The sequence below is a fragment of the Lysobacter sp. TAF61 genome (genome assembly GCF_052113485.1).
In the GTDB taxonomy this organism is placed as follows: Bacteria; Pseudomonadota; Gammaproteobacteria; order Xanthomonadales; family Xanthomonadaceae; genus Lysobacter_J.
On the sequence record NZ_JBFRDH010000002.1, the window covers coordinates 623,207 to 678,610 of the forward strand.

Genomic DNA, 55,404 nt, shown 5'->3' on the forward strand with positions numbered 1-55,404 from the left:
TCACCCGCACCGGCCACATCGGCATGGACCTGTACATCGAGGGCGAACAGGTCACGGTTCGCGTCTCCGATACCGGCATCGGTATGAGCGATACAGTCAAGAGCCATCTGTTCGAACCCTTCAGCGAAGGCCGCGACGAAGAGGCCATGGCCCAGGCCGGCGCCGGGCTGGGCCTGGCGTTCTCCCGGGAACTGATCGCCCTGCACGGCGGCGGGATCGAGGTGGTGTCGAAGCAATCGCAAGGCACGACGGTCACGTTCTGGATCCCGCTACGCGGGCCGCACGCAGGCGATCCGGGCGCGCAGGTGCAGGCCGCAACCACAGAGGGCGCAAGCCATGCCGCACGTTCTGATAGTCGATGACGACCTGGTCAACCGGAAACTCGCCCGCGCCATCCTCGAGCGCGCTGGCTGGTCGACGGTCGAATGCGAGAGCGGGACATCCGCCCTTGAATGCTTCCAGCAACAACCCTTCGACGCCGTGCTGCTCGACATCGGCATGCCGGGCATGGACGGCCGTGCGGTCTGCCGTGCGTTGCGACAACAACAGCGCGGGTCGCTGCGGATCGTCGCCTACACCGCCTCGGTGCTGCCAGAGGAGATGGAGGGGCTGCTCGAGAGCGGCTTCGATGAAGTCCTGCAGAAGCCGGTCAGCATCGGCGCGGTGGAAGCGGCGTTCAAAGGAATGTGAGCGTATGCCTGCGCGCCTTGCATGCCCCTGCGTTGGACCTACAATCCGCAGCGGGGCCATGCCGGGTCCATCTGGGGAAGCGCATGCAACTGGTCAGGCTCGGGGATGGTCCTGCTGCGGTCAGGGTTACAGGTCAGCGGATTCGCAAGTGCTTTCCAGCGCTGCTGGTGGCCGCCTGCCTGTCCATCGCGGCCTGCGCTGACCAGGCGGACAAGGCGGACCAGGCCTTCAGGGAAAACTTCCGCAAGACCACACTCGACAGTTGCCTGAGCAAGACGCAGCTGAAACGCGGACTGACCGCGGCCCGGCGCGAGGTCTATTGCCGCTGTTCGGCAGCAGGTATCGCAAGTACGAGCACCATCGAAGAACTCAAGGCGCTCAACACCCTCCCCGCGCCACCCGCGGCGGAGAAGAAGGTGTTCGACACCATGTCGAAGTGCGCCAGGTTGGCGGGGGCGCACTAGGCGTCGCCGCCACCGCGCCGGCAACGTCGGCGATACGGAGCTGCAGGCACGAAGGGTGACTTTCGGGCCTTCTTCGCTCCCCGGGGTCGGTAGAACCATGGCGGCCATGAACGACGCCGGCAGACCCTCGTGCTATCCGGTTGTTCCGGCGCGGGCACTGGAAGGTGCCCCGCCGGGATCGCGCCTGCCATGGCTCGATGTGCTCACCTCGCCCGTGCCGTCGGGGCGCTTTGATTCGCCCGTCGACCATCGCCATGTCCTGTGTCTGCATGTCGGCGGTCCGGTGCCGGTCTCTTACCGGGCCGAGCGCGCCGAGCGCCGCGGAACCCGCCTGCATGGCCAGTTCTGCGTGGTGCCCGCCGGTTCCAGCACGCGCTGGACCCTGTCCGCGCCCGCCACATCGCTGCTGCTGCGGCTGGCGCCGGAGATGATGCGGCAGGCAGCCGATGCAATGCGCCTGGGTGTGGACGCGTCCGATCCCGCGCCTGCGATCCATGTCCGCGATCCCCAGATCGAACGGATCGGTTGGATGATGCGCAGCGAGGCCCTCGACGGCTATCCATCCGGTCGCCTCTTCGCCGACAGCCTGGCGTGCGCACTGGCGGCGCGCGTGCTGGCAGCCGGTTCGCGCAGGTCGTCCGCGGATGCGCATCTGCCACGACTGCCTGGTCAGGCCAGTGCGTTGCCGGCGTGGCGGTTGCAGCGCGTGGTCGATTACATCGAAGCGCACCTGGACGAAGACCTGTCGCTGGCCGACCTCGCCGCGGTTGCCAGCTACAGCGTTTCGCACTTCAAGCCGCTGTTCAAGAATGCGGTGGGCATGCCCGCGCATCGCTTCGTCATGCACCGTCGCGTGGAGCGCGCGCGTCTGCTGCTGACCCAGGGCGACCTGGACATCACCGGCATCGCACTGGCAACCGGCTTCGCCCATCCCAGCCACATGGCACGATGCATGCGGCGCATGCTCGGCGTCAGCCCATCGCAGCTCGCGGCAACGCGCGCCACGATCCGCGGTTGATCACTGACGCATCACGCTCCGCTCATGAAACTAAATCGGTTGCCGTCGCGCGAGTGACGGTTCACCACATTTGATTTCATAGATGCCTGAGCAGGAGGCTGTCGTGCGTCCAGTATCTACCGGGTTGTACCTTTCACTCGCAATCACCGTGGCCCTTGCAGGCTGCCAACGCAGCGGGACCGCCGCGGACACTGGTGCCGCTCCCGAGCAACAGGCCCAGACCAAAGACCAGCAGGCGATCTCCGACCAGGACATCAGCGACGCGTACCTGTACCTGCTTGCCCGACTGCTCGTCCTGCGCCAGGAGCAGCTGGACTTCAGCAAGGAAGGCTTCAAATGGAACGAGATCGCCCATCGCGAAGTCGGTGGCGTGGCCTGGGCCAACCCGAACCTGGATGTCGCCTACAGCGAGGCCTGGGTCGCAGTCGACGAGAGCAGCTGCACCGTCTTCAACGTGCCGCAGATAAAAGGCCGTTACTACACGGTGCAGTTCCTCAATGGCTGGGGCGAAACCGTCGCCAACATCAACGAGCGCAACTACGCCGACCACCCCAGCGGCGATTTCTGGATGTGCCTGAAGGGCGCGACGGTACAGGTCCCGGCCGACGCCGTGCGCATCGACTTGCCCGGCAGGACCTCACGCGTCCTGGCACGCGTCGAACTGGGCGCCGATGCCAGGCAGTCGATCGCGCTGCAGCACAAGATCACCGTCAAGCCCAGCGGCACGCCGAAGATCGAGCCGGTACCGGCGACGCCGGTGTTCACCAATGACAGGTTCCCCGGCGCCGAGGCATTCGATTCGGCTGCGCTCGCCCTCGACAGCGAACCCGACATCAACCCGGGCATGGACGCGCTGCAGGCCAAGGTGCGCGCCGTCGCCGAAGCGGTGAAGACCCCGGCCGAACGCGAGCGCGTCGAGAAAGTCATCCGCGAGCAGACGCTGCCGGCCTTCCAGAAGTCCTTCAGCACCGCCGGCTCCAACAAGAACGGATGGAACCGGCCGGCGACGATCGGCAAGTACGGCGATGACTTCAAGACGCGCACGTTGATCGACCTGGCCGGCATCTGGGCCAACAGCACCGATGAAGTGGTCTACTTCAAGACCGACAGCGACGGCACCGGCACCAAGCTCGATGGCGGCAACAGCTACACCATCACCTTCGCCAAGGACGGGCTGCCCGAAAGCCACGTGAAGTACTTCTGGTCGGTGATCGCGGTGGACTCGAAAGAGTTCCATGCCATCCCCAATCCGAAGAACCGCTTCCTGATCAACAAGCAGTCCAGGCTGCAGTACGGCAAGGACGGCTCGCTGACGCTGTACTTCGCGCCGGAGAAACCCAAGGACGCACCCGACGGCAACTGGCTGCCCACGCCGAAGGGGCAGAACTACAACCTGACCTTCCGTACCTACGGCCCGGATCAGGCGATCCTGACCGGTGCCTGGTATCCGGCGCCGCTGGTCAAGGCAACGGGAGCAAACCCATGACCGCCCGCGTCTCCCCTGCTTCCGTGCTGGCTTGCGCCATCGCGACGATCGTGGCCGTGAGCGCATGCCAGCGCACCGAGCCAACCGCCGTGAGCAATCCGGCCCCTGCCGCGACCACGGGCACTGCCGCGCCGCAGGCGCCTGCAGCAGCGACACCGGCGCCGGCGCCGGTGCCGGGCCCGGTGGCAGGCACGCGCATCACCGAGGAATACGCACGGATGGTCGCGCGCCAGGCCTACTTCTGGGCGTGGCCGATGATCAACGTCTACAACCGCCGCCTGGCCTTCAAGGACCTGCCCGAACCGGGCCTGATGGGTGGCGTGGTGCCGGTGGCCCCGCTCAATCGCCTGAGCATGCTCAGCGATTACATCGAGCCGCAGGAACGGATGGTGGCGTGCCCCAACCAGGACGTCGTCTACGGCGCTGCCAGCCTTGGCCTGGACGTGGAGCCGGTGGTGATCCAGGTGCCTGACTTTGGCGACCGCTTCTGGGTCTACCAGGTCGTCGACCTGCGCACCGACAGCTTCGCCGAACTGGGCAAGATGTACGGCACCAAGCCGGGCTTCTACCTGCTTGCCGGCCCGGACTGGAAGGGCGATGTGCCCAAGGGCATCACCGGAGTGTTCCGCTCGAGCACCAACACCGGTTTCGTGATTCCCCGCGTGTTCCAGGATGCGACCGCGGAAGACAAGCAGGCGGTGCAGCCGCTGATCAACCAGATCGACATGTACCCGCTGTCGATGTTCGACGGCAAGACCAAGCAGCGCGACTGGTCGAAGCAGACCCGGTTCCCGGCGCAGGATTCGGCCGGCGGCGCCGAGACGGCATGGGTGGCGCCGGAGAAGTTCGTCGACGAGCTGCCGCTGGTGCTCAAGGACGCCAGGCCGCTGGCCGGTGAGGAAGCGCGCTACGCCGAAGTGCTGGCGGTGATCGCCGCCGCGCAGAAGGATCCCAAGCTCAAGGCGGCCATGATCGACGAGGCCAGGAAGGCCGAGCAGGACCTGGTCAGCCCGCTGCTGCAGTTCCGCAACTACGGCCTGCCACTGGCGCACAACTGGACCACGCAGAGCAACGGTGCGCAGTTCGGCACCGACTACTTCACCCGCACTGCGGTGGCCAAGTCGAACATCTTCGTCAACAAGCCAAACGAGACCAAGTATTTCTACCAGGACCTCGACGAAGCCGGCGCGCGTCTCAACGGTGGCACGCGCTACACGGTGACGTTCGCCAAGGACCAGCTGCCGCCGGTGAAGGGATTCTGGTCGCTGACGCTCTACAACCAGCACCACTTCTTCGCGCCCAACGAGATCAAGCGCTACTCGGTGGGTACCAAGAACAAGGATCTGAAGACCGGTCCGGATGGCTCGCTGACGATCTACGTCCAGGCCGACGAGCCGAGCGATCCGGCACAGCGCGCGAACTGGTTGCCGGCGCCGAAGGGCGAGGACTTCTCGCTCTACATCCGCACCTACTGGCCACAGGACGCCATCACGTCCGGGCAGTGGACGCCTCCGGCGGTGACGGCGGGTCGTTGACCCGGCCGCGACCGGGCACGGGCTCTTGCACTAACATGGTGCAATGTCCGTGCCCGCCCCGACCGATTTCGACCGGCCCGACCTCGACGGCCTGACCACGCCGCTGGCGTGGAGCGACGAGGAAGGCGCGATCGTCGGCTGCAATGCCGCGTTCTCGCGCTGGCTCGGGGTCAGTGCGAGGCGGCTGGTGGCCTGGCCGCTGGCCGGGCTCGACGGCGGCGACGGCCACTTCGCCCATGCCATGCGCCGTCTCGATGCGGCCGCCGATGCGCCGCTGCGACTGCGCCGCAGCCGCCTGCGCTTCGCCGACGGTGACGAGTGCTTCGCCGATGTCTGGCTGAGCCGCCGTGAAGAAGGCGGCTGGCTGCTCGAAGCGCATCCGGTCGACGAATTTCCCGGCGACGACCCGGCGCTGCTGCTGCCGTCGGCCCTGTCGGCCTCGCTCAAGGGCCTGGCGCACGAACTGCGCAATCCCCTGGCCGGCCTAAAGGGCGCCGCGCAGCTGCTGGCGCGGCGCATCGACGCCGACACCGCCGGCAGCGGTGGCGACGCCGGCGAACTGGTGGCCCTGGTCGGCAGTGAAGTCGAACGCCTGACCGCGCTGGTGGACCAGCTGCTCACACCCGCACCGCCGCGCCCGCATGCGCCGCTGAACATCCACGCCGTGCTCGAACGCGTGCTGCGCCTGGCCGAGAGCGACGCCGGCTGGGCCGTGCGCCTGGTCCGCGACTACGACCCCAGCCTGCCCGAATTCGGCGGGGACGCCGATCGCCTGGTGCAGGCGGTATGGAACCTGGTGCGCAACGCCATCGAAGCCGGCGCCGCCAATATCACGCTGCGCACGCGCGCCGAGCACGCAGTTCGCATCGGCGATGCCGTGCACCCCATCGCCATGCGCCTGGAAATCGTCGATGACGGCCGCGGCGTTCCCGACGAGCTGGCGGAACAGCTGTTCCTGCCGCTGGTCTCGGGCCGTGCAGAAGGCAGCGGCCTGGGCCTTGCCCTGGCCCAGCAGGTCGCGCGCGAGCACCGCGGCTCGCTGGCGTACCGTTCGCGACCCGGCCACACCGTGTTCACCCTGCTGTTGCCGCTGCAGATCGAGGAAGAGGAAGGCACGTGAAAAGGATCTGGGTGGTCGACGACGATCGTGGCGTGCGCTTCGTGCTCGCCACGGCACTGCGCGAGGGCGGTTACAGCGTCGACGGATTCGAGAATACGGCCGATGCCCTGGCCGCGCTGGCCGACCGCGGCGCGCCCGACCTTCTCTTCACCGACGTGCGCATGCCGGGCGATGACGGCCTGGTCCTGCTCGAACGCCTGAAGGCGCAGGTGCCGCAACTGCCGGTGATCGTGATGAGCGCCTACACCGACGTCGCCAGCACCGCCGGCGCCTTCCGCGGCGGCGCCCACGAATTCCTCTCCAAACCTTTCGACCTCGACGAAGCCGTCGCACTGGCGGCGCGCACGCTGGCGGCGGTTGGCGAGGGCGCAGCGCCAGCGCCGTCCGAATTGCCCAAGGACGATGCCCTGATCGGCGATACCCCGGCGATGCGGACCTTGTTCCGCGCGATCGGGCGCCTGGCGCAGGCGCCGTTGTCGGTGCTGATCACCGGCGAGACGGGTACCGGCAAGGAACTGGTCGCTCGCGCGCTGCACCGCGAATCGCCGCGCGCCGGGCAGCCGTTTGTTGCGTTGAACACCGCGGCGATACCGTCGGAGCTGCTGGAAAGCGAACTGTTCGGCCACGAGGCCGGCGCCTTCACCGGCGCCCAGCGCCGTCACACCGGCCGTTTCGAACAGGCCCACCGCGGCACGCTGTTCCTCGACGAGATCGGTGACATGCCGCTGCCGTTGCAGACGCGGTTGCTGCGCGTGCTGGCCGAAGGCGAGTTCTTCCGCGTCGGCGGACGCGAACTGATCCGCGTCGACGTGCGCGTGATCGCCGCCACCCACCAGGACCTCGAAGCGCTGGTCGCCGACGGTCGCTTCCGCGCCGACCTGCTGCACCGGCTCGATGTCGTGCGGCTGCACCTGCCACCGCTGCGCGAGCGGCGCGAGGACATCGCGCGCCTGGCCGAACGCTTCCTCGCCTCGGCGGCAGTGCGATTCGATGCGCCACCCAAGCGCCTGGCCAAACCGGCGCTGGAACGCATGCTCGCCTACGACTGGCCCGGCAACGTGCGTCAGCTGGAAAACCTGTGCTGGCGACTGGCCGCACTCGCTCCGGGCGAAACCATCGCGCGCGCCGACCTGGACGAAGCGCTTGCCGCCACGCCGGGCAAGGACAGCGCCGCTGGCGACGACCATGATTGGGACGCGCGGCTGGCGGCATGGGCGCGGGCGCAGTTGGCGCTCGGCAGTGACGACATCCACGCGCAGGCGCGCGAGCGCTTCGAACGGGCGCTGTTCGAGGCGGCCCTGGAGCACACCGGCGGCCGCCGCACCGAGGCGGCGGCGCGGCTGGGCCTGGGTCGCAACACGCTGACACGCAAGCTTGGCCCCGGCCGGCGTCGATCCTGAGCCGTCGCTGCAACGGCTCGCCGCCGCCCGCAGCGGAAGATGTCGTGATGCCCGCGGCGCAGGCGCGCCGAGGTTTGCGAGGCCGGCGTGAACACCGGCCGGTTGCCATTTCACCGCTGGATGACCGCCGCGCAGCTAGGCTGCGATGCGATCCGGCTCGGATCAAACGACGCGGCCCGGTGCGCCGGACCCGTCACCCCACGGAGAAGTCGATGAACAAGACGCTGAACACTTTGCTCGCCGCCACCGCAGTGGTGGTCGTGGCTGCCTGCAGCTCCACGCCAAAGACCAAGGAAGCCACGCCGACCGCGGTGTCGACCGCCAAGGCCGCAACCGTCAATCTCGCCGCGGCATCGGCCAGCCTGGTCAGCGGCAAGTTGAGCGTGGTGCCGATGGGCGATGGCGTGCACATCACCGGCGAAATCGGCGGCTTTGCTCCCAACAGCACCCACGCCATCCACATCCACGAGAAGGGCGACTGCAGCGCAGCCGACGCCAGCAGCGCCGGCGGCCACTTCAATCCGACGGGTTCGCCGCACGGAAAGGTGGACAGCAGCGCGCACCACGGCGGCGACATGAACAACATCGTCGCCGATGCCGACGGCGTGGCGAAGGTCGATGTGCACGCCAGTGGCGTCACCCTCGGCGGCGGTGCCGGCAACGACGTCGCCGGCAAGGCGGTGATCGTCCACGCCAGTCCCGACGACTACAAGACCCAGCCCACGGGCAATGCCGGCGGCCGCGTGGCCTGCGGCGTCATCACCGTCACCCAGTAACCGCACCGTGCCCGATCGCCCGATGCATGCCCCGCTGCGCATACGCGCGGCCAGCGCGCACGACCGCGACCTGCTCGCGCAGTGGGCGGCGGCAATGGCGTTGGAGACCGAGCACAAGCACCTGGACCCGGCCACGGTGCTGGCCGGCGTCGAGGCGGCGATTGCCGATCCGGCCAAGGCCCGCTACTTCGTGGCGGTTCGCGAAGCGACCGTCGCCGGCCGCGAAACCATTGCCAGCGCCGCCGGCACGCTGATGCTCACGCGCGAGTGGAGCGACTGGCGCAACGGCGACTGGTGGTGGATCCAGAGCGTCTACGTCACGCCTGCGCATCGGCGGCAGGGGGTGTTCGCTGCCTTGTACCGGCACGTCGAACAACTGGCGCGGGCAACGCCCGGCGTGATCGGCCTGCGCCTGTATGTCGAACGCGACAACGCCGACGCGCAGCGGACCTACCAGGCCCTGGGAATGGTCGACGCCGGCTACGCGATCTACGAAAGCCAGTTCTGAGGCTTCAGCCGGGGCTGCTTCAGTCCAGCGCCTCGCGCGCCTGCTCATCACCGCAGTGCACGAAATTCACCGGCACCCCATGCGCGCCGAGCACCGCCGCGATCTGGCGCTGCCTGGCCTGGAAATGCTGGTGCAGGCGTTCGAGTCTGTCGCGGCACTCCTGCGTCGCGCAGGGGGCGTCGGTGGCGTAGCGCGCCTTCCATGCGCGCGGTTCGAACAGGGCAATGCGCGCCTCGCCGTTGGCGTAGTGCACGAGCGGCTCAGGCGGCGCGTCCAGCCAGTGCTCGCCCTCGGGCTGCAGCAGCGCGGTCTCCAGCAGCGGCCATAGCGGGCCCAGGCCGGCGTGGTCGTACTGCATCGCCATCATCGCGGTGAGGTCGTGCACGGTGAGGTAGCGTGCGTGCTCGACCTGCAGGCCGAACGCTTCCTGCGCCGCCAGTGCGGTGGCCGCACCGGCCATGCCGCGCTCGAGCAGTTCACGCTCGAAGGCATCGCCGACGCGCGTGGCGATCGCGGCATCGCCACCGAGCACGAACGGCACCAGCCGCAGCGGCCCGCCGACGAAGTCCGGCGATGGCGTCAGCGCGCCGGGCAGCTGCGCGTCGTGCGCGCCGAAGGCGATGATCCGGCCGCCACCATCGGCTGCCGTGCGCGGTGCGCGTGCGGCCAGCTGGTCGAGTTCGAGGTGCAGCGGCCAGCCCGGCCGCAACAATTCGACCGGGTCGTAGTGGGCGCCCACCATCACCAGCTCCAGCGCTGCCGCTTCCGGGGCGAAGCCGGCCAGGTCGTGCGCGATCAGCCCGGCCAGGGCCCCGACCTCGGCCTGTGCCAGGGCCTGGCGGAACACCGGGGCGTCGCCACGCAGCTCCAGCGCCAGCGCGCCGAGCACGTGCAGCGTGGTGGAAGGGGCAGTCGGGGCAGGTTCGGCAAGACTCATGGATACGGTGGCGTTTGGTCGCACGCGAAGGCGGCGCTACACTGCGGCCATTATGCCCGTGCCGCCGTTAACGGCCGGGTGATCCCCCCATCCGCATGAGGTGTTGCGATGCAGCCTGCCCGTCCCGTTGCCGTGCTCGGTGGCGTCCGTATCCCGTTCTGCCGCCAGAACACGGCCTATGCGGACGTCGGCAACCTGGGCATGTCGGTACGGACGCTGGGCGCCCTGGTCGAGAAATACGGCCTGCATGGCCAGCAACTGGGCGAAGTGGCGATGGGCGCGGTCATCAAGCACTCCAGCGACTGGAACCTTGGTCGCGAAGCGGCGCTGTCGTCGGGACTGTCGCCGCTGACCCCGGGCATCACCCTGCAGCGCGCCTGCGGCACCTCGCTCGACTCGATCGTCCACATCGGCAACAAGATCGCCGCCGGCCAGATCGAGGTCGGCATCGGTGGTGGATCGGACACCACCTCCGACGTGCCGATCGTCTACGGCCAGAAGCTGCGTCGCCGCCTGCTCGAAGCCGCCCGCGCCAAGACTCCGCGCGACAAGCTGGCCGCGTTCAAGGGATTCCATCTGCGCGAGCTCAAGCCCGAGTTTCCGGGCGTGGCCGAGCCGCGCACCGGCAAGTCGATGGGCGACCACTGCGAGGACATGGCCAAGCAGTGGAACATCTCGCGCGACTCGCAGGACGAGTGGGCGCTGTCGTCGCACCAGAAGCTCGCCGCCGCCTACGAGCGCGGCTTCTTCGACGACCTGGTGGTGAGCTTCCGTGGCGTCTCGCGCGACAACATCCTGCGTCCCGACAGCACGCTGGAAAAGCTGGCCTCGCTGAAGCCGGCCTTCGACAAGACCTCCGGTCGCGGCACGTTGACCGCCGCCAACTCGACCCCGCTCACCGATGGCGCGTCGGCCTGCCTGCTCGCCTCGGAAGAATGGGCGCGCACGCGCGGGCACGAAGTGCTGTGCTACCTGCGCGACGCCCACGTGGCCGCGGTCGACTTCGTCCACGGCGAGGGGCTGCTGATGGCGCCGACGGTGGCCGTGCCGGAGATGCTCAAGCGCAATGGCCTGACCCTGCAGGACTTCGACTTCTACGAGATCCACGAAGCCTTCGCAGCACAGGTGCTGTGCACGCTGCGCGCCTGGGAGAGCGAGGAGTACTGCAAGAACCGCCTCGGCCTGGAGGCACCGATGGGCCGCATCGATGTGGCGAAGATCAATCCCAATGGCTCTTCGCTGGCGGCCGGACATCCGTTCGCAGCAACCGGTGCGCGCATCGTCGCCACGGCGGCGAAGGAACTCAAGCAGCGCGGCGGCGGACGTTGCCTGGTGTCGATCTGCACCGCCGGCGGCATGGGCGTGGTCGCCATCCTGGAGCGCTGACGCAAGCGCCGACGCGGACGGAGCGGGGGCAGGCGCAAGCCTGCTCAGCCGCGCAGACGCGGCACGCCGTGCTCGTTGCGCTCCTCGACCACGGCCTGGTCGAAGATCTTCTGGCGCAGGTCGCGCCCCGGCAATTCCTGTGTCGCCGCGCCACGCGCGGCATTGAGCGCATTGGCGTAACACAACCGCGCGAGCTTCTCGTCGCCGGCCTGGCTGAAGCCGTGCCCGAGTTCTTCCCAGGCCTCGCTGTTGGCGCCCTGCGCCAGTGCCCGATGCAGGTACGTCTCCGCTTGTGGCCATTGGCCCTGCGCGCGCGCCAGGCGCGCCAGCGTCACCAGCAACGCCGGGCTGGCCGGGTGTGCCTGCAGCCAGCGCTCGGCATTGCCACGACGGGCGTCGAGGCGCCCGATCGGGAGTTGTCCGTAAAGTCCCGCCAGCGACTCGTCCCAACGTGCATCCAGCGCCTGCTCGATGCTTCGGGCCGCCGCTTCGTCCCAGCGCAGCGCCGCGGCGCGCTCTGCATACGCGGCCACTGCGGCCGGATCGTTGCGCAGCGGTTTGGGCAGCGCTTCCCAGCGGTCGGCCAGGACATTGGCGTCGCCGGCCTCACGCAGTGAGGCCGCACCCCATTGCGCTTCCAGCGCTGCCAGGCGATCGCCGGGCCACGCCTGCTGCTGGCGCAAAGCCCCGAGCAGACCATAGGCCTCACCACTGCGGCGAAGCGCGACCAGCGCCTGCGCGCGCAGCGCCAGTCCACGCGGCGGCAGCGGCGCCGCAGCCACGCTGTCGAGCGCGGCCAGCGCATCAGCCGGACGGTCGCGTTGCAGGGCCAGTTCGGCAGTCACCAGCGCGCGTTCGATTGCATGGCCGTCAGCGAGAGCAGCCAGGTGCCGCTGCGCTGCCGCGTCGTCGCCGCGCGCGGCCGCCGCGCGCGCCGCGCCGGCATGGGCAAGCGCGCGAACGTCCGCCTGCGCCGACGCCTGCGTGAGCAGTTTCTCGGCGCGGCTCCACTGACCCTGTTCCAGCGCACTCAGGCCATCGATCAGCTGCGCCCGCGCCTGGCGCTTGCGGTGCCGGCGCATCGCCGCGAACGGCAGGCTCAGCAGCTTCCACACCAGCCACAGGCCGGCGGCGAGCAGCAACAGCATCGCCACGCCCTTGGGCACGTTGGTGATGTAGTCGTTGCCGCCGTAGCGCACGAGCACGTAGCCCGGATCCTGCAGCAGCACCTGCGCCACCAGTGCGCCGGCGAGCGCCAGCACGATCCAGAACAGCAGGTTGCGGAAGATGTTCATGGGCGCCTGCTCCGTTGCGTCCTTCAGTCCGCCGCGCGCAGTTGGCGCAGCTGCTGCAGTGTGCTGCCGAGCGTCGGAAGCGTCAGTGAAAGCGGGCGCTGCGCCAGCTCGCGCATGCGCGTGCGCTGCTGCTGCAGCGATGGCGACTCCGGCCACAGCCGTGCCTGCCAGGCTTCAGCACGTTGCAGCGCGGCGCGGAAGCCGGCCTCGTCGCGGCGTTCGGCCGCGGCACGGGCCAGCGAAATCTCCAGTTGCAGGCCGGCCGTCGCCGCGATGCGGTCCGACGGCTGCACCGCCACCGTGCGATCGCTCGGACGCACGTCGATCAGGCTCGCAAACGCGCGCCGCCACCACGGCGCCAGGGGTTCGTCATGCGCGACGGTCGCGCTTGGCGCGGCCAATGCCGTCTGCGCCAGCGCGTCGAGTTCGGCCATCGCCTTCACGCGTGGCTCGACGCCCAGTGCATCAAGACCGGCGCGCTCCTGCTGCAACGTCTGCCGCAGGCTCAGGTAGGCAGGGTCGTCGACGCCGTCGAGCACATGCCCGGCAAGCGCATAGGCACGGCGCGCGCCGTCGAGGTCGCCGGCAATCAGCAGGCGCTGCTGGCCGAGGCTCAGCAACAGTTCGGTCTCGTCCAGGCGCAACGCCTGCGCGCCATGGCGATCGGGATCGGCCAGCTTGGAAACGGTGTCCTCCAGCAGCGCCGCGCGCTGTCCGACGCCGAGCAGTTCGTCGCGCAGCACGCGGTTGGTGGCGTCGGCCTGTTGCAGGCGTTGAACCTGCGCGCGCTGGTCGCGGCGGATCGAGTCTATGCGGCCGTCCAGGGCGTCCAGCCGTTGTCCGGCATCGCTGGCCTGTGCACGGTCGCGTTCGAGCTTCGCCTGCCACTGCATCCAGCCGTAGCCGGCCGCGGCCGCGACGATCAGCACCACCACCAGCCACAGCCAACCGCGCGAACGGCGTGGCGTTGCGGAAGCGACAGGCGCGGGGGCGGGGGTTGATTCCGGCGTGGAGGACACGGCTGCTGGCTGAAGCGGGAGGACGGCCGCCATGCTACCGGATGACGATGTGCGTCACGCCCCGTCGTTCAGGCGGCTGATCACCATTGCCGCCGCCGCCACAAGATCGTTCGGGCGCGCGCTGCGGGCAGTCGTCACATCAGTGAAGCCAAGCAGCCGCGCCAGCTCCGCCAGCCGCTCGCTGGCGGCAACGACGGAAGACTGCAGCAGCCGCTCGCGAGCCGCTGCAGGCAAGGCGTCGAGGATCGCCTCGAGCGCCTCGCCACTCGACAGTGCGATCACCGTGGGCGCCGTCAGCGAGACCAGCTGCGCAACCGCACGCGGCGGCGGTGCGACCGTGTCGCGTTGATACACATCGGCCCGCAGCACCTGCGCGCCGCGCGCCTGCAGTGCCGGCACCAGCACGCCGCGGCCCCCCGGAGCGCTGACGAAGCCCAGATCGGACCCGGCCAGCTGCTGCAGCCCGGGCAGGGCCAGCAGGCCTTCGCTGTCCATCCGCGATGGCGCCGAGACGTCGTCCACACCGGCGCGCCGCAGCGCCGCCGCGGTGCCCGCGCCAACGGCGAACCATTGCTGGCCCGGCTGCGTCCGCAGCGGCTGCAACGCGCGCGCCGCCCGCACCGCGGCCGGGCTGGTCACCACCACGCGCGCGGCATCCAGGGCGACGCGCAGCGACTGGCGCGTGCCATCGTCGTCGCGCAGCCGAAGGCGCCAAGGCGACAGCGCCACCATGCCGCCTCCCGCGCGGGCGGCGGCACGGCGCAACGCGTCGTGCTCGCCGCGCGGACGCAGCGAGATCACGTACCATCCGGGCGGCGCAGGGGCTGGCATGCCATCAGCATAGCCGCCTCGCCCGCATCCCCCACCGCTCGCACGCACGCCGCATGAATCAGCCATCGCCCGTTCCCGAACAGGACTACGACCACGCTTCCGCCCTGGAGCGCCTGCATCACCACTACCAGTCGATGCCGCCGGTCGCGGCGATGGACGTGCGCATTGCCTCCTACGACGGCCAGCGCCTGTGCCTGCACGCGCCGTTGTCGCGCCATGTCAACGACAAGGGCTGCGCGTTCGGTGGCAGCCTGGCCTCGATGATGACGCTGGCCTCGTGGGGCGTGGTGTCCCTGCACATCGAGGCGGCCGGGCTCGAGGCCGAGGTGTTCGTCGCCGACAGCCAGATCCGCTACCTCGCACCGTTGTTCGCCGACCTGGACGTGCATGCCGAACTGGCCGCCGATTCCAATTGGCCCGGCTTCATCGCCACCCTGCGCGAGCGTGGCCGTGCCCGTATCGGACTGGTCGCGCGGGCGATGCTGCCCGACGGCGGGGTCGCCACCGAGTTCGTCGCCCGCTATGTCGCGATCCTGAAGCAACCCCTTCGGGCGTGAACCGCAGCGCGGACCAGCGCCGCGGTTTGCCCTTAGGATGTCGCCGAGCCCTGGGGGAACACCGATGCGCCGCCTGACCCGATTGATGAGCCTGGCCCTGCTGCTGGGCATGCTGGCGGTCGCCGGCAGCGCCATGGCCAGCCGCAAGACCGACACCCTGGACCGCAACCAGTACGCCTGGGCCGGTGCGATCCGCTGGGGCGATTTCGACGCGGCGCTGACCCTCGTCGACCCGAAATACCTGGCCGAGCATCCCGTCAGCGAACTGGAGCTGGCCCGCTTCGAGCAGGTCCAGATCACCGCCTACCGCGACCACGGCAGCAGCGTGGACTGGAAGGCCGGGGTCGCCGTCCGCGAAATCGAGATCGCGGTGGTCAACCGTCACACCCAGGCCGAGCGCACCGTGCGTTTCCGCGAGCAATGGCGCTGGGACGAGGAAGCCAAGACCTGGTGGGTGGTCGGCGGCCTGCCCGACCTCTGGGAAGGCCAGTAGCCGCCTCGCCGGCGTGACCGGGGGGCTGCCCGCCAAGGCATGCCTGGACGCCTGGAACCTGCGGATTTTGCGCAGCCGGCGGCCGTGGGAGACAATCCCGGCCCCGTTTCATCTGCAGTGATGCCGTGACCTTCCAAGAACTGCTGGCCTTCGCCGAGCGCCACACCACCCTCTCGCTGGCGCTGGCCGGCCTGACGATCGCCATCATCTACACCGAGGTCGCGCGGCTGTTCCGCGGCTACAAGGCATTGCGCCCGGCCGAACTGACCGGCCTGATCAACCGCGAGAACGCGCTGGTCATCGACCTGTCGGCCAGCAACGACTTCGAGAAGGGCCACATCGCCGGCAGCAAGTCGGTGCAGCCCAGCCAGTTCGATCCCGAGAACAAGCTCCTGGCCAATGCCAGGGACCTGCCGGTCGTGGTGGTCTGCCGTACCGGCCAGGGTTCGGGCGACGCCGCCAAGCGCCTGAAGAAGGCCGGATTCACCAAGGTCTTCTGGCTCGACGGCGGCATCGCCGCATGGCAGCAGGCCGATCTTCCGCTGGTGAAGGGCCGCGCCTGAGGCGACACGCCGGGTTGCGGTGCCGATCGCGGTGCCATTTGCGGCGGCGGTCTTGATCGCCGTCGCCACGCCCCAACACCCACTCGTGGGGATCGCGATCGAGGCTTGCCGCAACGGCTTGGCCTCGCGCAATCTGAACAGCCGGCCGCGCCAAGGGCGCGTGCCATAATCGATTTCTTTCCGTATTAATTGTCTGGAGTTACGAGATGTCCGAAGAAAACGTCAACGGCGGCGCCGCGTCTGCTGAAGCCAACGGCCCGGCATTCACCGTCGAGAAGATCTACGCCAAGGACGTCTCCTTCGAGGTCCCGGGCGCACCGGCCGTGTTCAACGAGCAGGCCCAGCCGCAGCTGCAGATGAACCTCAACCAGAGCGTGCAGCGCCTCAACGACAGCGCCTTTGAAGTCGTGCTCGGCATCACCCTGACCTGCAACGCCGGCGACAAGACCCTTTACGTCGCCGAAGTGAAGCAGGCTGGCGTATTCGGCCTGGCCGGTTTCGACCCCCAGACGCTCGACGGCATGCTCGGCACCCATTGCCCGAACGTGCTTTACCCGTATGCGCGCCAGCTGATCAGCGAGCTGATCCAGACCGGTGGTTTCCCGCCGTTCTACCTGCAGCCGATCAACTTCGAAGCGCTGTACGCCGAAGGCCTGCGCCAGCGTGCCGCCCAGCAGAATGGCGAGGCCGGCCTGGCCGACGCCGAGACCGCCGGCAACGCCTGATCGCGGCCGCGGCATGGAAGCGAAACCACTGCCCAGCGTCGCGGTCCTGGGAGCGGGTTCCTGGGGCACCGCCCTGGCAGCCCTGATCGCACGGCACGGTCATCCGACCGTGCTGTGGGGCCGTGATGCCGAAGGCATCGCGGCCATTGACGGCCGCCACGAGAACCCACGCTACCTGCCGGGCATCGCCCTGCCGGAATCGCTGCGCGCGACCACCGACCTGGCCGACTCCCTGCAGGGCGCCGACCTGGTGCTGGTGGTCGTGCCTTCGCACGCCTTCGCGCAGACCCTGCGCAACCTCGCCCCGTACCGACCGGCCCATGCCGGCGTGGCCTGGGCGACCAAGGGCTTCGAACCCGGCAGCGGTCGCTTCCTGCATGAAGTCGCCGAAGAAGTGCTTGGCGCCGACGTGCCGCTGGCCGTTGTCACCGGCCCGTCCTTCGCCAAGGAAGTCGCCCAGGGCCTGCCAACCGCGCTGACCGTGCACGGCAGCCACGCCGACTTCTCCCAGGAGGTCGCCGATGCACTGCACGGCCCGGCCTTCCGCGCCTACACCGGCAACGACATGCTCGGCGCCGAACTCGGCGGCGCGATGAAGAACGTGCTTGCGGTCGCGACCGGTGTCGCCGACGGCATGCAGCTCGGGCTCAATGCACGCGCTGGCCTGATCACGCGCGGGCTCAACGAGATGTTGCGCCTGAACCACGCCATCGGCGGCAAGGCCGAGACCCTGATGGGCCTGGCCGGACTCGGCGACCTGGTGCTGACCTGCACCGGCGACCTGTCGCGCAACCGTCGCCTGGGCCTGGCCTTGGGCCGCGGCCAGTCGATCGAGGACGCCGTACGCGAGATCGGGCAGGTGGTGGAGTCGGTGCAGACCGCCGATGAAGTGATGCGCCAGGCCGAACGACACGGCGTCGAGCTGCCGATCTCCAGCGCCGTGCAGGCGGTTCTGCATGGCGAGATCACGCCCGCCGTAGGACTGCGCCTGCTGCTCTCGCGCGAGCAGAAACCGGAATATCCGCGCGATCTGTTCGGCTGACAGCGGTCAAAAAAAACCCGGCGCAAGCCGGGTTTTTTCCTGGTGTACCTGGCGCCGGCTTCAGAAGCTCGCGCGCACGCCCACGGTGACCTGCGAGAACTCGTCGCCAAACTCGGCTTCGCCGACCACGCCCCAGACCGGCGTCATGCGGTACTGCAGCCCCAGCGTCGCACTGAAGGCGCCATCGTAGACATCGCCATCGGTGTAGTTGCCCTTGCCCCAGATCTCGACGTCGTTGGCGATCCAATGGCGCACGCCGACCGCGACGCGGAAGTCGTCGCCGTCCTGGCCGCCTTCACCGTCGTCCTTCACGTCGATGTTGGTGCTGAGGTAGCTCAGATCGGCGACCAGGTCGGTGCGCTGGTTCAGGCTCTGGTGATAGCCGAAGCCGAGGATGCCCTGGTCCATGTCGATGCCGGCGCTGCCGAGGTCGCCGATGATCGGCGCCGACACGCCCACGTCGTCGTCGCCCTTGCGGTAACTGCCGAACACATGGAACTGCGACTCGCCCAGCGCGACCGAGCCGCCGACGAAGAATCCGCCTGCCTTGACGTCGTCGATGTGGATGCCATCCACCTGCGGCAGTTCCTGGTTGAGCTGGGCGTAGCCGCCTTCCAGGTAGGTATAGCTGTGGCTGCCGGCACGGGCGGCAAACGGAGCCGCTGCCAGCGCGAGCGCCAGCACGAGTTGCTTGTTCATGATGTCCCCAAGAGTGGATGCCCGCGGGTTGCGCGGCATGAACGCATTATCGCGGAACGCCGCGCGCCCATGGCAACCCGGCGCGGGCCGGTGTCGGCAACTGCAACGCCGGTCCCAGTTGCGCCTGGAGGGCTTCCACTGCCGCGGCGCTCAACTGGCCGTGGGCCAAAAAAAAGCCCGGCCGAGGCCGGGCTTTCAGTTCGCGAGGTGGGGGAGAGAGAGCCATCGCGATGAAACACATTCGTCCCTCTCTCGCAGAACGCGGGAGAGGGACGGTAACGCTTAGAAGCTCATGCGCGGACCGACGAAGTACGAGGTGTTGCCGTCGACGAACTTGACTTCGCCGTTGACGCCCCAGGTCTGGTTGAACTTCACCTGGGCGCCGAGGCGGCCGTAGAACTCACCATCGGCATGTTCGTAGTCTTCGTAGCCGGCCAGAGCGTAGCCTTCGAAGTTCGGCGTGAACGCGCCGCGCACGCCGGCCTCGACGTTCCAGCCGTCTGCATCGGTGCCACCGAAGTTCACGGCGCCGACGTTGAAGCTGTCGGTCTCGGCCTTCTGGTAGCCAACGCGGGTCAGCAGGTCGAGCTGCGAGTTCAGCTCATGGTTGTAGCCCACGCCGACATTCCACTGGTCGACATCGATGCCATTGACGCGGCCCAGGCCGGTATCGAAGTCGTCGGTCTTCTGGCCGCTGTAGCCACCGTACAGGTGGAAGTTCGGCGCGATCGCAGCCGAACCGTTGATGGCCCAGCCATCGGAATCGAGCGAATTGTCGCCATTGGTGGCGGCATAGCCCGCCTCGACGTAGGTGTACGACACGCCGTCAGCGGCGGAAGCAGCAAACGGGGCGGCGGCAAGCAGGGTCAGGGCAGCAATCAGGGAACGCTTCATAAGGTCTCAGCCTGTTTTTTGGTTTGGATCCGATGCCGGACTCTCGAAAACAGAGTCATTCGGGGGAAACGTTGACCGGCACCGGTGGCGTGAGTATCCATACGTAACCGAAATTTAACCTGAATACTGAACCGACCCGTGCAGGAACCAATCAGGTGAAGGCGTGGTCGGGGGCCCGGCGGAGGCCATGCGGGCTCAGGCCCGGCCATCGGCGACATGGCCTGCGACGTCGTCGTCGGGCGTGTCCAACAGGCGGTCAAGCCGGTCGAGGCAGCGCAGCAGCAGATCGCGCTGGCGCGTGAGCGGGAGCGCTCCGATTCCGTCGCGGTTCGCCGGCGGCATGTCGCGCAACAATGCCAGCGCGCCGTTCATACGATGCAACAGCCGGGTCTGCCGAAGCGTGTCGCCGGCCGCGAGGGCCGCATCGAACTCGCGCATGTCCTCGCGGCAGGTCGACAGCAGTTCCTTCAACAAGCTCTGCGCATCGTCGGCGCTGCCGAGCGTCTCGGTCAGCAATGCCATCGGGTCGGCAAGCATCGGCGGCGCGACATCCCAGGGCCCGACGCCCGGGCCGGGATCGAGGTGACGCGCCAGCATCGAATCGAGCTCGTGCAACGTCATCGGTTTGGACAGGAAGCCATCCATGCCCGCATCGTTGCAGCGCTGCACGTCCTCGGGCAGCGCACTGGCCGACAAGGCGATGATCGGCAGGCGCCTTGTTGCGCCCGGCTCACTGGCGCGGATGTGCCGCGTGAGGGCGTAGCCGTCCATCCGTGGCATGTCGCAATCGGTGATCAGCAGGTCGAACGCATCGTCGGCGAGCATGGCCAACGCCTGTTCGCCATCGGTGGCCAGGGAATGGTCGAAGCCCAGGTGCCCCAGTTGCCGGGAGATCACCGCGCGGTTGACCGGATGGTCCTCGGCCACCAGGATGCGCGCCCACCGGTGCTGCCGTGAACGCGGCCCGCTGCGTTCGCTAGCGGCTTCGATCGGCGCGGGCTGCTCGAACACTGCATGGCAGGCATCGCGAAGCGATCGCCAGAGCAGCGGGTTGCCGTGCAGCACGCCATGGGCCTGCGCCGCGATCGCATCGCCCGCGTGTGAGTTGGAGTCATCCAGCAGCAGGCAGCGCCCGTGCTTTGGACGCTGGCCGCTCTCGACCAGCCTGCGGTCGACCAGGAACAGATCGGTGCGATCGCAATCGAGCGTGTCCCAGTCCGCAGGCTCCACCTCGGCCACGCTGAACCCCATCGAAGAAAGCGCATTGGCCAGCTCGCGCGCAAACATCGCATCCCGCGTGCACAGCACGGCCGTCTTGCCGGCGAAGCCAGGCAGCGGCTGCAATGTCGCCGCAACAGGCAGCATCAGCTCGAATGTTGCGCGCGTGCCTTCGTCGGGCGTGCTCTGCAGCTGTACGGTGCCGCCCATCAGGGTGGCCAGGCGCTGGCAGATGATCAGCCCCAGCCCTGACCCACCGAAGCGCCGCGTCGTGGAGGATTCGGCCTGGGTGAACGGACGGAACAGGCGCAGGAACTGTTCGCCGGAAATACCGATGCCCGTGTCGACGACGGTGATCGACAGGCGTTGTCCATCTTCACTCTCCCCGACCAGGTCTATCTGCACCTCGACATGGCCATGGTGGGTGAACTTGATCGCGTTGCTGAGCAGGTTGGTGATGATCTGGCGGATCCGCACCGCGTCACCCGTGAACTGCGCGGCCAGACGCCAATCGATCACGCAGTACAGGCGCAGCCCCTTCTCCCGTGCCCGCGCGGAGAACAGGCCAATGACGCCGTCGGCCAGCGCGCGCAGGTCGAACGGCGCGCTCTCCAGCTCAAGCCGGCCGGAATCGATCCGCGAGAAGTCGAGGATGTCGTCCAGGATCTGCAGCAGCGTCCGCGCCGAGTCCTGCACCATCGACAGCATGTTCGCCTGTTCGCGGTCGGTATGCGTCTGCGCGAGCAGTTCGACCAGGCCCAGCACGCCGGCCATCGGCGTGCGGATCTCGTGGCTCATCATCGCCAGGAACGCCGCCTTGGTCGCGACCGCGGCCTTGGCCTCGGCATTGGCGCGCGCCAGCGCCTGGGCCTGCTCGTGGCTGTCGGTGACGTCGATCCAGTAGCCGCTCCAGTCCACCGATCCGTCGTTGCCACGCCGTGGTGGTCCGCCTGCGGTACGGATCCAGCGCAGCCCATGCACCGAGTGCATGCGCACGTCGAACTGCTGCATCGGCTCCATCGCTTCCGCAGCCGCGGCAACGTTGCTGGCCAGCAGCTGGCGATCGTCGACGTACACGTGCGAGAACGCCAGCGTCTCGTCCGCCACCATCTGTTCCGGAGTCAGCCCGATCGTTCCCAGCGTGTCACCGCCGGCATAGGTGAACCGGCGCTTGCCGTCGGCCGATACCCGCAGTTCGAACACGGCCGAGGGCAGGGTGCGGGCAATCTCCGCCAGCCGCAGTTCCGAGGCCCGCGCACGCGCTTCGGCGACGCGGATCTCGGTGATGTCCACCGCGGTCCCGAGCAGGCCGGCATGCTCGCCGTTGCCAAGTTCGAAGATATGGATCCACAACAACTCGTAACGCTCGCCGCCGGGGCTGTCGGGCGATTCGGTGCGCACCTCCCTGGTGAGGTGTTCGCCGGTGTCGAACACCGACATCTCGAAGGCGTGGATCGCATCGATCTCGACCGGCAGGTGCCGAGTCTCCAGCAGCGTGCGGCCGATCAGCTGGCGCGAATCGACCCCGTAGCGCTTCGAGTAGGCGAGGTTCACGGCAAGGTATCGCCCCTGTGTGTCCTTCACGAACACCGGATAGGGGATGTTGTTGAGCAGCCGCTCCTGGAACTGCAGCTGATCGGCGAGTTTGCGTTCGGCAGCGGTGCGGGCGCGCACCTGCCGGCGCATGCCCAGGTGCGCGACGCTCATGACCGCGACGATCGCGCCGCCGGCGAGCAGGATGCCCAGCACCCAGCCCCAGGGCACGCCAAACCGGTACTCGTTGCTCAGCCAGCGCGCGCGGATCGTACGCTTCTCGTCATCGCCGATGCCGGCCAGGACACGATCCACCATCGGCAACAGCGCGGCGTGGTTGCGGCGGACGCCAAAGGCGAGCTCGTGGTCCAGCCCGGTCGGGCCGACCATCTGCAGACGCGCCGCATAACGGTCGCGAATCAGGGCGTCGATCGCCGGAAACGTGCCGATGAAAGCATCGGCTTTGCCATCCGCGACCAGGGCCAGGCCGGCTTCATTGCTGCCCACCGGCACCAGCGTGCTCTGGTCCAGGACGATGCTCAGCCGCGCCAGCAATCCGGCCTCTTCGCGCGCTGCGACGCGTCGCCCGCGCAGGTCTTCGGGCCCGGCGATCACCGGCCCGTGCACGCGCGCGACGATCACTTCGGGAAAACGCTCGTAGGCGCGACTGAACATCAGGTCGTCGCCACGGAAGTCGCCCATCATCGCCGCAGCGACCATGTCGACTTCGCCGGCCTGCACCATCTGCTGCAGTTCGTTCAGGTCCCTCGCCGGCACCAGTTGCAGGCGAAGCCCAAGCACCTTGCGCACGGCGGCAAGATAGTCGGCCGCCATCCCGTCGAACTCGCCATTGGCATTGACGAACGAGTACGGCGGTCGATTGGTTTCGTAGCCGAGCCGCAGCACCGGCAGATTGTCGAGAACGCGCCGGTCATTGGCGGTCATTCCGGCGACGGGGGACATCGCCTGCGGCAGCATGTCCACGCCCCACCGCTGCTGCAGGCGCAGCAGCTCGGCGGGCCTGACCTCGGCCTCGGCCTTGCGCAGCACGCGCGTGAGCATTGCATCGCGAAGCGGGATCGCCAGCCCGATCTGCACCGCCGGAACATTCAGCGCACCCAGCAGGACGAGATCATCGGCTGGCCGCTGGTGCAACAGCGTCTGCGTGCGGTACTCGGTATGGCCGATGTAGGCATCGGCTTCGCCGTCGGCGACCATGCGCAATGCTTCGCGGCCGTCCTCGGCGTACAGGATGAGGGCGCGCGGGAACCGCTTTACCGCCCACGTCGCCGTCTCCAGATAGCGGCGCTCCACCACGATCCGTGCGCGATCCAGGTCGGCCTCGTCGCGGATGCGCACGTCGCCGCGGCGCGCGACGAGCATCAGGTAGCCCTTGAGGTAGGGCCGGAGGAACTGGAAGTGACTGCGCCGCGTCGCGGTATTGGGCTGTCCGAGCAACAGGTCGTAACGCGGCATCTCCCAAGCCGCCGGCCACGACACCGGTTCCCAGTCCGTGAACGGATCGAACGAGAGGCGCAGCCCGACTTTCGATGCCAGCAGCCGCGCATAGTCGGGCCCGAGCCCCTCCGGATGCCCCGCCACCCAGGTCTCGGCCGGCAGGTGGTCGCCGGCGAACACGCCCACGCGCACGACCGGATGGCTTCGCCTCCACGCCAGCTCGTCCGCGCTGAGCGACGCCATGCCCGTGTCCTGAGCCAGCGCAGGAGCGAGCACGCCAAAGAACGCCACCAGCGTGGCGAACAGGAGGACCGCCGGACTATGTCCGGGTCGATGTCGGAATGGCATAACCGATCGCACTGAGAGGACCCCTGAACGGCCCACGCTAGTGAGTGCCTTCCTGCAAATCCATCAGAATCGTCTCAATTTACTGCGCGCATCCGAGTTGCGTACGTGCACTGCCAGAGCGATGATTCAACGTTGATTCGGCTGCACCGACGCCATGACGCTACGAATAATCCTGGCCGACGACCACCCCATAGTCCGCAGCGGTGTCCGCGTCCTGCTGGAGCGCAACAACATGCAGGTCGTGGCCGAAGCCGGCAGCACCGGCGAGCTGGTCAGGGCCCTCGACGAGCACCCCTGCGATGTACTTCTGACGGACTTCAGCATGCCGGGCGGCCAGCTGCCCGATGGCCTGGCCATGCTCGAGCACCTGCGAAGCCGGTGGCCGCAGGTGCCGATCATCGTGCTGACGATGATGAACAACCCCGGCGTGCTCAGTTCCATCCTCGGCACCGGCGTGCGCGGGCTGCTGAACAAGTCCGACGCACTGTCGGAGCTGCCGCTGGCGATCCAGGCGGTCTCGCATGGCCGCGAGTACGTCAGCGCTGCAGGCGGTCATCAGCTCGATCAGATGGAAGGGCATGATTCGACCCGGTTGCCTCTGTCGCCGCGCGAAGCCGAAGTGCTCGGTCTGTTCGTCTCGGGGCTGACCGTGTCGCAGATCGCCGAGCGGCTCGACCGCAGCATCAAGACCGTAAGCCGGCAAAAAATGGACGGCATGTCCAAGCTGGGGCTCAAGACCGATCTCGAAGTCTATGCCTACGCGCGTGAGCACGGCCTGCTGGCCTGACTGCCCCGCGTAAGCGCCCATCGCGGGCACTCCAAGACGATTCTCATACCGCGCATGCAGCCGGGTTCCTAGCCTGTAACAGCTCTGCAGCAGGCGGGTCACTGACATGTCCAAGCCCGGTAGGCGGCATGTCCCACCGCAGAGCCCACCCATCAACTGCCACACAGGGAAGGTCGCATGATGGACCACAAGCTCTCCTGCGCAATTGCGCTGATCGGACTGGCGATGACGTCGAGGGCCGCAAACGCCTCCGATGGCACGATCACCTTCACCGGAATGATCACCAGCCAGACCTGCTCGATCAACGGCACCGCGGCCGATGGCGCGCGGAACATCTCGGTGTCGCTGCCACGGGCAACGCAGACAAGTCTGACCGCACTGAACTCGACCGCGGGCGACACCGCATTCGCCATCTCGCTTACCGGCTGCACGCCCGAAGAGGGCAGGGTGCACACGCGCTTTGAACCCGGGGCCACCGTGCACGCGGCGTCCGGCGAGCTGATCACGTCCGGCGCCGGCGCCAGCAGCAGCCTGCGCATCCAGCTCCTCAACGGCAACGGCACGGTCATCAACGTGGGGGCGCCGGACGCAACCCAGGGTTCGGTTGCCCAGAGCATTCCCGTCGGCGGCGCCGTCACGCTGAACTACATCGCCCGTTACAAGCGCGCGGCCACCACGCCAGTGCTCGGCGCCGGAGCCATCGCAGCGACCGTGACCTACTCCCTGATCTACAACTGAGCGCGCGCATGAACAACAAGCTGACCATCCTCGGGGCCCTTCCCGCGCTCGCACTTGTTTCCTTGGCGGCCGTTGCGTCCGACGGCGCCGTCAACATCACCGGGGAAATGACGGCACAGACGTGCTCGATCAACGGCACGGCCGCCGACGGCGCCCGTAACATCGCGGTGCCGCTGGCGACCATTTCCCGATCGAACCTGTCGACGATTGGTTCGGTATCCGGCGATACGCCGTTCCAGATCGCATTGAGCGGTTGTTCCCAGGGCACCGGTTCGGTCCGTACGCGTTTCGAACCCGGCACGAGCGTCGATCTGGCCACGGGCGAGCTGATCACCAGCGGCCCGGGGAGTTCGGCGGGCCTGCGCATTCAACTGCTCAACAGTGACGGCACGCCGATCAATGTCGGCTCGTCCATTGCCTCGCAGAACTCGGCGCTGGCGACCATCCCGGCCAGCGGTGCGGTCACGCTCAACTACGTTGCCCGCTACCATCGCCTGAGCAGCACGGCGCTGGCAGTGGGAGCGGTGACCTCGAGCGTCACCTACTCGCTCATCTACAACTGAGCCGGGCCGTGTCGCACAGTGCGATGCCGCAGGCCTCCTCCATGAACAGCCAACGCCATCTCGGCAAGGTCCTGTGCGCCTCCGGGATGCTTGCAGTGTGCGCGTTCGTGACGGAAGCACGAGCATCCGTGGTCATCGCGGGCACGCGCGTGATCTACCCGGCACACGAGGCGGAGGTCACCGTCAAGCTCAGCAACGACGGCAGGACGCCGGCGCTCACGCAGGTGTGGCTGGACGAGGGTGACCCGAACGCGACGCCCGCCACGATCGAGGTTCCGTTCACCGTGACACCGCCGATTGCCCGCATCGACCCCGGCAAGGCTCAGACGATCCGCATCATCCACACCGGCGAACCACTGCCGCAGGACAAGGAATCGGTGTTCTGGCTGAACATGCTCGAGGTGCCTCCGAAACCAGGTCCCGGTGCAGCGGCCGGGTCCAACACCTTGCAGATGGCCTTTCGCACCAGGATCAAGCTGTTCTACCGTCCCGACACGCTCAGGGCCGGCGACGCAGGCGCGGCGCCGTCGAAACTGCGGTGGCGCCTGGCAGCGGAAGGCGATCGCAGCGCACTGCAGGCATTCAACCCGACGCCTTTCCACGTCTCGCTGTCGCTGGTCGAAGTCACGGGTGGCGGCAAGACAGCGCGCTTCGGCGACGGTGGCATGGTCGGCCCGGGCGAGACCAGGGCGTTCCCCTTGCAAGGCGACGTGCCGGAATCTGCTGGAGCCAAGCTGCTTTATCACGCCATCAACGACTACGGGGGCGTCATCGAGGGTGAGGCAGCGCTTGACCAGGCAAGCCCGCTCGTAGCTCCCACGCTGCTCCCCGTGCGCTGACAGACAACGCGGTGAGCGCGACCGAACTGCCATCCGTACCGGCGTCGCGTCGCGGGCGGGGACTGGCTATCCGGAGATCCATCATGTGCGCGGCCAGACCGCCAATGCCGTGCCTGCGTATGCGTCCCCTCAGTGTTGCCGTCACGGCGCTGTTGGCCAGCGGCGGGGCGTCCGCCTGGACCGGCGGTCCAGCTGCCGATGACTCCGGCTCGCTGGTGGAATTCAACGACGCGTTCCTGCAGTTCGGCAGCGACGGTAGCGCGGTGGACATAAGCCGCTTTGCCAGGGCCAATGTTGCGTTGCCGGGTACGTACCTGGCCGATCTGTACGTCAATCAGGCCCCGCGCGGCCAGGTTGAAGTCGTGATGCAGGTCATGACGCCGGGCCACGACGCGGAGCCCTGCATCGGCGAGGACCTGTTGGGACGTCTTGGCATCGACATGACCCGGTTGTCGCCCGAGGCCATGACCCGTTTGCGGGAGGCCGATGCGGGCGCGTGCATCACGTTGCCGGAACTGATTGCGGATTCCACCGCGGTATTCGACAACGGTGAGCAGCGCTTGGATATCGGCGTTCCCCAGGCCGCCCTGCTGCGGCAGGCACGAGGCTACGTCGACCCGAGCCTGTGGGACGACGGCATCCGTGCGTTTCGCCTGCAGTACAACGCCAACGCCTACCGCTCCGGATCCGGCCGCGACACCGCGACGCAGGCTTACGCAGGTATCAATGCCGGGGCAAACGCCGGGCCGTGGCGCCTGCGTCATATCGGCAACTTCAACCACCACCAGCACACCGGCGTTCGCTATCAGGGCATCCAGACCTACCTGCAGCGCGCGGTCGTTCCCCTGAAGAGTCAGTTGACCATCGGCGAGTCCTTTACCGATGGCACGGTGTTCGACAGCGTCGGCTTTCGCGGCATCCAGCTCGCCAGCGACGAGCGCATGCATCCCGAATCCCAGCGCGGCTACGCTCCGACGGTGCACGGCATTGCCAGCAGCAATGCTCGCGTGCAGATCCGTCAGGGCGGGAACATCCTGTATGAAGCCAACGTCGCCGCCGGCGCGTTCGAGATCGACGACCTGTACCCGAGTGGCTATGGCGGCGACCTTGAAGTGGTGGTCACCGAGGCCGACGGCAGCGTCAGCATTTCCAGGGTGCCCTATGCCGCGGCGGTCAACGCCCTGCGGCCAGGGGTGAGTCGCTTCAGCCTGACCGCCGGCGAGTATCGCCATCCTTCCGTCGATGCCACTCCGGCGTTGCTGCAGGCCACCTACCAGCGCGGGCTGGGCAACCGGCTCACGGCCTATGGCGGCATCACGGCGTCGGACGAGTACGCGGCTGCAGTCGTCGGTGCGGCGTTCAATACGGCGATAGGCGCGATCGGCCTGGACATCACGCGGTCCCGGGCCGGCCTGCCGGCACAACCAGACCGCGGTGGCCAGAGCCTGCGACTGAGCTACAGCAAAGTGATCGCTCCGACCCGCACCAATCTGACGCTGGCGGCGTACCGCTACTCCAGTGACGACTATCTCGACCTCGAAGATGCGGTGGCGATCAACCATCGCCGTCCGGACGACCTGCTGGCAGAACCCGATCGCGAACGTGGCCGCTTGCAGCTGTCGGTCAACCAGGACCTGCCCGGCGGCGGGGGCTCGTTCTACCTGACGGGTTCACGCCAGGACTACTGGAACCGCGCCGAAACCCATACGCAGTTCCAGATGGGTTACAACAACGCCTACGGCCGCATCACCTTTGGTTTCTCCGCTTCGCGCCAGTTCGACCTCGGGCGCGCTGCCTGGGACAACCGCGTGGTCTTCACCATTGGCGCCGCCCTGGGTAGACACCCACGCGCGCCTTATGCGCAGACCACCGTGCAGCGCGATTCGCTGGGCGCAACAAGCCTCCAGCAATCGCTGACGGGCACGCTCGGCCGCGACAGTGCCTTCAGTTACGCAGTCAATGCCAGCCGCCACCGCGATGGCAGTGCGCGGGCAACCGGCAGCCTTGGCGCGAACGCCTCCTACTCGCTGCCGTCCGCTATCGTTTCCGCCAGCGCCAGCAGGTCCAACCGCTACAACCAGGCCGGGGCCGGCATCTCCGGTGGCATCGTGGCCTACTCCGGCGGCGTAGTCCTGACCCCGACCATGGGCGATACCCTGGCCATCATCCGGGCCAAGGGCGCCAGGGGCGCCACCGTTCCCAATGGCAGCGGCCTGCGCATTGATCGCTGGGGACACGCGGTGGTGTCGAACCTGTCGCCGTTCACGCGCAGCGCCATCGAAGTGGATCCCCGAGGCTTGCCGCTGCATGTGCAGCTCAACTCCAGCCAGGAGCAGACGGTGCCCACGGCCGGGGCCATCACCCTGGTCAAGTTCGACACCACCAGCGCCGGTCGCGCCGCGATCCTGCACGCCAGGCGTGCAGATGGAGCCGCTCTGCCATTTGGCGCCGATGTCATCGATGACTCCGGCAGGAGCGTCGGAACTGTCGCGCAGGCCGGGCGCATCGTGGCCGGCAATCTGGTGTCCGACGACGGGACGCTCCACGTGCGCTGGGGTGAAGCAGCGGATGAGGCCTGTGCGCTCGACTACGTCCTGCCAGCGGCGCGTCGTGCGAAGGCCACCCATGCAGTGGTGAACGTGTTGTGCGAATGACGGCGCGCCGCCGCAGAACCGCTACGGCTATTGCCCGCCGCTGAATCCCTGCTGGCGCCACGCCTCGAACACCACCACCGCGACCGCGTTTGACAGGTTGAGGCTGCGGTTGTCCGGCCGCATCGGCAAGCGCAGGCGCTGCTGTGCCGGCACGTGCTCGAGCACCTCCGTCGGCAGCCCACGCGTCTCCGGGCCGAACAGGAACGCATCGCCCGGGCCATACGCGGGACCATCGAAGCGCACCGTGCCGCGCGTGCTCAGCGCGAACAGGCGTGGCGGCACGCCATTGGCTTGCGCGATCGCCGCCAATGCCGAATCGAGATCGTCGTGAACCTGCAGCGTGGCGTACTCGTGGTAGTCGAGGCCGGCGCGCTTGAGCTGGCGGTCCTCCAGGTCGAACCCCAGTGGCCGGATCAGGTGCAGCCGCGCGCCGGTATTGGCGCACAGGCGGATGACGTTGCCGGTGTTGGGGGGGATTTCGGGCTGGAAGAGGATGACGTCGAACATGGCTTCAAGTGTGGAGCGCAGACAGTGGTGGTAAGGATGCCGTCGTCACCACGGCAAGGGTTTGCCCTGCCAGTCGATGAAACGGCCGCTGTCGGCCAGCTTCGCCGCATCGATCACGGCCAGCAGCCCGCGCGCGGAATCGGCTGCCGTCACCTGCGCGCCACTGCCGCCCATGTCGGTCTGCACCCAGCCAGGATGCAGCGCGATCACGGTGATCCCGCGCTCGCGCAATGCCTGGGCGAGCAGCACCGTGGCCATGTTCTGCGCCGCCTTCGAGATCGCGTAGGTCGGCGTGTGGAAGCCGTCCACGGAGGCGATCGAGCCGAGCATCGAGGACAGGTTGGCGACCTTGGCGCCTTCGACCAGGTGCGGGGCCAGTGCCTGGGTCAGCAGGAATGGTCCACCGGCGTTGGTGCGCAGGCTGTCGTCCAGTTGCGCGGCCGCGACATGGCCGAAGCGTTCGCCCGAATGCAGTACGCCGGCATTGTTGATCAGCAGGTCGATGCCGTCGGTGACCAGCGGCAACTCGCGGGCGAGTTCGGCGTGCGACTTCGGGTCGGTCAGGTCCAGCGGCAGCACGTGCAGACGCCCGGGGTTCTGGCCTGCGAGCTGGTTGAGCGCGTGGGCGCGGCCGGGATGGCGGCTGGTTGCGATCACGCGGTCGCCGCGGGCGAGCAGCTGGCGCACGAACTCCAGGCCGAGGCCACGGTTGGCGCCGGTGACCAGGCTGCGGCGGGCAAGCGGGGAGTCACTCATCGCGGTCGACCCTGGGCGGCGAAGGCGCCAGTGTATGGCCCCGGCCGATGCTGTGCCGCGTTGGTCCGGAGGCACGGCGACTACGGGTCCTTGGGACTTTTGGCCTAGTGCCTGCATCCGCCGGTGGCCTAGGATGAGGGTTCCACTCGGACAAGGGAGTCCGGGTTTCCCCAATCAGGAGTGTCTCCATGTACGCATCCCTCCGACCGCGCGCCGCGGTCCTCGCCGTCGCCCTGGCTACGGTCATCGGCGGAACCGCCTTCGCGTCCTCCGCCGTCGAGGCCGCGCCGAAAGCGACCGTGGACATTCCGTACGAGGAGTTCACCCTTCCCAATGGTTTGCGCGTGGTGGTGCACACCGACCGCAAGGCGCCGATCGTGGCGGTCAACATCTGGTACCACGTTGGCAGCAAGGACGAGCCGGCCGGACGCACCGGGTTTGCGCACCTGTTCGAACACCTGATGTTCAACGGCTCGGAAAACCATCGCGGCGAGTTCTTCGAACCGTTCGAGCTGGTCGGCACCACCGACCAGAACGGCACCACCAATTCCGACCGCACCAACTATTTCCAGAACGTGCCGACCACCGCGCTCGACATGGCGCTGTGGATGGAGTCCGACCGCATGGGCCATCTGCTCGGCGCGATCGACCAGGCCACGCTCGATGAACAGCGCGGCGTCGTCCAGAACGAAAAGCGCGAGGGCGAGAACCAGCCCTATGGCCAGGTCTGGGACGAGCTGGGCAAGGCGATGTATCCCAAAACGCATCCCTACCACCACAGCACCATCGGCTCGATGGCCGACCTCAACTCGGCCTCGCTGGACGACGTGAAGGGCTGGTTCCGCACCTGGTACGGCCCCAACAACGCGGTGCTGGTGCTGGCCGGCGACATCGACGTGCCCACCGCGAAGGCCAAGGTCACCGAGTACTTCGGCAACATCCCGGCCACGCCGACCATGGCCCAGCCCAAGATCGACGTCGCCCCGCTGGAAAAGTCCACCCGCACGACCATGACCGACAAGGTGCCGCAGGCACGCATCTACCGCGTCTGGAACGTCGCCGAGGCCGGCACCACCGACATCGACCAGCTGCAGCTGCTGGCGCAGGTGCTCGGCGGCAGCAAGTCCTCGCGCCTGGACCGCCGCCTGCTGCACGCGGACAAGCTGGTCGACAGCGTTTCCGCCTCGGCCTATGCCTCGCAGCTGAGCTCCAACTTCCTCGTCACCGCCGACGTGAAGCAGGGCGTCGACCCGGCCAAGGTCGAGGCGGTGATCGACGAGGAGATCAAGCGCCTGCTCAAGGACGGCCCGAGCAGGACCGAGGTCGAACAGGCCCGCACCGTGTTCAAGGCCGGCTTCGTCCGCGGCATCGAACGCATCGGCGGCTTCGGCGGCAAGGCCGACGCGCTGGCCGAATGCACCGTCTACACCGGCAATCCCGGTTGCTTCCGTGACAGCCTGAAGGTCATCGACACCGCCACGCCGAAGGACCTCAAGGCGATCGGCAGCAAGTGGCTCGACAACGGCAGCCACACGTTGCTGGTGGTGCCGGGTGAGCGCACCGCGATCGCGGAGGATCCATCGGTGACGCCGGCGCCGCTGACCCTGCCGCCGGTGGACCCGAAGTTCACCACCACGCCCAGCCCGGTCGACCGCAGCAAGGGCGTGCCGGTGACCAGCCAGTTCCCCGACCTGAAGTTCCCCTCGCTGCAGCGCGCGACGCTGAAGAACGGCACCCGCCTGATCCTCGCCGAGCGCCATGACATCCCGGTGGTGCAGATGAGCTATGAGTTCCTGGGCGGCTTCAGCGCCGACCAGGGCCGCAAGCTCGGCACCTCCAGCTTCACCATGGGCATGCTCGACGAAGGCGCGGGCACGCTGGATGCACTGGCCTTCGGCGACCGTGCCGAATCGCTGGGCGCCAACATCGGCGCAGGCGCATCGCTCGACGGCGGCAAGGTCTTCCTGTCGGCGTTGAAGCAGAACCTGGTGCCGTCCATCGACCTGTTCTCGCAGATGCTGCGGGCGCCGCGCTTCGACCAGAAGGAGATCGACCGGGTCAAGGCGACCTGGGTGGCGGGCATCAAGCAGGAGAAGGCGCGCCCGAACGGCGCCGCACTGCGCGTGCTGCCGCCGCTGCTTTACGGCGAAGGCCATGCCTATGCGATGCCGTTCAGCGGCAGCGGCACCGAGGAGTCGATCTCCTCGCTCACGCGCGAAGACCTGGTCGCGTTCCACCAGGCCTGGGTGCGGCCGCAGGATGCGACCCTCATTGTCGTCGGCGACACCACGCTCAAGGAGATCGTGCCGCTGCTCGACAAGCACCTGGGCGACTGGAAGGGCACCGGCGAGGCGCCGCCCAAGCCGACCATCGGCGAGGTGGCCCGGCCGAAGTCGCCGCGCGTGTTCCTGATCGACCAGCCTGGCGCCGTGCAGGCGAACATCTTTGCCGGTGAAGTGGTGCCGTCGACCAAGGACCCCAGCTCGGTCCGCTTCGACATCGCCAACTCGGTGCTGGGCGGCGAATTCTCCTCGCGCCTGAACATGAACCTGCGCGAGAACAAGCACTGGGCCTACGGCGCCTACAGCTTCTCGGCCAACTCGCTTGGCCAGCGCCCGTGGATGGCGTTCGCGCCGGTGCAGATCGACAAGACCGCCGACTCGCTCAAGGAACTGCAGCGCGAGATCAGCGCCTACGCCAGCGGCCAGAAGCCGCCGACCGCGGAAGAGGTGGCCAAGATCCAGGCGACCGAGATTCGCGGCCTGCCCGGTTCGTTCGAAACCGCCTCGGCGGTGCTGGGCGCGATCAGCGCGATCGTCCGCTACGACCGTCCTGACGACTACGTGTTCAAGCGCAAGGCCGAGATCGAGGCGCTCACGCCGGAACAGGTCAAGGCTGCCGCCGCCACGATCGATCCGGACGCACTGACCTGGGTGGTCGTGGGCGACATCAAGCAGATCGAGCAGCCGGTGCGCGCGCTGAAGCTGGGCGACGTGCAGGTCCTCGACTCCGACGGCAAGAACGCATCCGGGAAGTAACCGGCACCGGCGACCTCTCTCCCCTTGCCGGGAGAGGGGTTGGTGCAGGTGGCCTTTCGCACCCCCAAATGCGGTCATGTTGCCGAACCGCGACCGCCGCCTCAGTCGTTGTTCAATTCACCTCGTTCACAACGGCTGCCAGTACGACGACAATCGCGTCCATTCGATGGCCTGGTTTGTTCGCGTAGTCCTCGGGCACATCGATTCAATCAATATTCGGAGCAGGCAATGCGTCAGTCGATGTGGGGAATGGTTCTGGCGGTCGGTTCGCTGTTCGCGATCGGCGGCTGCACCTGGGTGCCGATGGCGCCGGGCGCATCGGCGATTCGCGTGATCGACGGCAGCAGTGCGCCGGCCGGATGCGAGAAGCGTGGCGAGGTCGAGGTCTCGGTCAAGGCCGGCGTCGGCTTCTACGAACGCAACCCGCTGCGCGTCCGCGAGGAGCTGGAAACGGCTGCACGCAACGAGGCCCCGGGCCTGCAAGCGGATACCGTTCAGCCGATGGGCGAACCCCTGAACGGCTCGCAGCGCTACGCAGCCTGGCGTTGTGGCGCCGGGAAGGCCGCCTCGGCAGCTCCCGGAGCCGGCAGCAGCGCCCAGACCTATCCGATCGGCCGCTGAGGCGGGCACACCGGCCGGTCCGACCGTCCGTCGCCGGGGGCGGCTACCACACGCCACCGCATGGTGGGGTGCCCCATAAAGCGTTAACATGGTGTGTTCATCCGTCTCCGGTCCGATCCCCATGTTGTTCCAGCACGTAGCAATTGCCGGCCTCGCTCACATCGATGCACCACGCCGGCTGACCTCGGACGAGATCAACGCGCGCCTCAAGCCCACGCTCGATCGCCTCGGCATCAAGTACAACGTGCTCGAGGAAGTCGCCGGTGTGCGCGAGCGCCGTCTCTGGGACGGTGAAGTGCGCGCATCCGATGCCGCCACCCTTGCCGGCGTGAAGGCGCTGGCTGATGCCGGCATCGACGCCGATCGCGTCGGCCTGCTCGTCAGCACCTCGGTCAGCCGCGACTACCTTGAGCCGTCGACGGCTTCGATCGTGTCCGGCAACCTGCGCCTGCCCGACACCTGCCAGAACTTCGACGTGGCCAACGCCTGCCTGGCGTTCCTCAATGGCATGGACATCGCCAGTCGCATGATCGAGCGCGGCGAAATTGATTACGCCCTGGTCGTCAACGGCGAGACCGCCGACCTGGCCTACGAGAAGACGCTCGAGCGCCTCAGCCGCGACGACGTCACCGAAGAGCAGTTCCGCGACGAGATGGCCACGCTCACCCTGGGCAGCGGTGCCGCCGCCATGGTGCTGGCCCGTACCGAGCTGGTCCCGGGCGCGCCGCGCTACCGCGGCAGCGTGACCCGCTCGGCCACCGAATGGAACCAGCTGTGCCGCGGCGACATGGCGCATGACCGCATGGTCGCCGACGGCCGCATGTTGATGATCGAAGGCCTGAAGCTGGCCAAGACGACGTTCGTCGCCGCGCGCGCCGCGATGGGCTGGGTGGTCGAGGAGCTCGACGAGTTCGTCATCCACCAGGTCAGCAAGGCCCACACGCAGGCGTTCCTGAAGGCGTTCGGCATCGATCCGAAGAAGGTCATGACGATCTTCGGCGAGCACGGCAACATCGGCCCGGCTTCGGTGCCGATCGTGCTGAGCAAGCTGCGCGCTGCCGGCCGCCTGAAGAAGGGCACGCGCGTGGCGCTGCTCGGGATTGGTTCTGGCCTGAACTGCTCGATGGCGGAAGTGGTCTGGTAAGACGCTCCGCAACCGCGTGACGCAATGCAGGACACCCGGCCCAGGCCGGGTGTTCGCGTTTCTGCGCCGTGTCGAGCGCATGCAAGCCCGGCCGATGGCGTTCAACGATCGGCTCCATTTGGTCATGACCCGGTGCGGCGGCTGCGGCTAGGGTGGTTGCATGCATTTGCCACGGAGGCTTCTCATGCGTACCGCACTGCGCCTGTGCGCGCTGATCGGATCGATGCAGTGCGTTGCGGCCGTCGCCCAGCCGCCGGTTGCGCACCATTCCGCGCGGTTCGTACCGCCATTGATCGTGGCCCATCGCGGCGGAGCGGCCGACTACCCGGAGAACACCCTGGTTGCGGTCCGGGGATCGCTCGCCAACGGCGCCGATGCGATCTGGCTCAGCGTCCAGTTGAGCGGCGACGGGGTGCCGGTGCTCTACCGGCCGCAGGACTTGTCGGCGCTTACCAACTCCCGCGGTCCGGTCAACGCCTGGACGTGGCGGGAGCTGCAGCGGGTCAACGCGGGTTGGAACTTCCGGGTCGAGGGCGCCGATGGCGCGATCCGGTATCCGTACCGGAGCCGGTCCGTGCCGGTGCCCACGCTGGAGAGTGCTCTGGCGCGGATTCCGCGTTCGGTGCCGGTGGTGCTCGACATGAAATCGCTGCCGCCCGAGCCACTGGTTGCCGCTGTCGCCCACGTCCTGCAGCGACGCAACGAATGGTCACGCGTGCTGCTCTATTCCACCGACGCGTCGTTCGATCCGCTGTGGGCGCGCTACCCCCGCGCGCAGCGTTTCGAGACACGCGATGACACCCGCGGGCGGCTGGTGACGCAGTTGCTGTCAGGTCGATGCGAGCCGCCCAAGGTCGCACGCTGGTCGGCGTTCGAACTGCGCCGTCGCCTCGAGGTCACCGAGAAGTTCACGCTGGGCGAGGGCCACTCACAGGTCGATGCCGAGCTGTGGACCGACGCCACGATGGCCTGCTTCCGCCAGGGTCACGGCAGCGCGCGCTTGCTGTGGATCGGAATCAACACGCGATCCGACTTCCAGCACGCGCAGACGCTGGGAGCCGATGCGGTGCTGGTGGACTCGCCAGCGCAGGCCCGCGACTGGATCTTCCTGCACAAGCCACGCGAAGGTGTGCCCGGTCGCTGATTCAGGCCGGCGCGCCCGGAATCGGCAGGCATTCCATGATCTCGACCGCCTCGCCAGGAAAAATCGTGAAGTGCGGGTGGTTCACGAACAGCTTCGCCGCGGCTTCGTGCGATTCGGCCCGCACCACGGTGTAGGCGGCCAGTTCATTGCGCGTGTCGCTGATGCCCTCCGGGCCGACACGCTTGGTGCGTCCAAGCGGCGCGCCCATGTCGACGATCGAATCGCGGTTCGCATCGACCCATTTTCCCCACGCTTCCATGCCCGCGCGATCGCGCGCCTTGCGCGCGGCGTCATCGGTGAGCTTGCGCTCGGCTTTCTCGCTGGCTTCGGCCGAGCCGGTGTAGACGGCCATGTACGTCTTCATGCGGAACTCCGTTCTTGCGTGGATGGGCCATCGTCCCATGCAACCCTTGCCGCTCGCGTTAGCGGGCGGTTACGCCGGTGCAACGCATCAGATCCGCACAATCGCGAGCGTGCGTCCTGTCTACATAGCCGAGGCATCGAGCACGATGCGATAACGCGCATTGCCGGCCCGCAGGTGGTCGAGGGCCTCGTTGACCTTGCTCATCGGGAACATCTCGACCTGCGGCCGGATGTCGTGGCGGGCGGCGAAGTCGAGCAGGGTGGCGATGTCGGTCGGCGAACCGGTCGGCGAACCGGAGATCTCGCGCTGCTTCATGATCAGGCTGAAAGCCGCCACCGGGATCGGTTCCAGCACGGCGCCGACGACGTGCATGCGCCCCTTCGGCGCAAGCGTGCCGACCATCGCGTCCCAGTCCATCGGCACGTTGACGGTGACCAGCAGCAGGTCGAGGCTGCCGGCGATGGCGCCGATCGCCGCCGAGTCGCGACTGGCCACGACGTGATGCGCACCGAACCGGCGCGCCTCATCGGCCTTCGCCGCGGTCGAGGTGAACGCGGTGACGTCGCAGCCCCACGCCGCGGCGAACTTGATCGCCATGTGGCCCAGGCCACCGATGCCGACCACGCCGACGCGCATGGTCGGCTTGATGTCGTAGGCCAGGAACGGCTTGAACACGGTGATGCCGCCGCACAGCAACGGGCCGGCACTGGCGATGTCGAGACCTTCGGGCACCGGAATCGCCCACGCCCAGTGCGCGCGCACCTTCTGCGCAAAACCGCCGTGGTGACCGCCGATGGTGGCCGTACTCGATGCGCACAGGTTCTGGTCGCCCGACAGGCACTGCCGGCAATGCATGCAGGTCTGCGCGGTCCAGCCGACGCCGACGCGCTGGCCGACCTCCAGCCCCTTGGCGTTGGCTCCAAGCGCGGAGACCCGGCCGATGGCCTCGTGGCCAGGGACCAGCGGAAATTGCGTCATGCCCCATTCGTTGTCGAGCATCGACAGGTCGGAGTGGCAGATGCCGCAGTACTCGACATCCACTTCGACTTCTTCGGGGCCGAGCGGTCCCAGGTCCAGGTCCTGCAGGGCCAATGCCTTGCCGGGGCCTTGCGCGGCCCACGCCTTGATCGTCGCCATCACGTTCTCCGCATCTGCCGCAGCAAAGGCGGATCACGCTACGCCTCGCAGCGCATCGGGAGGATGAAAATCGCCGTCGGCATGAATTCTGCCGGCGCAAATGCGATACGAATTCCGCCGAAGCGCCTACAGCGTGGTGATGACCTCGCCGCTGGCCTGACGCAACAGCTCCGCGACCTGTGTGCGCTGTGCGTGCGACAGGGCATGCACGACCACCGCATAGCGGCCTTCCTTCAGCGCATCCTTGACCTTGAGGATGTACAGGTCGTGGTCGGGACGCAGGGTGACCAGGCCGCCGAACATCAGGCCCGCCACCGCACCGAAGAAGATCACCGCGCCGGCGGCATAGGCCGCGGAATTGACGATGAAAGGCACCTTCAGCGCCCACAGCACGCCGAACAGCGCGGCGCCGAGGCCCGCGCCGAGCAGACCCAGCCAGAAGTGCGCACGCAACATGGTCGAGAAAATGCCCTGGCTTTCAGGTTCGAGCTTCTTGCCCGCGCGCTGGTCGTGCGGCGCCACCACCCGGACCTGGCTGTCCTTGAGGTGAAGGGTGCGACGGATGCTGTCGGCCGCCTGCAGTGCCGCGGCCTGGCTGTCGAGGACCGCGGCAACCTTGCTGTTGGAAACCTCGCCCGTGATCACGTGGTCGCTCATGACACGCTCCTGTCGGCTGTCGCCGGTTCGCTGTCACCGGTTCGCAGTCATCGGCTCGATCCTCATGCGCATGCAGTTGCGTACCCGTGAATTTGCGGTGATCGCGTCGCCCTTGGCTCATCAATGTGATGCCGGCGTCTGCAGGACGCGCACGGGCGGTCACGGGGAAGCAGGCAATCGGTGGCCAAATCGCGCACGACTCCCCCGGGCACGGGATAATGGCCGCTTGTTCCGGCTCGCGGCCCTGTGCGAGCGCCATCGAGCCCCCATGACGATCGAACTTCCGCTTCCCGACTACCCCTTCGCCCCGCAGCGCCTCCAGGTCCGCCCGGACGTCTGGATGAGCTACCTCGACGAAGGTCCGGAGGAAGGCGAGGTCGTGGTGATGCTGCACGGCAACCCGTCGTGGAGCTACTACTGGCGCCGGCTCGTGCTCGGCCTGCGCGACCGCTACCGCTGCATCGTCCCCGACCACATTGGCATGGGCCTGTCGGACAAGCCCGATGACGCGGCTGACGCAAAGCCCGGCTATCGCTACACCCTGCAGTCGCGCATCGACGACGTCGAGACGCTGCTGCAGCAGCTGGGCGTGAGCGGCCCGGTGACGCTGGCGGTGCACGACTGGGGCGGCGGCATCGGCTTTGGCTGGGGCCTGAAGCATTCGGCGCAGATCCGCCGGCTGGTCGTGCTCAATACCGGCGCGTTCCCGCTTCCGACGGCCAAGCCGCTGCCGAAGTCGCTGCGCCTGGGCCGCGATTCGTCCGTGGGGACGGGCCTGATCCGCGGCCTCAATGCCTTCGCCGCCGTCACCGCGCGCGTCGGTGTCGAACAGCCGATGCCGGACGACGTGCGCCGCGCCTACCTGGCGCCGTACGACACCTGGGCCAACCGCATCGCCACCTCGCGCTTCGTCCAGGACATTCCGCTCGGTGAAGGCGACGCTGCCTGGCCGCTGGTGCAGGCCATGGGCCGCAAGCTGCCCGAATACGCCGACCGCCCGGCCTTCATTGGCTGGGGCCTGCGCGACTTCGTCTTCGACAAGCACTTCCTCAAGGGCTTCACCGACGCGCTGCCGCAGGCGCAGGTGCATGCATTCGAGGATGCCGGGCACTACGTGCTGGAGGACAAGGGCGACGTGCTGGTGCCGGAGATCCGCAAGTTCCTGGGCACCCACCCGCTTTGAGTCCCGCAGTTCACAGGGCCGGCAACGGGTTCTTTGCCGCCTCGCCGACCCCGGCCCAGTCGTCCTGGGTCAGCTCGGGCAGGCCATGCGCCAGGCGCGCCTTGTCGCACTGCGCGCTGGCGGCGCCGAACTCCCACGATGCCGGCACCGCCGCGCACACCGACGGGCGCCGGTCGTGGATGGTGCAGCGGCTGTAACGGCCAATGTCTGCATCCAGCGCAACGCAACTCGGCCGGGCCTGCGAGGTGCCGCGCATGACCCGCTCGTGCGAGCGCAGCGATTCGGTCAGTTCCAGCGGGACGCGCCCGCCGAGGTCCGGGTCGGCCTCGGACCAGTGGAAACTCACGCGGAAGAAGGCGCAGCAGGCGCCGCAGGTCAGGCAGGGGTGTTGCATGGGCGGACAGCGTCCGGAAACAGCAGTTCGGGGCCGCGATTCTGAGGCTTTGCCGGCGCGACGCAAGCGCCGCCCGCACAGGTCAAAATGAACAGATGAACACCCCCTGCAACATCGCCTCCTCGCTGCCATCGCTGGCCGCCCGGTTCCCTGAGCGGATCGCCATGCGCTGCCCCGGCAGCCGCGGGCCGGACGGCCTGGCGCGGTTCGACCTGACCCTGACCTACCGCGAACTGGACCAGCGCAGCGACGCCATTGCCGCCGGGCTGGCCCGCCGTGGCATCGGCCGCGGTACCCGGACGGTGGTGATGGTGCGGCCGTCGCCGGAGTTCTTCCTGCTGATGTTCGCCCTGTTCAAGGCCGGCGCGGTGCCGGTCCTGGTCGATCCGGGCATCGACCGGCGCGCGCTGCGCCAGTGCCTGGACGAAGCGCAGCCGGAGGCCTTCATCGGCATCCCGTTGGCGCAGGTCGCCCGGGTGGTGCTGGGCTGGGCGCGCTCGGCGCGGGTGCGGATCACGACGGGGCGCAGGGCGTGGCTGGCCGATGCGACCCTTGCACGGATCGAGCAGGAGGGGGCCTGCGCAGGTTCGCAGCTGGCGGCAACCGAACCCGACGAAGTCGCCGCGATCCTCTTCACCAGCGGTTCGACCGGCGTCCCCAAGGGCGTGGTCTATCGCCATCGCCATTTCGTCGCCCAGGTGGCGATGCTGCGCGACGCGTTCGGCATCCAGGCCGGTGGCGTGGACCTGCCGACGTTCCCGCCGTTCGCCTTGTTCGATCCGGCCCTGGGGCTGACCTCGGTGATCCCGGACATGGACCCGACCAAGCCGGCCCTGGCCGATCCGCGCAAGCTGCACGACGCGATCGCGCGGTTCGGCGTCGACCAGCTGTTTGGTTCGCCGGCGCTGATGGCGGTGCTGGCCGGACACGGCGCACCGCTGCCGACGGTCAAGCGCGTGACGTCCGCCGGCGCGCCGGTTCCGGCCGACGTGGTGGCGAAGATGCGCGAGCTGTTGCCGGAGGACGCCCAGTTCTGGACGCCCTACGGCGCCACCGAATGCCTGCCGGTGGCGGTGATCGAAGGCCGCGAACTGCAGGCCACGCGTGAGGCGACCGAGGCCGGTGCCGGCACCTGCGTCGGCCGCGCGGTTGCGCCCAATGAGGTGCGCATCATCGCCATCAGCGACGAGGTCATCGCGCAGTGGTCGCCGCAGCTCGAAGTCGACGCGGGCGTTGTCGGTGAGATCTCCGTCGCCGGCCCGACCGTCACCGACCTGTACTTCAACCGCGAGGCGCAGACGCGCCTGGCGAAGATCCGCGAACCGCTGGCCGACGGCAGCGAGCGCATCGTGCATCGCATGGGCGATGTCGGTTACCTCGATGCGCAGGGCCGGCTCTGGTTCTGCGGGCGCAAATCGCATCGCGTCGAAACCGCGCAGGGGCCGCTCTACACCGAGCAGGTCGAACCGGTGTTCAACACCCACCCCGACGTTCGACGCACGGCGCTGGTGGGCGTAGGCCCGCCCGGCGCGCAACGACCGGTGCTGTGCGTGGAGCTGATGAGCGGCGTGGCCGCGGGGCAATGGTCGCGGATCGAAGCCGAGCTGCGCACACTGGGCGCCACCGGCACGCATACGGCCGCAATAGCCGGGTTCGCCCTGCATCCGAAGTTCCCGGTGGACATCCGCCACAACGCAAAAATCGGTCGCGAGAAGCTGGCGCTATGGGCGGCCAGCAGGGTTTCCATCGGGACGTGAGAACGGCGTTGGAAACTCCATCAATCAGGCGCAGTACGATGTCGGCCGGACCCGCATTGCGCTGGCCCGGTAAAGACCAAGGCGACGAATGAAGATTCTGGTAACCGGCGGTGGTGGCTTCCTGGGGCGGGCGCTGTGCCGCGGGCTGCGCGCGCGCGGCTATGAAGTGGTGAGCTTCAACCGTGGCCGCTACGACGCGCTCGACCCGATCGGCGTGACCCAGGTCCAGGGCGATCTCGCCCAGCGCGATGCCATCGTCGCCGCTGCGCGTGGCTGCGATGCGGTGTTCCACAACGCCGCCAAGGCCGGCGCCTGGGGCAGCTACCAGAGCTACCACGAGGCCAACGTGGTCGGCACCGACAACGTGCTCGCCGCCTGCCGCGCCCATGGCATCGGCCGCCTGGTCTACACGTCCACGCCGAGCGTGACCCACCGCGCCACCCATCCGGTCGAAGGCGGCACCGCCCAGAACGTGCCCTACGGCGATCATCTCAAGGCGCCGTACGCGGCGACCAAGCAGATTGCCGAACGCGCCGTGATCGCCGCCAACGACACGTCTCTGGCGACCATCGCCCTGCGTCCGCGGCTGATCTGGGGTGTTGGCGACAACCAGCTGCTGCCGCGCCTGGTGGAGCGCGCCAAGGCCGGCCGCCTGCGCTTCGTCGGTGATGGCGAGAACCGTATCGACACGACCTACGTCGACAATGCGGCGCAGGCGCACCTGGATGCGTTCGATCACCTCGCGCCGGGTTCGGCCTGCGCAGGACGCCCCTACTTCATCAGTAACGGCGAACCCCGGACGGTGCGCGAGATCGTCAACGGCCTGCTCGAGGCAGCCGGCGCGCCGGTGGTGACCAAGACCATTCCGTTCCGCGCGGCCTACATCGCCGGCGTGCTCTGCGAGGGTCTGTGGCATGCGTTGCCGCTGCGGGGCGAACCGCCGATGACGCGCTTCCTCGCCGAGCAGCTGAGCACCACGCACTGGTACGACATGGGACCGGCCAAGCGCGACTTCGGTTACGTGCCGCGCGTGAGCATTCACGAGGGGCTCACCCGGCTGAAGGCCGCATGGACGGAACACGCGGCCGTCACTCACTGAAAACGAATGCCTATGCAGGATCGGCATACACCCATCAGGCGCGAGACGCCGGAGGTTTCCGATGCTGCACTACGCAGTGGTGTTCTTCGTAATCGCGATCATTGCCGCTGTGCTGGGCTTTTCCGGCATTGCCGGCACGGCCAGCAACATCGCCTGGATCCTCTTTGTCGTGTTCCTGATCCTGGCCGTCGTATCGATGCTGCGCGGCAGACGCGTCTGACCTTCCGCACCAGTCCCGAGACTGCAACCCGCGCCGGACGGCCGCCCGCAGGGGTCGTCCGGCGCTGGCATTAGCGGGGGCAGGGCTACAATGAAGGGATGACCGACCCAGCCCCGCCCTCGCCCCTGGCCGCGCTCAAGCCCATCGCCGGGCGCGCCCTGGAAGCCGCGCTCAATCGCGCGCTGGCACTCGACCCCGATACCCGCGACGGACTGCGCACCCTTGACGGGCGCCGCGTTGCCCTGCGTGTGGCCTCGCCGCCGCTGGCGCTGCAGGTGCGCGTGGCCGGCGAGCGGCTCGAAGTCGGGCCGATCGAAGACGAGGGCGAGCCGGACCTGTCGGTGCGCAGCACCCTGGGTGGGCTCCTCTCGCAGCTGCCGTTCCTGCGCAACGACGACGCACCCCCCGTAGGCAAGCTGCGCATTGAAGGCGACGCCGACCTGGCGCGCCGACTGCAGCGGCTGGCCGAGCGCTTCGATCCCGACTGGCAGCAGCCGTTCGTCCGTGTCTTCGGCGAGATCCTGGGAGTGCAGATCGCCAACTCGATGGCCGCGGGCCTGCGCCATGCCCGCGGCGCCGCCGGCGCCTTCGCCGGCAATGCCGCCGAGTACGTCACCGAGGAGTCGCGCGACGTGATCCCGCGCGAGGAACTCAACGCCTTCCACGACGACGTCGATACCCTGCGCGACGATGTCGAACGCCTGGCCGCGCGCGTGGGTCGCCTGCGCGTGCGCGCCGGGGGCGACGCATGAAGCCGGTGTTCCGTGCATGGCGCATCGGCCGGGTGCTGTTGCGGTATCGCCTCGACGATCTTCTCGACGACACGCCGGTCGAGCCGTGGCTCAAGGTCGCGCGTCCGTTCGTCCCGCGCGCCTCGCGCGAGATCGCCGCGATGTCGCGCGGTGCGCGCTTGCGCCTGGCGCTGCAGGAGCTGGGCCCGATCTTCGTCAAGTTCGGGCAGATCCTGTCCACGCGCCGCGACCTGGTGCCGCCAGACGTTGCCGAGGAACTGGCGCTGCTGCAGGACCGCGTCGCACCGTTCGACGGCGAGGCGGCCCGCCTGATCGTCGAGCGCGCGCTCGAGCGCCCGGTCAGCGAAGCGTTCGCGCAGTTCGACACCTGCCCGCTGGCCTCGGCCTCGATCGCCCAGGTGCACGCGGCGACGCTGCCGCCGGATGCCAACGGCGTGTCGCGCGAGGTCGTGGTCAAGGTGCTGCGGCCGAACATCGAAAAGCAGATCACTGGCGACATCGCCCTGCTCAAGGTCGTGGCCGGTATCGTCGATCGCACCCACCCGAGCGCCGACAAGATCCGCCCGCGTGCGATTGTCGAAGAGATCGAGAACACCCTCGCCGCCGAGCTCGACCTGCAGCGCGAGGGCGCCAACGCCAGCGTGCTGCGCCGATTCTGGGCCGACAGCGATGACCTGTACGTGCCCGAGGTGATCTGGTCGCACACCGCCGAGCGCGCATTGACGCTGGAGCGCGTGCGCGGCATCCCGTCCGACGACATCGCCGCGCTCGATGCCGCCGGCATCGACCGTCACGCACTCGCCGCCAAGGGCGTGCGCGTGTTCTACACGCAGGTGTTCCGCGACAACTTCTTCCACGCCGACGCCCACGCCGGCAACATCTGGGTCGACAGCGACCCGGCGCGGCGCAACAACCCGCGTTTCATCGCGCTCGACTTCGGCATCATGGGCCAGCTCTCCGACGAGGATCAGTACTACCTCGCCGAGAACTTCATGGCGATCTTCAACCGCGACTACCGCCGCATCGCCGAGCTGCACGTGCGCGCCGGCTGGATGCCGTCGCACATCCGCATCGATGAACTCGAAGCGGCCGCGCGCGCGGTCTGCGAGCCGTACTTCACCCGCCCGCTCAGCGAGATCTCGCTGGCCGAAGTGCTGCTCAAGCTGTTCCGCACCGCGCAGCGCTACGAGCTGACCCTGCAGCCGCAGCTGATCCTGCTGCAGAAGACGCTGCTCAACATCGAAGGGGTCGGTCGCCTGCTCGATCCAAAGCTCGACATCTGGGCGGTCGCACGGCCGGTGCTGTCGAAGATCCTGATCGAGCGCTACAGCCCGCAGCGCCTGGCCAGCGAGTTCCGCAAGCGCCTGCCGGAGCTGGTGACGCACGCACCGGAGATGCCGCGCCTGCTGCACGCCTGGCTGACCCAGCAGGTGGAAGGCAAGTCCGAACTGCACCTGCATTCGCACGACCTGGCCGAACTCAACCGTTCGATCCGCTCGGCCCAGCGCCGCACCGTCGCCGCCGTGCTCGGTATCGGCCTGCTGATCTGCGCCACGGTGCTGTACGGCCTGGAAGCCGGCGGCCCGCGCATGTGGTCGATCCCGGCAGCGGCATGGATTGCCGGCCTCGGTGGCGTGTGGGCCCTGCTGGCCGCGTGGCCCCGCCGGAACTAGTCCAATGAGCGCCCCATCGCTTCCCGACTGCCTGCCGCCATCGCAGGAGCTGGAAGCCCTCGACATCCTGTACGTCGACGAGCAGCTGGCCGTGGTCAACAAGCCAGCCGGCCTGATGGTCCACGACAGCGCGCTGGCGCGCGGCGAGACCGACTTCGCCGCCGATCGCCTGCGCGAGCAGTTCGGCAAACCCATCTTCCTGGTCCATCGCCTCGACCGCGCCACCAGCGGCTGCCTGCTGCTGGCGTTCGATCGTGACTCCGCTTCGGCGCTGGGCAAGGTGCTCATGTCGCGCGAGGTCGAGAAGGATTACTGGGCAATCTGCCGCGGCTGGCCCGAGGAGTGCTTCATCGTCGACTACCCGCTCGACGGCGGCCCGGGCAAGCCGCTGAAGAAACCCGCCGTCACCCGCTTCACCCGCCTGGCGACGACCGAGCTGGAGCTGCCGTCGGCGAACTTCCCGACCTCGCGCTATGCAGTGCTTCGCGCGGAGCCCGAGACCGGCCGCTTCCGCCAGATCCGCCGTCATCTCAAGCACCTCTCGCACCACATGATCGGCGACACCAGTCACGGCGACGGCCGCCACAACCGCCAGTTCCGCATGCTCGGCATCCATCGCATGCTGCTGCACGCGCGTCGCCTGGCGTTCGTGCATCCGCTCGATGGGCGGCGCATCGAAGTGGTCGCGCCGGTCGATGCGGAGTTCGCCAAGGCACTGGCGCTGTTCGGCGATTCGCAGCCGGATTGGTAAAGTTGCGCCATGCTCGAGATCAGCGACAACCTGGCCATCCCTGACGACGAACTGGTCGAGCGTTTCGTGCGCTCGTCCGGGCCGGGTGGCCAGAACGTCAACAAGGTCGCCACCGCGGTCGAACTGCGCTTCGACCTGGCCGGCTCGCCGTCGCTGCCCGAACCGGTGCGGATGCGCTTGCTGGCCAAGCGCGACCGCCGCATCACCGACGAAGGCGTGCTGGTGATCAGCGCCCAGCGCTTTCGCACCCAGGACCGCAACCGCGAGGATGCACGCGAACGCCTTGCCGCCTTCATCAGCACCGGGCTGGTCGCGCCGACGCCACGCGTGGCCACCCGGCCAACCCGCGCATCCAAGGAACGCCGCCTCAGCGGCAAGCGCGAACGCGGTACGATCAAGCGCGGTCGTGTCGTCCGCGATTGGGACTGACGCAACCGCGACCGACGACCGCACAGCACGATGAAAGCGCACCAGCCACGAGGGGCCAATGGCCGAGACTGACGACCAACGGGTGTTGACGCTGCCGCCGAGCGCGCCGCGGGTCAAACCCAATGCCTTCACCCGTTGGCTCGGCCGCGCCATCCTCCACGCCGGTGGTTGGCGCATGGTCGGTGCGTTCCCCGACATCCCGCGCCTGGTCCTGATCGGCGCGCCGCATTCGTCCAACTGGGACGGCATCTGGGGCTTCGCCGCGAAGATGGCGATGGGCCTGGACCTGAAGGTGCTGGGCAAGGACTCGTTGTTCAAGCTGCCGGTGATGGCCGCGCTGATGCGTCGCCTGGGCGTGATCCCCGTGGACCGCAAGGCCGCCCATGGCGTGGTCGAGCAGGCGGCGCGGATGATCCGCGAAGCCGACAGGCTCTGGTACGCGCTGGCGCCGGAAGGCACGCGCAAAGTGGTGGAGCGCTGGAAGCCCGGCTTCTGGCGCATCGCCAAGTCCGCCGCCGTGCCGGTGGTGCCGGCGTACTTCCACTACGGCCAGAAAGTGATCGGCATCGGGCCGCCGTTCCACCTGGGTGAGGACTTCGACACCGACCTCCACCGCATCCGCAGCTGGTACCGCGGCGTCTCGAAGGGCAAGAACCACGATGCCTGACGCTGTCTCCCTCCCTTCCGTGAAGCGGAGGAGAGGGCCGGGGAGGGGTCAGCTTTTTACCTATCTCTCCGACTGCCCGGTCGAGTAATAGTCCCCGCGCTCAAACAGCGCCGGCTTTATTAATTCTGTAAATGCCCGGGCCTGTGGTGATAAATATTTGCCCTTGCGGACCACCACGCCATAGGTCCGGGACGGGAAATACTCCGCCAGCGACCGTGCCGACAGCCGCTCGCGGTCGGCCTCGGTCAGGCAGATCGCGGTGACGATGCTGATCCCCAGGCCCATGGCCACGTACTGCTTGATCACCTCCCAGCCGCCGACCTCGAGCGCGACGGTGTAGGGCACCCGGTTCTGCTGGAACACCAGGTCGATCAGGCGGTAGGTGGTCAACCGCTGCGGCGGCAGGATCAGGCCATAGGGCGACAGGTCCTGCAGGTGCAGGTCTTCCTTGTGGGCCAGCGGGTGGTCGCGCGGCGTGATCAGCATCGGCTCGAAGCGGTAGACCGGCTCATAGCTAAGGTCGGCCGGGACGTCGAGCATCGAGCCCACCGCCAGATCCACTCCGTCCGAGCGCAGCAGGTCGAGACCACCGGCGCCGGTGACGTTGTGCAGCGTCAGCCGCACCTCCGGATGAGTGGCACGGAAGGCTTCGACGATCCGCGGCAACAGATACAGGATCGTCGAACTGCCGGCGGCGACATTGAGCTCGCCCGCATCCAGGCCGCGGATCTTCTCCAGGAACACCGAATCCAGGGCGTCCAGGCCCTCCACCAGCGGTCGCGCCAGCTCGTAGAGCTCCTGGCCCTCGCGGGTGAGGGTGACCCGGCGCCCGCTGCGCTCCAGCAGCCGAACCCCCAGCTCCCGCTCCAGCGCCTGCAATTGCAGGGTCACTGCCGGCTGGCTCAGGTACAGCGCCTCAGCCGCGCGTGAGACCGAGCCGAGGCGAGCGGTCTGGCAGAACGCACGCAGGGGCTTGAGGCGGTCTCCCTTGTAGGCGAACCGCGGGCTGCTGGGCGGCTGGGTGGCCATTGGTTTCAACGCGTATTAAGGAATCTAATGATTAGCATTGAAAAATCTTGATTGTCAAATAACACACGCCGCCGCATGGTGACCTTCCAAGGTGACCAAGGAGTTACAGGCATGTCGGCAGTGATGGCCAAGCGGCAAGACGGCGAGACGAAGGGGGGAAACGAGGGCGCTATTGAGGTCCTGGCCCAGACCGAGGGCCAGGACCGTGTGTTGACCCCCGCTGCACTCCGGTTCCTCGCCGGACTTCATCGCCGCTTCGAGTCGGCGCGCCAGGCCCGACTGACCGCCCGCGCCGAACACCAGGCCTTCTTCGACGCGGGCGGCCTGCCCGACTTCCGCGCCGACACGGCCGGCATCCGCAACGGCAACTGGAAGGTCGCACCGTTGCCGCAGGCCCTGCTCGACCGCCGCGTGGAGATCACCGGACCGGTCGATCCGAAGATGGTCATCAACGCGCTCAACTCCGGCGCGACGGTCTACATGGCCGACTTCGAGGACAGCACCTCGCCGACCTGGGACAACCTCATCGCCGGCCAGCGCGCGCTGATCGACGCGGTCGCCGGCACCCTGGAGTTCACCGCTGCCGGTGCCGATGGCACGCCCGGCAAGCACTACACCCTGCGTCCCTTCGAGGAGCAGGCAGTGCTCATGGTCCGCCCGCGCGGCTGGCACCTGGACGAGAAGCACGTCCGCATCGACGGCGCGCCGATGTCGGCCAGTCTGTTCGACCTGGGTCTGTTTGCTTTCCACAACTCGGACGTGCTCGCCGCGAAGGATCGCGGACCCTATTTCTACCTGCCCAAGTTGCAGTCGATGGAAGAGGCGCAGCTGTGGAACGACGTGCTCGATCACGTCGAGCACGAGCTGCGCCTTACCCCCGGCCAGCTCCGGGTCACCGTGCTGATCGAGACACTGCCTGCAGTGTTCGAGATGGACGAGATCCTGCACGCGCTGCGCACGCGCATCGCCGGCCTCAACTGCGGCCGCTGGGATTACGTGTTCTCGTTCATCAAGACCTTCCGCCGCCACCGCGACAAGGTCCTGCCCGAACGCGCCCAGGTCACCATGACCCAGCCGTTCCTCAAGGCCTACTCGGAACTGCTGATCCAGACCTGCCACAAGCGCGGCGCCCACGCGATGGGCGGCATGGCCGCGCAGATCCCGATCAGCGGCGACGAAGCCGCGAACGAAGTCGCCATGGCCAAGGTCCGCGCCGACAAGCTGCGTGAAGTCACCGCCGGCCACGACGGCACCTGGGTCGCGCACCCGGCGCTGATACCGCTGGCACGCGAGATCTTTGACGAACGCATGCCCACGCCGAACCAGCGGCACGTGCTGCGCGAAGACGTGTGGGTCACGCGCGACGACCTGATCAAGCCCTCGCTTGGCACGATCAGCCGTGCCGGCTTCGAAGGCAACGTCGAAGTCTGCGTGCGCTACCTCGCTGCCTGGCTCGACGGCAACGGCTGCGTGCCCATCCACTGGCTGATGGAGGACGCGGCGACCGCCGAGATCGCCCGCACCCAGCTGTGGCAGTGGCTGCATCACGCCGAACAGCCGGTCGGCCGAGTGCCTCCCGGGGACGGCCTGCACCTCGACGACGGCACGCAGGTCGATTTCGCCCTGCTCGAACGCGCCTTCATCAACCTGCCCGGCCGCCTCGGCGACCGCGCGCGCATGCCCGGCGCGAGCCGCATCAACGAAGCGATCGGCGTGCTTGATCGCCTGACCCACGCGGAGGTGCTGGAGGACTTTCTGACCCTGCCGGCTTACGCGCGCCTGGACTGACACGTCAACCCATCCCCACCCAACCCTCCCTTGAAGGGGAGGGCTTCAAGAAACGAGCAGAGGGCACCGCCATGACCACCGCACTGCAGACCGCTGAACAACTCCGTCACGACTGGGCCAACAACGCGCGCTGGGCCGGCATCGACCGCCCGTACTGCGCCCAGGATGTCGTGCGCCTTCGCGGCACCGTGCCGGTCGAGCACACCATCGCCAGGCTCGGCGCCAACAAGCTGTGGGCCTCGCTGCACAGCGAGCCCTTCGTCAACGCACTCGGCGCGCTGACCGGCAACCAGGCGATGCAGCAGGTCAAGGCCGGCCTCAAGGCGATCTACCTGTCGGGCTGGCAGGTTGCGGCCGATGCCAACATCGCCGGCGAGATGTACCCCGACCAGTCGCTGTACCCGGCCAACTCGGTGCCGCAGGTCGTGCGCCGCATCAACAACACCCTGCTGCGCGCCGACCAGATCCAGTGCGCCGAGGGCAGCGGCGACATCGACTTCCTGCAGCCGATCGTGGCCGATGCCGAAGCCGGCTTCGGCGGCGTGCTAAATGCCTTCGAGCTGATGAAGGGCATGATCGAGGCCGGCGCCTCCGGCGTGCACTTCGAGGACCAGCTCGCCAGCGTCAAGAAGTGCGGCCACATGGGCGGCAAGGTGCTGGTGCCGACGCGCGAGGCGGTCGAGAAGCTGGTCGCCGCGCGCCTGGCCGCGGACGTCATGGGCGTGCCGACGCTGATCGTCGCCCGCACCGACGCCGAAGCCGCCGACCTCATCACGTCCGACATCGACCCGAACGACGAACCCTTCATCACCGGCGAGCGCACCGTCGAAGGCTTCTTCAAGACCCGCAACGGACTGGATCAGGCGATCAGCCGCGGCCTGGCGTACGCGCCGTACGCCGACCTGGTCTGGTGCGAGACCGGCAAGCCGGACCTGGAGTTCGCGCGCAAGTTCGCCGAAGCGATCCATGCAAAGTTCCCGGGCAAGCTGCTGGCCTACAACTGCTCGCCGAGCTTCAACTGGAAGAAGAACCTCGACGACGCCACCATCGCGAAGTTCCAGAAGGAAATCGCGACCTACGGCTACAAGTTCCAGTTCATCACCCTGGCCGGATTCCACAGCCTCAACTACGGCATGTTCAACCTCGCCCATGGCTATGCGCGCCGCCAGATGAGCGCGTTCGTCGAGCTGCAGGAAGCCGAGTTCGCCGCGGCCGACAAGGGCTTCACCGCGGTCAAGCACCAGCGCGAAGTCGGTACCGGCTACTTCGATGCGGTGACCCAGACCATCCAGGGCGGCAAGTCCTCGACGACGGCGCTGAAGGGGTCGACCGAGGAAGAGCAGTTCCACGAAAAGCGCGCCGCGGCAGCCTGAGAAAAAGTCTCGGTTGTCGCTCCCTCTCCGGTGAGAAATGCCGGGGAGGGCTGGTTTTCAGGCCTTTCCCGAGCATCCCGGGCCCAGTCAGCGCGCCATGTCGCCCGGTGGCACGGCACCGGGCGCTCGACCTCCCGGCGGCCTTTTCAGCGTTGTATTTCGCGTTCAGGTGCTATTCTCCAGCCTCACCACGGACCGGGATCGTGGGATGAATCGCGACAGCGCGGCGTTGATGCAACCCCGCGAACCAATCATCGCAGGCAGTCCCAGCACGGCGTCGGCGGATGTGGCGACGGCGGTGCTTACCGATTCGGAATACGAACTGTTCGCCGAGATCGGCCGTCCGCGACGCGTCGAGGAAGGGCAGTTGCTGTTCCGTCGCGGCGAACTGGGCACCACCATGTTCGTGATCGCGCGCGGTGTCATCGATCTGGACTTCGGCGAGGACCTCGTCGGCAAGCGCCTGGGTCCGTGCGAATTCTTTGGCGAACTGGGCCTGCTGATCGGCGACCACGTCCGCAGCGCCGATGCCGTCGCCGCCAGCGATGGCCTGCTGATCGAATTGCGCCATGAGGAATTCCAGCGCCTGGTCGATCGCGACCCGGGCCTGGTCTCGTACTTCCTGCGCCGCGCCATCCTGCGCGTGGTGCTCAACGAACAAAGCCTGATCCGCCGCCTGCGCCGCCGCAACGAGGAACTCGAGTCCGCACTCGACAGCCTCTACGCCGCCACCCACCAGCTCAACCAGACCGAAGAGCTGGTCCGCACCGACGAGCTGACCAGCCTCTACAACCGCCGCGGCCTGACCCTGCACCTGCAGGAGTACCGCAAGCTCGGCATGCCGCGGGCGATGGGCCTGCTGCTGATCGACTGCGACCGCTTCAAGCAGGTCAACGACGACCACGGCCACCTGATCGGCGACCGCGTGCTGCAGGGCGTGGCCAACATCCTGCGCTCGGTCGCCGGCCCCGACGACCTCGCCTGCCGCCTTGGCGGCGACGAGTTCTGCCTGCTGGTGGTCGCCGACAACCGCGAAGAGGTGATGCGTTTCGCCGATTTCATCGTCTCCACTGCCCAGGGCCTCATGCAGATGGTGCATGGCGCCCCGTTGATGTGCCCGCTCAGCGTCGGCGCCTGCCTGGTCGACCCGGAAAAAGACTGGAACGACTGGTATGCACGTGCCGATGCCGGCCTTTACCGCGCCAAGCGCATGGGCGGCAATCGCGTGCAGTGGCAGGACCACGATGCGGAACTGACCTCGGCCTGAGGCCGGAGAGGGAAGCACCAGCGATGAATGAGATGACCCATCGCCCGTCGATCGATGCGCCGCAACTGCGCACGTTGCTGTTGACCGACCTGTGCGAATCGACCAGCCTGGTCGAGCGCATCGGCGACGTCGAGGCGGCGACGCTGTTCCGCGACCACGACCGGCTCGTGCTGGATCTCCAGCAGCGCTGGCGCGGCCGCCTGATCGACCGCTCCGACGGCCTGCTGCTGATGTTCGAGCGGCCGATCGACGGCCTCGGCTTTGCCCTCGACTACGTCCGCAGCCTCGAAGTGATGAGCGCCGCGCGCGGCATGGACCTCAAGGCGCGCGCTGGCCTGCACGTCGGCGAAGTGCTGACCTGGCGCAACACCGACGAGGCCGTCCTTGCCGGCGCCAAGCCGCTGGAAGTCGAAGGCCTGGCCAAGCCGATGGCCGCGCGCCTGATGTCGATGGCCCGCCCCGGCCAGATCCTGCTGTCGTCGGTCGCCGAGCCGCTGGCGCACCGCGCCGCACGCGAGCTGGGCGAGCGCGGCCAGCAACTGCTGTGGAAATCGCACGGCCGCTGGCGCTTCAAGGGCGTGCCCGAAAGCCAGCAGGTCTACGAAGTCGGCGAGCCCGGCATCGCCCCGCTGCGAACGCCGCCCCACACGCCCAAGGCCTGGCGCGACATCCCGCTGTGGCGTCGTCCTGCGTCGCTGGCAGCCGAAGCGGCGGTGATCGCGCTGTTCGGCGTCGGCATCTGGTTCATGACCCGGCCAGCCCCGGCGATCGCCTTCAACCAGCGCGACTGGGTGGTGGTGGCGGACCTGCGCAACCTGACCGGGCAGAGCGTGCTCGACGATTCGCTGGAGCAGGCGTTCCGGATAAGCCTGGAGCAGTCGCGGTATGTGAATGTGCTGAGCGATCTGAAGGCGCGAGACACGCTGGCGCGGATGCAGCTTAAGGCGGACACCGGGCTGGATCGCGCAATAGCTTCGGAGATTGCGCTGCGTGATGGCGCGCGGGCGGTGATTCTTCCCACCATCGCCGAAGTCGGTGGACGAGTACGCGTCAGCGCGGAAGTAATCGATCCCAACACCCAGACGACCATCTATACAGAGATCTCTGACGGACGTGGGCTCGACTCGACATTGCAGTCGATCGACAGCGTGACCGCTTCGCTGCGTGGCAAGTTGGGGGAGGCCGTCAAATCGATCGAGAAGGATTCGGCGCCTCTGCCACAGGTGAGTACCGGCAATCTTGACGCGTTACGTGCCTATTCCCTTGGCCAAAAGGCGTACGGGAACAGGGATTTCACACAAGCACAGCAGTTCTACGATCGGGCGGTCACGTTGGATCCGCAGTTTGCCTTGGCATGGCTGGGACTCGTCCGTGTGCATTACTCGCGGGTCCAGGGTCCCGCAGCGCTCGCTCCTTTGCGCAAGGCGCAGGCGCAGCGTGAGCATCTGGCACCGCGTGAGGCGATGTACCTGGACGCCTGGTCCGCCCGTTTCGATGCGCCGGCCGAGGCGACCGGAAAGTGGCTTGAGCTGGCGCGGATGTATCCGGACTACGGCCCCGCCCAAAGCAATGCCGCGATGTGGCTGTCGATCGACAACCGATTCAAGGAGTCTTTGGTGTTCGCCCAGTCGGCGGTGACTCCGCAGAACCCGGATGCGGCCATCGATTACGATTCGATCGGGCGCGCTCAACTTGCCCTTGAGCAGTACCAGGCAGCAGCGCAGGCCTTCGATCAGGCGGCGATTCACGGATTCGGCAGCAGCTTGCGCAGACGCATGGCAGTCGAGGCGGCCCAGCGAAAATTCACCGAAGCCGAGAAGTTCGAGGCCAAGCTGCCTGAGGGCGACCAGCATGCCTATCTGGAGCGAATCTCCATGGCAGTGGATCAGGCGCAATTGGCAGACGCCAGAAGCCTGGCGCGCACGGCGCTGAAGCTCACCAAGGGTTCCGGGTTCGATGGACGATCGTTCCTGATGCCATTGGCTATTGCCCAATGGTTGTCGGGCAATCGGGAGGAAGCGCTGAAAAATGCCCGCGTTGCTGCAGAGATGGCGAAGAAGGCTCTTGCCGACGTCCAC

Annotated in this window: 51 protein-coding genes and 1 pseudogene (2 of these 52 only partly in view); 38 read left to right on the top strand and 14 right to left on the bottom strand. The window is 67.8% G+C overall.

Annotated features, from left to right (window positions below; all coding sequences use genetic code 11):
- The 10 genes from AB4Y64_RS07210 to AB4Y64_RS07255 form a co-directional block, all read left to right on the top strand.
- A protein-coding gene (locus tag AB4Y64_RS07210) for a sensor histidine kinase (protein WP_441815750.1) crosses the window boundary here: on the top strand, positions 1-362 show its 3' portion. The gene continues 1,429 nt to the left of window position 1, outside the view; the window shows 362 of its 1,791 coding nt (coding positions 1,430-1,791); the start codon falls outside the window, past its left edge; the stop codon is at positions 360-362.
- Positions 337-690, top strand: coding sequence for a response regulator (locus AB4Y64_RS07215; protein WP_441815751.1), 354 nt, complete (start codon positions 337-339; stop codon positions 688-690). The genes AB4Y64_RS07210 and AB4Y64_RS07215 overlap by 26 nt, the downstream gene beginning before the upstream one ends.
- An 83-nt stretch (positions 691-773) precedes the next feature.
- The gene (locus AB4Y64_RS07220; protein ID WP_441815752.1) at positions 774-1,154 is read left to right on the top strand and encodes a hypothetical protein; all 381 of its coding nucleotides are present in this window, start codon (positions 774-776) and stop codon (positions 1,152-1,154) included.
- Between the two features lie 106 nt (positions 1,155-1,260).
- Positions 1,261-2,172, top strand: coding sequence for a helix-turn-helix domain-containing protein (locus AB4Y64_RS07225; RefSeq protein ID WP_441815753.1), 912 nt, complete (start codon positions 1,261-1,263; stop codon positions 2,170-2,172).
- Between the two features lie 103 nt (positions 2,173-2,275).
- Entirely contained in the window at positions 2,276-3,658 is a 1,383-nt protein-coding gene (locus tag AB4Y64_RS07230) for a DUF1214 domain-containing protein (RefSeq protein ID WP_441815754.1), read from the top strand.
- Positions 3,655-5,193 carry a DUF1254 domain-containing protein gene (locus tag AB4Y64_RS07235; RefSeq protein WP_441815755.1) on the top strand — a complete coding sequence of 513 codons (1,539 nt, stop codon included), beginning with the start codon at positions 3,655-3,657 and terminating at the stop codon, positions 5,191-5,193. The genes AB4Y64_RS07230 and AB4Y64_RS07235 overlap by 4 nt, the downstream gene beginning before the upstream one ends.
- A gap of 43 nt (positions 5,194-5,236) precedes the next feature.
- Positions 5,237-6,313 (top strand): two-component system sensor histidine kinase NtrB, encoded by a 1,077-nt coding sequence (locus AB4Y64_RS07240; protein WP_441815756.1) that lies wholly within the window; start codon positions 5,237-5,239, stop codon positions 6,311-6,313.
- Positions 6,310-7,713 (top strand): nitrogen regulation protein NR(I), encoded by a 1,404-nt coding sequence (ntrC, locus tag AB4Y64_RS07245; protein WP_441815757.1) that lies wholly within the window; start codon positions 6,310-6,312, stop codon positions 7,711-7,713. The genes AB4Y64_RS07240 and ntrC overlap by 4 nt, the downstream gene beginning before the upstream one ends.
- Before the next feature lie 212 nt (positions 7,714-7,925).
- Positions 7,926-8,489: a superoxide dismutase family protein gene (locus AB4Y64_RS07250; RefSeq protein ID WP_441815758.1), complete on the top strand. Its 564-nt coding sequence runs from the start codon at positions 7,926-7,928 to the stop codon at positions 8,487-8,489.
- A 22-nt stretch (positions 8,490-8,511) separates the two neighbouring features.
- Positions 8,512-8,997, top strand: a complete 486-nt coding sequence (locus AB4Y64_RS07255; protein ID WP_441815759.1) for a GNAT family N-acetyltransferase — start codon at positions 8,512-8,514, stop codon at positions 8,995-8,997.
- Between the two features lie 19 nt (positions 8,998-9,016).
- Here the strand turns inward: AB4Y64_RS07255 and AB4Y64_RS07260 are convergent, their stop codons facing one another.
- Positions 9,017-9,934, bottom strand: a complete 918-nt coding sequence (locus AB4Y64_RS07260) for a hypothetical protein (protein WP_441815760.1) — start codon at positions 9,932-9,934, stop codon at positions 9,017-9,019.
- A 108-nt stretch (positions 9,935-10,042) separates the two neighbouring features.
- On the opposite strand from AB4Y64_RS07260, the gene AB4Y64_RS07265 reads away from it, so the two are divergent.
- The gene (locus AB4Y64_RS07265) at positions 10,043-11,320 is read left to right on the top strand and encodes an acetyl-CoA C-acetyltransferase (RefSeq protein ID WP_441815761.1); all 1,278 of its coding nucleotides are present in this window, start codon (positions 10,043-10,045) and stop codon (positions 11,318-11,320) included.
- A 44-nt stretch (positions 11,321-11,364) separates the two neighbouring features.
- On the opposite strand, the gene AB4Y64_RS07270 is transcribed toward AB4Y64_RS07265, so the two are convergent.
- Genes AB4Y64_RS07270 through AB4Y64_RS07280 form a run of 3 tightly spaced genes read right to left on the bottom strand, consistent with a single transcriptional unit; the run spans position 11,365 to position 14,465 of the window.
- Entirely contained in the window at positions 11,365-12,615 is a 1,251-nt protein-coding gene (locus AB4Y64_RS07270) for a heme biosynthesis HemY N-terminal domain-containing protein (protein WP_441815762.1), read from the bottom strand.
- Between the two features lie 23 nt (positions 12,616-12,638).
- Complete coding sequence (locus AB4Y64_RS07275; RefSeq protein ID WP_441815763.1) at positions 12,639-13,667, bottom strand: uroporphyrinogen-III C-methyltransferase; 1,029 nt, start codon at positions 13,665-13,667, stop codon at positions 12,639-12,641.
- Positions 13,668-13,688: 21 nt separating this feature from the next.
- A complete protein-coding gene (locus AB4Y64_RS07280; protein ID WP_441815764.1) occupies positions 13,689-14,465 on the bottom strand; it encodes a uroporphyrinogen-III synthase in 777 nt (258 codons plus the stop codon).
- Positions 14,466-14,518: 53 nt separating this feature from the next.
- Between AB4Y64_RS07280 and AB4Y64_RS07285 the strand changes: the two genes are divergently transcribed.
- The 5 genes from AB4Y64_RS07285 (at position 14,519) to AB4Y64_RS07305 (ending at position 17,845) form a co-directional block, all read left to right on the top strand.
- Positions 14,519-15,022: a YiiD C-terminal domain-containing protein gene (locus AB4Y64_RS07285; RefSeq protein WP_441815765.1), complete on the top strand. Its 504-nt coding sequence runs from the start codon at positions 14,519-14,521 to the stop codon at positions 15,020-15,022.
- A 64-nt stretch (positions 15,023-15,086) separates the two neighbouring features.
- On the top strand, positions 15,087-15,515 hold the full coding sequence (locus AB4Y64_RS07290; protein ID WP_441815766.1) for a hypothetical protein: 429 nt from the start codon (positions 15,087-15,089) through the stop codon (positions 15,513-15,515).
- Between the two features lie 125 nt (positions 15,516-15,640).
- Positions 15,641-16,078, top strand: coding sequence for a rhodanese-like domain-containing protein (locus tag AB4Y64_RS07295; protein WP_441815767.1), 438 nt, complete (start codon positions 15,641-15,643; stop codon positions 16,076-16,078).
- A gap of 206 nt (positions 16,079-16,284) precedes the next feature.
- Entirely contained in the window at positions 16,285-16,803 is a 519-nt protein-coding gene (gene secB, locus AB4Y64_RS07300; protein WP_441815768.1) for a protein-export chaperone SecB, read from the top strand.
- Between the two features lie 13 nt (positions 16,804-16,816).
- The gene (locus AB4Y64_RS07305) at positions 16,817-17,845 is read left to right on the top strand and encodes an NAD(P)H-dependent glycerol-3-phosphate dehydrogenase (protein WP_441815769.1); all 1,029 of its coding nucleotides are present in this window, start codon (positions 16,817-16,819) and stop codon (positions 17,843-17,845) included.
- A 60-nt stretch (positions 17,846-17,905) separates the two neighbouring features.
- On the opposite strand, the gene AB4Y64_RS07310 is transcribed toward AB4Y64_RS07305, so the two are convergent.
- The 3 genes from AB4Y64_RS07310 to AB4Y64_RS07320 all read right to left on the bottom strand — a co-directional run bounded on the left by AB4Y64_RS07310 (position 17,906) and on the right by AB4Y64_RS07320 (position 23,890).
- Complete coding sequence (locus tag AB4Y64_RS07310) at positions 17,906-18,544, bottom strand: outer membrane beta-barrel protein (RefSeq protein ID WP_441815770.1); 639 nt, start codon at positions 18,542-18,544, stop codon at positions 17,906-17,908.
- Positions 18,545-18,826: 282 nt separating this feature from the next.
- Positions 18,827-19,438 carry an outer membrane beta-barrel protein gene (locus AB4Y64_RS07315; RefSeq protein ID WP_441815771.1) on the bottom strand — a complete coding sequence of 204 codons (612 nt, stop codon included), beginning with the start codon at positions 19,436-19,438 and terminating at the stop codon, positions 18,827-18,829.
- 195 nt (positions 19,439-19,633) lie between these two features.
- A complete protein-coding gene (locus tag AB4Y64_RS07320; RefSeq protein WP_441815772.1) occupies positions 19,634-23,890 on the bottom strand; it encodes an ATP-binding protein in 4,257 nt (1,418 codons plus the stop codon).
- A 259-nt stretch (positions 23,891-24,149) separates the two neighbouring features.
- On the opposite strand from AB4Y64_RS07320, the gene AB4Y64_RS07325 reads away from it, so the two are divergent.
- The 5 genes from AB4Y64_RS07325 (at position 24,150) to AB4Y64_RS07345 (ending at position 29,576) form a co-directional block, all read left to right on the top strand.
- Entirely contained in the window at positions 24,150-24,782 is a 633-nt protein-coding gene (locus AB4Y64_RS07325) for a response regulator (RefSeq protein ID WP_441815773.1), read from the top strand.
- A gap of 177 nt (positions 24,783-24,959) precedes the next feature.
- Positions 24,960-25,520: a fimbrial protein gene (locus tag AB4Y64_RS07330; RefSeq protein WP_441815774.1), complete on the top strand. Its 561-nt coding sequence runs from the start codon at positions 24,960-24,962 to the stop codon at positions 25,518-25,520.
- Between the two features lie 8 nt (positions 25,521-25,528).
- Positions 25,529-26,083: a fimbrial protein gene (locus tag AB4Y64_RS07335; protein ID WP_441815775.1), complete on the top strand. Its 555-nt coding sequence runs from the start codon at positions 25,529-25,531 to the stop codon at positions 26,081-26,083.
- A 41-nt stretch (positions 26,084-26,124) separates the two neighbouring features.
- On the top strand, positions 26,125-26,922 hold the full coding sequence (locus AB4Y64_RS07340; RefSeq protein ID WP_441815776.1) for a fimbria/pilus periplasmic chaperone: 798 nt from the start codon (positions 26,125-26,127) through the stop codon (positions 26,920-26,922).
- A gap of 119 nt (positions 26,923-27,041) precedes the next feature.
- A complete protein-coding gene (locus tag AB4Y64_RS07345) occupies positions 27,042-29,576 on the top strand; it encodes a fimbria/pilus outer membrane usher protein (protein ID WP_441815777.1) in 2,535 nt (844 codons plus the stop codon).
- Between the two features lie 27 nt (positions 29,577-29,603).
- Here the strand turns inward: AB4Y64_RS07345 and AB4Y64_RS07350 are convergent, their stop codons facing one another.
- A complete protein-coding gene (locus tag AB4Y64_RS07350; protein WP_441815778.1) occupies positions 29,604-30,083 on the bottom strand; it encodes a tRNA (cytidine(34)-2'-O)-methyltransferase in 480 nt (159 codons plus the stop codon).
- Positions 30,084-30,128: 45 nt separating this feature from the next.
- A complete protein-coding gene (locus AB4Y64_RS07355) occupies positions 30,129-30,839 on the bottom strand; it encodes an SDR family oxidoreductase (RefSeq protein WP_441815779.1) in 711 nt (236 codons plus the stop codon).
- Positions 30,840-31,027: 188 nt separating this feature from the next.
- On the opposite strand from AB4Y64_RS07355, the gene AB4Y64_RS07360 reads away from it, so the two are divergent.
- The 4 genes and pseudogenes from AB4Y64_RS07360 to AB4Y64_RS07375 all read left to right on the top strand — a co-directional run bounded on the left by AB4Y64_RS07360 (position 31,028) and on the right by AB4Y64_RS07375 (position 36,786).
- The gene (locus AB4Y64_RS07360; RefSeq protein ID WP_441815780.1) at positions 31,028-33,877 is read left to right on the top strand and encodes a M16 family metallopeptidase; all 2,850 of its coding nucleotides are present in this window, start codon (positions 31,028-31,030) and stop codon (positions 33,875-33,877) included.
- A 249-nt stretch (positions 33,878-34,126) separates the two neighbouring features.
- A pseudogene (locus AB4Y64_RS07365) lies at positions 34,127-34,426 on the top strand (DUF4156 domain-containing protein); the annotation flags it as partial.
- Positions 34,427-34,619: 193 nt separating this feature from the next.
- Positions 34,620-35,642, top strand: coding sequence for a 3-oxoacyl-ACP synthase III (locus AB4Y64_RS07370; RefSeq protein ID WP_441815781.1), 1,023 nt, complete (start codon positions 34,620-34,622; stop codon positions 35,640-35,642).
- Between the two features lie 184 nt (positions 35,643-35,826).
- Complete coding sequence (locus tag AB4Y64_RS07375; protein WP_441815782.1) at positions 35,827-36,786, top strand: glycerophosphodiester phosphodiesterase family protein; 960 nt, start codon at positions 35,827-35,829, stop codon at positions 36,784-36,786.
- Position 36,787: 1 nt separating this feature from the next.
- On the opposite strand, the gene AB4Y64_RS07380 is transcribed toward AB4Y64_RS07375, so the two are convergent.
- From AB4Y64_RS07380 to AB4Y64_RS07390, 3 genes are all read right to left on the bottom strand, one after another.
- Entirely contained in the window at positions 36,788-37,150 is a 363-nt protein-coding gene (locus AB4Y64_RS07380) for a hypothetical protein (protein ID WP_441815783.1), read from the bottom strand.
- 120 nt (positions 37,151-37,270) lie between these two features.
- Complete coding sequence (gene ahr / locus AB4Y64_RS07385) at positions 37,271-38,287, bottom strand: NADPH-dependent aldehyde reductase Ahr (RefSeq protein WP_441815784.1); 1,017 nt, start codon at positions 38,285-38,287, stop codon at positions 37,271-37,273.
- A gap of 126 nt (positions 38,288-38,413) precedes the next feature.
- Positions 38,414-38,944: a hypothetical protein gene (locus AB4Y64_RS07390; RefSeq protein WP_441815785.1), complete on the bottom strand. Its 531-nt coding sequence runs from the start codon at positions 38,942-38,944 to the stop codon at positions 38,414-38,416.
- A gap of 268 nt (positions 38,945-39,212) precedes the next feature.
- Between AB4Y64_RS07390 and AB4Y64_RS07395 the strand changes: the two genes are divergently transcribed.
- The gene (locus AB4Y64_RS07395) at positions 39,213-40,127 is read left to right on the top strand and encodes an alpha/beta fold hydrolase (RefSeq protein WP_441815786.1); all 915 of its coding nucleotides are present in this window, start codon (positions 39,213-39,215) and stop codon (positions 40,125-40,127) included.
- Positions 40,128-40,137: 10 nt separating this feature from the next.
- On the opposite strand, the gene AB4Y64_RS07400 is transcribed toward AB4Y64_RS07395, so the two are convergent.
- Positions 40,138-40,521, bottom strand: coding sequence for a YkgJ family cysteine cluster protein (locus tag AB4Y64_RS07400; protein ID WP_441815787.1), 384 nt, complete (start codon positions 40,519-40,521; stop codon positions 40,138-40,140).
- A gap of 95 nt (positions 40,522-40,616) precedes the next feature.
- Here AB4Y64_RS07400 and oleC point away from each other — a divergent pair, with 95 nt between their 5' ends.
- From oleC to AB4Y64_RS07440, 8 genes are all read left to right on the top strand, one after another.
- Positions 40,617-42,278 carry an olefin beta-lactone synthetase gene (gene oleC / locus AB4Y64_RS07405; protein WP_441815788.1) on the top strand — a complete coding sequence of 554 codons (1,662 nt, stop codon included), beginning with the start codon at positions 40,617-40,619 and terminating at the stop codon, positions 42,276-42,278.
- Between the two features lie 88 nt (positions 42,279-42,366).
- The gene (gene oleD, locus AB4Y64_RS07410) at positions 42,367-43,377 is read left to right on the top strand and encodes a 2-alkyl-3-oxoalkanoate reductase (RefSeq protein ID WP_441815789.1); all 1,011 of its coding nucleotides are present in this window, start codon (positions 42,367-42,369) and stop codon (positions 43,375-43,377) included.
- Positions 43,378-43,438: 61 nt separating this feature from the next.
- Positions 43,439-43,597 carry a DUF1328 domain-containing protein gene (locus tag AB4Y64_RS07415; protein ID WP_441815790.1) on the top strand — a complete coding sequence of 53 codons (159 nt, stop codon included), beginning with the start codon at positions 43,439-43,441 and terminating at the stop codon, positions 43,595-43,597.
- A 98-nt stretch (positions 43,598-43,695) separates the two neighbouring features.
- On the top strand, positions 43,696-44,349 hold the full coding sequence (locus AB4Y64_RS07420; RefSeq protein ID WP_441815791.1) for a ubiquinone biosynthesis accessory factor UbiJ: 654 nt from the start codon (positions 43,696-43,698) through the stop codon (positions 44,347-44,349).
- A complete protein-coding gene (gene ubiB, locus AB4Y64_RS07425) occupies positions 44,346-46,022 on the top strand; it encodes a ubiquinone biosynthesis regulatory protein kinase UbiB (protein WP_441815792.1) in 1,677 nt (558 codons plus the stop codon). The genes AB4Y64_RS07420 and ubiB overlap by 4 nt, the downstream gene beginning before the upstream one ends.
- Before the next feature lie 4 nt (positions 46,023-46,026).
- Positions 46,027-46,773 carry a pseudouridine synthase gene (locus tag AB4Y64_RS07430; RefSeq protein WP_441815793.1) on the top strand — a complete coding sequence of 249 codons (747 nt, stop codon included), beginning with the start codon at positions 46,027-46,029 and terminating at the stop codon, positions 46,771-46,773.
- A gap of 9 nt (positions 46,774-46,782) precedes the next feature.
- Positions 46,783-47,202, top strand: a complete 420-nt coding sequence (arfB, locus tag AB4Y64_RS07435; protein WP_441815794.1) for an alternative ribosome rescue aminoacyl-tRNA hydrolase ArfB — start codon at positions 46,783-46,785, stop codon at positions 47,200-47,202.
- A 58-nt stretch (positions 47,203-47,260) separates the two neighbouring features.
- The gene (locus tag AB4Y64_RS07440; protein ID WP_441815795.1) at positions 47,261-47,869 is read left to right on the top strand and encodes a 1-acyl-sn-glycerol-3-phosphate acyltransferase; all 609 of its coding nucleotides are present in this window, start codon (positions 47,261-47,263) and stop codon (positions 47,867-47,869) included.
- A 60-nt stretch (positions 47,870-47,929) separates the two neighbouring features.
- Here the strand turns inward: AB4Y64_RS07440 and AB4Y64_RS07445 are convergent, their stop codons facing one another.
- A complete protein-coding gene (locus AB4Y64_RS07445; RefSeq protein WP_441815796.1) occupies positions 47,930-48,898 on the bottom strand; it encodes a LysR family transcriptional regulator in 969 nt (322 codons plus the stop codon).
- Positions 48,899-49,009: 111 nt separating this feature from the next.
- Here AB4Y64_RS07445 and aceB point away from each other — a divergent pair, with 111 nt between their 5' ends.
- From aceB to AB4Y64_RS07465, 4 genes are all read left to right on the top strand, one after another.
- Positions 49,010-50,686 carry a malate synthase A gene (aceB, locus tag AB4Y64_RS07450; protein WP_441815797.1) on the top strand — a complete coding sequence of 559 codons (1,677 nt, stop codon included), beginning with the start codon at positions 49,010-49,012 and terminating at the stop codon, positions 50,684-50,686.
- 71 nt (positions 50,687-50,757) lie between these two features.
- Entirely contained in the window at positions 50,758-52,059 is a 1,302-nt protein-coding gene (gene aceA / locus AB4Y64_RS07455; RefSeq protein ID WP_441815798.1) for an isocitrate lyase, read from the top strand.
- Between the two features lie 208 nt (positions 52,060-52,267).
- Positions 52,268-53,326 (top strand): diguanylate cyclase domain-containing protein, encoded by a 1,059-nt coding sequence (locus AB4Y64_RS07460; RefSeq protein ID WP_441815799.1) that lies wholly within the window; start codon positions 52,268-52,270, stop codon positions 53,324-53,326.
- 23 nt (positions 53,327-53,349) lie between these two features.
- Positions 53,350-55,404 carry the 5' portion of a putative peptide modification system cyclase gene (locus tag AB4Y64_RS07465; protein ID WP_441815800.1) on the top strand. It continues 429 nt past the right edge of the window, so the window shows 2,055 of its 2,484 coding nt (coding positions 1-2,055); the start codon lies at positions 53,350-53,352; its stop codon lies beyond the right edge, outside the window.

What these genes read in the sequence shown, in the direction of transcription:
- secB (WP_441815768.1), top strand. Translation starts at nt 16,285, where the DNA reads ATGTCCGAAGAAAACGTCAACGGCGGCGCCGCGTCTGCTGAAGCCAAC.
- AB4Y64_RS07225 (WP_441815753.1), top strand. Translation starts at nt 1,261, where the DNA reads ATGAACGACGCCGGCAGACCCTCGTGCTATCCGGTTGTTCCGGCGCGG.
- AB4Y64_RS07290 (WP_441815766.1), top strand. Translation starts at nt 15,087, where the DNA reads ATGCGCCGCCTGACCCGATTGATGAGCCTGGCCCTGCTGCTGGGCATG.
- AB4Y64_RS07220 (WP_441815752.1), top strand. Translation starts at nt 774, where the DNA reads ATGCAACTGGTCAGGCTCGGGGATGGTCCTGCTGCGGTCAGGGTTACA.
- AB4Y64_RS07280 (WP_441815764.1), bottom strand. Translation starts at nt 14,465, where the DNA reads ATGCCAGCCCCTGCGCCGCCCGGATGGTACGTGATCTCGCTGCGTCCG.
- oleD (WP_441815789.1), top strand. Translation starts at nt 42,367, where the DNA reads ATGAAGATTCTGGTAACCGGCGGTGGTGGCTTCCTGGGGCGGGCGCTG.
- AB4Y64_RS07310 (WP_441815770.1), bottom strand. Translation starts at nt 18,544, where the DNA reads ATGAACAAGCAACTCGTGCTGGCGCTCGCGCTGGCAGCGGCTCCGTTT.
- AB4Y64_RS07430 (WP_441815793.1), top strand. Translation starts at nt 46,027, where the DNA reads ATGAGCGCCCCATCGCTTCCCGACTGCCTGCCGCCATCGCAGGAGCTG.
- aceA (WP_441815798.1), top strand. Translation starts at nt 50,758, where the DNA reads ATGACCACCGCACTGCAGACCGCTGAACAACTCCGTCACGACTGGGCC.
- AB4Y64_RS07250 (WP_441815758.1), top strand. Translation starts at nt 7,926, where the DNA reads ATGAACAAGACGCTGAACACTTTGCTCGCCGCCACCGCAGTGGTGGTC.
- AB4Y64_RS07370 (WP_441815781.1), top strand. Translation starts at nt 34,620, where the DNA reads ATGTTGTTCCAGCACGTAGCAATTGCCGGCCTCGCTCACATCGATGCA.
- AB4Y64_RS07235 (WP_441815755.1), top strand. Translation starts at nt 3,655, where the DNA reads ATGACCGCCCGCGTCTCCCCTGCTTCCGTGCTGGCTTGCGCCATCGCG.
- AB4Y64_RS07255 (WP_441815759.1), top strand. Translation starts at nt 8,512, where the DNA reads ATGCATGCCCCGCTGCGCATACGCGCGGCCAGCGCGCACGACCGCGAC.
- AB4Y64_RS07420 (WP_441815791.1), top strand. Translation starts at nt 43,696, where the DNA reads ATGACCGACCCAGCCCCGCCCTCGCCCCTGGCCGCGCTCAAGCCCATC.
- AB4Y64_RS07375 (WP_441815782.1), top strand. Translation starts at nt 35,827, where the DNA reads ATGCGTACCGCACTGCGCCTGTGCGCGCTGATCGGATCGATGCAGTGC.
- arfB (WP_441815794.1), top strand. Translation starts at nt 46,783, where the DNA reads ATGCTCGAGATCAGCGACAACCTGGCCATCCCTGACGACGAACTGGTC.
- AB4Y64_RS07460 (WP_441815799.1), top strand. Translation starts at nt 52,268, where the DNA reads ATGAATCGCGACAGCGCGGCGTTGATGCAACCCCGCGAACCAATCATC.
- AB4Y64_RS07380 (WP_441815783.1), bottom strand. Translation starts at nt 37,150, where the DNA reads ATGAAGACGTACATGGCCGTCTACACCGGCTCGGCCGAAGCCAGCGAG.
- AB4Y64_RS07315 (WP_441815771.1), bottom strand. Translation starts at nt 19,438, where the DNA reads ATGAAGCGTTCCCTGATTGCTGCCCTGACCCTGCTTGCCGCCGCCCCG.
- AB4Y64_RS07325 (WP_441815773.1), top strand. Translation starts at nt 24,150, where the DNA reads ATGACGCTACGAATAATCCTGGCCGACGACCACCCCATAGTCCGCAGC.
- AB4Y64_RS07330 (WP_441815774.1), top strand. Translation starts at nt 24,960, where the DNA reads ATGATGGACCACAAGCTCTCCTGCGCAATTGCGCTGATCGGACTGGCG.
- AB4Y64_RS07360 (WP_441815780.1), top strand. Translation starts at nt 31,028, where the DNA reads ATGTACGCATCCCTCCGACCGCGCGCCGCGGTCCTCGCCGTCGCCCTG.
- AB4Y64_RS07440 (WP_441815795.1), top strand. Translation starts at nt 47,261, where the DNA reads ATGGCCGAGACTGACGACCAACGGGTGTTGACGCTGCCGCCGAGCGCG.
- ahr (WP_441815784.1), bottom strand. Translation starts at nt 38,287, where the DNA reads ATGGCGACGATCAAGGCGTGGGCCGCGCAAGGCCCCGGCAAGGCATTG.
- oleC (WP_441815788.1), top strand. Translation starts at nt 40,617, where the DNA reads ATGAACACCCCCTGCAACATCGCCTCCTCGCTGCCATCGCTGGCCGCC.
- ubiB (WP_441815792.1), top strand. Translation starts at nt 44,346, where the DNA reads ATGAAGCCGGTGTTCCGTGCATGGCGCATCGGCCGGGTGCTGTTGCGG.
- AB4Y64_RS07240 (WP_441815756.1), top strand. Translation starts at nt 5,237, where the DNA reads ATGTCCGTGCCCGCCCCGACCGATTTCGACCGGCCCGACCTCGACGGC.
- AB4Y64_RS07400 (WP_441815787.1), bottom strand. Translation starts at nt 40,521, where the DNA reads ATGCAACACCCCTGCCTGACCTGCGGCGCCTGCTGCGCCTTCTTCCGC.
- AB4Y64_RS07285 (WP_441815765.1), top strand. Translation starts at nt 14,519, where the DNA reads ATGAATCAGCCATCGCCCGTTCCCGAACAGGACTACGACCACGCTTCC.
- AB4Y64_RS07340 (WP_441815776.1), top strand. Translation starts at nt 26,125, where the DNA reads ATGAACAGCCAACGCCATCTCGGCAAGGTCCTGTGCGCCTCCGGGATG.
- AB4Y64_RS07260 (WP_441815760.1), bottom strand. Translation starts at nt 9,934, where the DNA reads ATGAGTCTTGCCGAACCTGCCCCGACTGCCCCTTCCACCACGCTGCAC.
- AB4Y64_RS07305 (WP_441815769.1), top strand. Translation starts at nt 16,817, where the DNA reads ATGGAAGCGAAACCACTGCCCAGCGTCGCGGTCCTGGGAGCGGGTTCC.
- AB4Y64_RS07445 (WP_441815796.1), bottom strand. Translation starts at nt 48,898, where the DNA reads ATGGCCACCCAGCCGCCCAGCAGCCCGCGGTTCGCCTACAAGGGAGAC.
- aceB (WP_441815797.1), top strand. Translation starts at nt 49,010, where the DNA reads ATGTCGGCAGTGATGGCCAAGCGGCAAGACGGCGAGACGAAGGGGGGA.
- AB4Y64_RS07350 (WP_441815778.1), bottom strand. Translation starts at nt 30,083, where the DNA reads ATGTTCGACGTCATCCTCTTCCAGCCCGAAATCCCCCCCAACACCGGC.
- AB4Y64_RS07275 (WP_441815763.1), bottom strand. Translation starts at nt 13,667, where the DNA reads ATGGCGGCCGTCCTCCCGCTTCAGCCAGCAGCCGTGTCCTCCACGCCG.
- AB4Y64_RS07390 (WP_441815785.1), bottom strand. Translation starts at nt 38,944, where the DNA reads ATGAGCGACCACGTGATCACGGGCGAGGTTTCCAACAGCAAGGTTGCC.
- AB4Y64_RS07335 (WP_441815775.1), top strand. Translation starts at nt 25,529, where the DNA reads ATGAACAACAAGCTGACCATCCTCGGGGCCCTTCCCGCGCTCGCACTT.
- AB4Y64_RS07270 (WP_441815762.1), bottom strand. Translation starts at nt 12,615, where the DNA reads ATGAACATCTTCCGCAACCTGCTGTTCTGGATCGTGCTGGCGCTCGCC.
- AB4Y64_RS07215 (WP_441815751.1), top strand. Translation starts at nt 337, where the DNA reads ATGCCGCACGTTCTGATAGTCGATGACGACCTGGTCAACCGGAAACTC.
- AB4Y64_RS07355 (WP_441815779.1), bottom strand. Translation starts at nt 30,839, where the DNA reads ATGAGTGACTCCCCGCTTGCCCGCCGCAGCCTGGTCACCGGCGCCAAC.
- AB4Y64_RS07265 (WP_441815761.1), top strand. Translation starts at nt 10,043, where the DNA reads ATGCAGCCTGCCCGTCCCGTTGCCGTGCTCGGTGGCGTCCGTATCCCG.
- AB4Y64_RS07395 (WP_441815786.1), top strand. Translation starts at nt 39,213, where the DNA reads ATGACGATCGAACTTCCGCTTCCCGACTACCCCTTCGCCCCGCAGCGC.
- AB4Y64_RS07415 (WP_441815790.1), top strand. Translation starts at nt 43,439, where the DNA reads ATGCTGCACTACGCAGTGGTGTTCTTCGTAATCGCGATCATTGCCGCT.
- AB4Y64_RS07345 (WP_441815777.1), top strand. Translation starts at nt 27,042, where the DNA reads ATGCGTCCCCTCAGTGTTGCCGTCACGGCGCTGTTGGCCAGCGGCGGG.
- AB4Y64_RS07320 (WP_441815772.1), bottom strand. Translation starts at nt 23,890, where the DNA reads ATGGCGTCGCTCAGCGCGGACGAGCTGGCGTGGAGGCGAAGCCATCCG.